This window comes from Angustibacter speluncae, from assembly GCF_054777815.1.
In genome coordinates, this window is record NZ_BAAHAF010000072.1 from 1 (window position 1) to 55,573 (window position 55,573).

Annotated in this window: 57 protein-coding genes, 1 tRNA gene and 1 riboswitch (1 of these 59 cut by a window edge); of the genes, 21 read left to right on the forward strand and 37 right to left on the reverse strand. The window is 75.0% G+C overall.

The window, feature by feature from the left end:
• From ACYVKY_RS08160 to ACYVKY_RS08170, 3 genes are all read right to left on the reverse strand, one after another.
• A partial coding sequence (locus ACYVKY_RS08160) for a hypothetical protein (RefSeq protein ID WP_460434471.1) occupies positions 1-574 on the reverse strand: 574 nt, incomplete at its 3' end.
• A gap of 163 nt (positions 575-737) precedes the next feature.
• A complete protein-coding gene (locus ACYVKY_RS08165) occupies positions 738-1,721 on the reverse strand; it encodes a COG1361 family protein (protein ID WP_460434472.1) in 984 nt (327 codons plus the stop codon).
• A gap of 40 nt (positions 1,722-1,761) precedes the next feature.
• Positions 1,762-3,177, reverse strand: coding sequence for a Gfo/Idh/MocA family protein (locus ACYVKY_RS08170; protein ID WP_460434473.1), 1,416 nt, complete (start codon positions 3,175-3,177; stop codon positions 1,762-1,764).
• A 135-nt stretch (positions 3,178-3,312) separates the two neighbouring features.
• Between ACYVKY_RS08170 and ACYVKY_RS08175 the strand changes: the two genes are divergently transcribed.
• From ACYVKY_RS08175 to ACYVKY_RS08185, 3 genes are read left to right on the forward strand one after another with little or no spacing between them, the layout of a single operon-like run.
• Positions 3,313-3,981: a maleylpyruvate isomerase family mycothiol-dependent enzyme gene (locus ACYVKY_RS08175; RefSeq protein ID WP_460434474.1), complete on the forward strand. Its 669-nt coding sequence runs from the start codon at positions 3,313-3,315 to the stop codon at positions 3,979-3,981.
• A 34-nt stretch (positions 3,982-4,015) separates the two neighbouring features.
• Entirely contained in the window at positions 4,016-5,098 is a 1,083-nt protein-coding gene (locus ACYVKY_RS08180) for a winged helix DNA-binding domain-containing protein (RefSeq protein ID WP_460434475.1), read from the forward strand.
• On the forward strand, positions 5,095-5,442 hold the full coding sequence (locus tag ACYVKY_RS08185; protein WP_460434476.1) for a VOC family protein: 348 nt from the start codon (positions 5,095-5,097) through the stop codon (positions 5,440-5,442). Before ACYVKY_RS08180 ends, ACYVKY_RS08185 begins: the two co-directional genes overlap by 4 nt.
• A gap of 16 nt (positions 5,443-5,458) precedes the next feature.
• Here ACYVKY_RS08185 and ACYVKY_RS08190 read toward each other — a convergent pair whose 3' ends face one another.
• The 7 genes from ACYVKY_RS08190 to ACYVKY_RS08220 all read right to left on the reverse strand — a co-directional run bounded on the left by ACYVKY_RS08190 (position 5,459) and on the right by ACYVKY_RS08220 (position 12,280).
• Positions 5,459-6,247, reverse strand: a complete 789-nt coding sequence (locus tag ACYVKY_RS08190) for a hypothetical protein (protein WP_460434477.1) — start codon at positions 6,245-6,247, stop codon at positions 5,459-5,461.
• 29 nt (positions 6,248-6,276) lie between these two features.
• Positions 6,277-6,708, reverse strand: a complete 432-nt coding sequence (locus ACYVKY_RS08195; protein WP_460434592.1) for a heat shock protein transcriptional repressor HspR — start codon at positions 6,706-6,708, stop codon at positions 6,277-6,279.
• A complete protein-coding gene (locus ACYVKY_RS08200) occupies positions 6,708-7,721 on the reverse strand; it encodes a molecular chaperone DnaJ (RefSeq protein ID WP_460434478.1) in 1,014 nt (337 codons plus the stop codon). Before ACYVKY_RS08200 ends, ACYVKY_RS08195 begins: the two co-directional genes overlap by 1 nt.
• Before the next feature lie 120 nt (positions 7,722-7,841).
• Positions 7,842-8,504 carry a nucleotide exchange factor GrpE gene (gene grpE, locus ACYVKY_RS08205; RefSeq protein WP_460434479.1) on the reverse strand — a complete coding sequence of 221 codons (663 nt, stop codon included), beginning with the start codon at positions 8,502-8,504 and terminating at the stop codon, positions 7,842-7,844.
• Entirely contained in the window at positions 8,501-10,378 is a 1,878-nt protein-coding gene (gene dnaK, locus ACYVKY_RS08210) for an Hsp70 family protein (protein ID WP_460434480.1), read from the reverse strand. Before dnaK ends, grpE begins: the two co-directional genes overlap by 4 nt.
• Positions 10,379-10,648: 270 nt before the next feature.
• Positions 10,649-11,635, reverse strand: coding sequence for an aldo/keto reductase (locus tag ACYVKY_RS08215; RefSeq protein WP_460434481.1), 987 nt, complete (start codon positions 11,633-11,635; stop codon positions 10,649-10,651).
• Positions 11,636-11,656: 21 nt separating this feature from the next.
• Complete coding sequence (locus ACYVKY_RS08220; protein WP_460434482.1) at positions 11,657-12,280, reverse strand: GNAT family N-acetyltransferase; 624 nt, start codon at positions 12,278-12,280, stop codon at positions 11,657-11,659.
• 215 nt (positions 12,281-12,495) lie between these two features.
• On the opposite strand from ACYVKY_RS08220, the gene ACYVKY_RS08225 reads away from it, so the two are divergent.
• The gene (locus tag ACYVKY_RS08225; protein ID WP_460434483.1) at positions 12,496-13,050 is read left to right on the forward strand and encodes a hypothetical protein; all 555 of its coding nucleotides are present in this window, start codon (positions 12,496-12,498) and stop codon (positions 13,048-13,050) included.
• 19 nt (positions 13,051-13,069) lie between these two features.
• Here ACYVKY_RS08225 and ACYVKY_RS08230 read toward each other — a convergent pair whose 3' ends face one another.
• A complete protein-coding gene (locus tag ACYVKY_RS08230; protein ID WP_460434484.1) occupies positions 13,070-14,308 on the reverse strand; it encodes a sensor histidine kinase in 1,239 nt (412 codons plus the stop codon).
• A gap of 44 nt (positions 14,309-14,352) precedes the next feature.
• The gene (locus ACYVKY_RS08235; RefSeq protein ID WP_460434485.1) at positions 14,353-15,036 is read right to left on the reverse strand and encodes a response regulator transcription factor; all 684 of its coding nucleotides are present in this window, start codon (positions 15,034-15,036) and stop codon (positions 14,353-14,355) included.
• A 40-nt stretch (positions 15,037-15,076) separates the two neighbouring features.
• Between ACYVKY_RS08235 and ACYVKY_RS08240 the strand changes: the two genes are divergently transcribed.
• Positions 15,077-15,655 carry a hypothetical protein gene (locus ACYVKY_RS08240; RefSeq protein ID WP_460434486.1) on the forward strand — a complete coding sequence of 193 codons (579 nt, stop codon included), beginning with the start codon at positions 15,077-15,079 and terminating at the stop codon, positions 15,653-15,655.
• Between the two features lie 27 nt (positions 15,656-15,682).
• On the opposite strand, the gene ACYVKY_RS08245 is transcribed toward ACYVKY_RS08240, so the two are convergent.
• From ACYVKY_RS08245 to ACYVKY_RS08255, 3 genes are read right to left on the reverse strand one after another with little or no spacing between them, the layout of a single operon-like run.
• Positions 15,683-16,477 carry an energy-coupling factor transporter transmembrane component T family protein gene (locus tag ACYVKY_RS08245; protein WP_460434487.1) on the reverse strand — a complete coding sequence of 265 codons (795 nt, stop codon included), beginning with the start codon at positions 16,475-16,477 and terminating at the stop codon, positions 15,683-15,685.
• On the reverse strand, positions 16,468-17,934 hold the full coding sequence (locus ACYVKY_RS08250) for an ABC transporter ATP-binding protein (protein ID WP_460434488.1): 1,467 nt from the start codon (positions 17,932-17,934) through the stop codon (positions 16,468-16,470). Before ACYVKY_RS08250 ends, ACYVKY_RS08245 begins: the two co-directional genes overlap by 10 nt.
• On the reverse strand, positions 17,924-18,547 hold the full coding sequence (locus ACYVKY_RS08255; protein ID WP_460434489.1) for an ECF transporter S component: 624 nt from the start codon (positions 18,545-18,547) through the stop codon (positions 17,924-17,926). Before ACYVKY_RS08255 ends, ACYVKY_RS08250 begins: the two co-directional genes overlap by 11 nt.
• Positions 18,548-18,595: 48 nt before the next feature.
• A riboswitch (TPP riboswitch) is annotated at positions 18,596-18,702 on the reverse strand.
• Positions 18,703-18,756: 54 nt separating this feature from the next.
• Between ACYVKY_RS08255 and ACYVKY_RS08260 the strand changes: the two genes are divergently transcribed.
• Together ACYVKY_RS08260 and ACYVKY_RS08265 are read left to right on the forward strand one after the other, a co-directional pair.
• Positions 18,757-19,035 carry a DUF4235 domain-containing protein gene (locus ACYVKY_RS08260; protein ID WP_460434490.1) on the forward strand — a complete coding sequence of 93 codons (279 nt, stop codon included), beginning with the start codon at positions 18,757-18,759 and terminating at the stop codon, positions 19,033-19,035.
• Between the two features lie 22 nt (positions 19,036-19,057).
• The gene (locus ACYVKY_RS08265) at positions 19,058-19,213 is read left to right on the forward strand and encodes a hypothetical protein (RefSeq protein WP_460434491.1); all 156 of its coding nucleotides are present in this window, start codon (positions 19,058-19,060) and stop codon (positions 19,211-19,213) included.
• A 6-nt stretch (positions 19,214-19,219) separates the two neighbouring features.
• On the opposite strand, the gene ACYVKY_RS08270 is transcribed toward ACYVKY_RS08265, so the two are convergent.
• From ACYVKY_RS08270 to hutH, 9 genes are all read right to left on the reverse strand, one after another.
• Complete coding sequence (locus ACYVKY_RS08270; protein ID WP_460434492.1) at positions 19,220-19,636, reverse strand: hypothetical protein; 417 nt, start codon at positions 19,634-19,636, stop codon at positions 19,220-19,222.
• A gap of 33 nt (positions 19,637-19,669) precedes the next feature.
• Entirely contained in the window at positions 19,670-19,969 is a 300-nt protein-coding gene (locus ACYVKY_RS08275; protein WP_460434493.1) for a hypothetical protein, read from the reverse strand.
• Between the two features lie 56 nt (positions 19,970-20,025).
• Positions 20,026-21,381 (reverse strand): multidrug effflux MFS transporter, encoded by a 1,356-nt coding sequence (locus ACYVKY_RS08280; protein ID WP_460434494.1) that lies wholly within the window; start codon positions 21,379-21,381, stop codon positions 20,026-20,028.
• A 140-nt stretch (positions 21,382-21,521) separates the two neighbouring features.
• Positions 21,522-22,679: an amidohydrolase family protein gene (gene hutI / locus ACYVKY_RS08285; protein WP_460434495.1), complete on the reverse strand. Its 1,158-nt coding sequence runs from the start codon at positions 22,677-22,679 to the stop codon at positions 21,522-21,524.
• Between the two features lie 106 nt (positions 22,680-22,785).
• Positions 22,786-24,021: a geranylgeranyl reductase family protein gene (locus ACYVKY_RS08290; protein ID WP_460434496.1), complete on the reverse strand. Its 1,236-nt coding sequence runs from the start codon at positions 24,019-24,021 to the stop codon at positions 22,786-22,788.
• Between the two features lie 101 nt (positions 24,022-24,122).
• Positions 24,123-25,451: a formimidoylglutamate deiminase gene (locus ACYVKY_RS08295; RefSeq protein WP_460434497.1), complete on the reverse strand. Its 1,329-nt coding sequence runs from the start codon at positions 25,449-25,451 to the stop codon at positions 24,123-24,125.
• Positions 25,448-26,620: an allantoate amidohydrolase gene (locus ACYVKY_RS08300; protein ID WP_460434593.1), complete on the reverse strand. Its 1,173-nt coding sequence runs from the start codon at positions 26,618-26,620 to the stop codon at positions 25,448-25,450. The genes ACYVKY_RS08295 and ACYVKY_RS08300 overlap by 4 nt, the downstream gene beginning before the upstream one ends.
• A gap of 19 nt (positions 26,621-26,639) precedes the next feature.
• The gene (hutU, locus tag ACYVKY_RS08305) at positions 26,640-28,316 is read right to left on the reverse strand and encodes a urocanate hydratase (RefSeq protein WP_460434498.1); all 1,677 of its coding nucleotides are present in this window, start codon (positions 28,314-28,316) and stop codon (positions 26,640-26,642) included.
• Positions 28,313-29,863: a histidine ammonia-lyase gene (hutH, locus tag ACYVKY_RS08310; protein WP_460434499.1), complete on the reverse strand. Its 1,551-nt coding sequence runs from the start codon at positions 29,861-29,863 to the stop codon at positions 28,313-28,315. Before hutH ends, hutU begins: the two co-directional genes overlap by 4 nt.
• Before the next feature lie 178 nt (positions 29,864-30,041).
• On the opposite strand from hutH, the gene ACYVKY_RS08315 reads away from it, so the two are divergent.
• The 5 genes from ACYVKY_RS08315 to ACYVKY_RS08335 all read left to right on the forward strand — a co-directional run bounded on the left by ACYVKY_RS08315 (position 30,042) and on the right by ACYVKY_RS08335 (position 35,918).
• Complete coding sequence (locus ACYVKY_RS08315; protein WP_460434500.1) at positions 30,042-30,842, forward strand: endonuclease/exonuclease/phosphatase family protein; 801 nt, start codon at positions 30,042-30,044, stop codon at positions 30,840-30,842.
• A gap of 43 nt (positions 30,843-30,885) precedes the next feature.
• Positions 30,886-31,539 (forward strand): SDR family oxidoreductase, encoded by a 654-nt coding sequence (locus ACYVKY_RS08320; protein ID WP_460434501.1) that lies wholly within the window; start codon positions 30,886-30,888, stop codon positions 31,537-31,539.
• 101 nt (positions 31,540-31,640) lie between these two features.
• Positions 31,641-32,393, forward strand: a complete 753-nt coding sequence (locus ACYVKY_RS08325; RefSeq protein WP_460434502.1) for an IclR family transcriptional regulator — start codon at positions 31,641-31,643, stop codon at positions 32,391-32,393.
• Positions 32,390-33,313 (forward strand): homocysteine S-methyltransferase, encoded by a 924-nt coding sequence (mmuM, locus tag ACYVKY_RS08330; RefSeq protein WP_460434503.1) that lies wholly within the window; start codon positions 32,390-32,392, stop codon positions 33,311-33,313. The genes ACYVKY_RS08325 and mmuM overlap by 4 nt, the downstream gene beginning before the upstream one ends.
• Positions 33,314-33,398: 85 nt before the next feature.
• Positions 33,399-35,918, forward strand: a complete 2,520-nt coding sequence (locus tag ACYVKY_RS08335; RefSeq protein ID WP_460434504.1) for a (Fe-S)-binding protein — start codon at positions 33,399-33,401, stop codon at positions 35,916-35,918.
• Between the two features lie 21 nt (positions 35,919-35,939).
• Here ACYVKY_RS08335 and ACYVKY_RS08340 read toward each other — a convergent pair whose 3' ends face one another.
• Together ACYVKY_RS08340 and ACYVKY_RS08345 are read right to left on the reverse strand one after the other, a co-directional pair.
• Positions 35,940-40,115, reverse strand: coding sequence for a S8 family serine peptidase (locus tag ACYVKY_RS08340; protein WP_460434505.1), 4,176 nt, complete (start codon positions 40,113-40,115; stop codon positions 35,940-35,942).
• 125 nt (positions 40,116-40,240) lie between these two features.
• Positions 40,241-40,750: a DedA family protein gene (locus tag ACYVKY_RS08345; protein ID WP_460434506.1), complete on the reverse strand. Its 510-nt coding sequence runs from the start codon at positions 40,748-40,750 to the stop codon at positions 40,241-40,243.
• Between the two features lie 250 nt (positions 40,751-41,000).
• Here ACYVKY_RS08345 and ACYVKY_RS08350 point away from each other — a divergent pair, with 250 nt between their 5' ends.
• Complete coding sequence (locus ACYVKY_RS08350) at positions 41,001-43,442, forward strand: hypothetical protein (protein ID WP_460434507.1); 2,442 nt, start codon at positions 41,001-41,003, stop codon at positions 43,440-43,442.
• Position 43,443: 1 nt separating this feature from the next.
• On the opposite strand, the gene ACYVKY_RS08355 is transcribed toward ACYVKY_RS08350, so the two are convergent.
• Complete coding sequence (locus ACYVKY_RS08355; protein WP_460434508.1) at positions 43,444-44,379, reverse strand: hypothetical protein; 936 nt, start codon at positions 44,377-44,379, stop codon at positions 43,444-43,446.
• A 3-nt stretch (positions 44,380-44,382) separates the two neighbouring features.
• Positions 44,383-44,964: a dCTP deaminase gene (dcd, locus tag ACYVKY_RS08360; RefSeq protein WP_460434509.1), complete on the reverse strand. Its 582-nt coding sequence runs from the start codon at positions 44,962-44,964 to the stop codon at positions 44,383-44,385.
• A 59-nt stretch (positions 44,965-45,023) separates the two neighbouring features.
• Here dcd and ACYVKY_RS08365 point away from each other — a divergent pair, with 59 nt between their 5' ends.
• The 3 genes from ACYVKY_RS08365 to ACYVKY_RS08375 all read left to right on the forward strand — a co-directional run bounded on the left by ACYVKY_RS08365 (position 45,024) and on the right by ACYVKY_RS08375 (position 45,626).
• Positions 45,024-45,173 (forward strand): hypothetical protein, encoded by a 150-nt coding sequence (locus tag ACYVKY_RS08365; protein ID WP_460434510.1) that lies wholly within the window; start codon positions 45,024-45,026, stop codon positions 45,171-45,173.
• Positions 45,170-45,502, forward strand: coding sequence for a PGPGW domain-containing protein (locus tag ACYVKY_RS08370; RefSeq protein WP_460434511.1), 333 nt, complete (start codon positions 45,170-45,172; stop codon positions 45,500-45,502). Before ACYVKY_RS08365 ends, ACYVKY_RS08370 begins: the two co-directional genes overlap by 4 nt.
• A gap of 53 nt (positions 45,503-45,555) precedes the next feature.
• A tRNA-Gly gene (locus ACYVKY_RS08375) sits at positions 45,556-45,626 on the forward strand.
• 110 nt (positions 45,627-45,736) lie between these two features.
• Here the strand turns inward: ACYVKY_RS08375 and ACYVKY_RS08380 are convergent.
• The 6 genes from ACYVKY_RS08380 to ACYVKY_RS08405 all read right to left on the reverse strand — a co-directional run bounded on the left by ACYVKY_RS08380 (position 45,737) and on the right by ACYVKY_RS08405 (position 49,816).
• A complete protein-coding gene (locus tag ACYVKY_RS08380) occupies positions 45,737-46,501 on the reverse strand; it encodes a MerR family transcriptional regulator (protein WP_460434512.1) in 765 nt (254 codons plus the stop codon).
• Positions 46,494-47,741: an MFS transporter gene (locus ACYVKY_RS08385; RefSeq protein ID WP_460434513.1), complete on the reverse strand. Its 1,248-nt coding sequence runs from the start codon at positions 47,739-47,741 to the stop codon at positions 46,494-46,496. The genes ACYVKY_RS08380 and ACYVKY_RS08385 overlap by 8 nt, the downstream gene beginning before the upstream one ends.
• 119 nt (positions 47,742-47,860) lie before the next feature.
• Positions 47,861-48,346, reverse strand: a complete 486-nt coding sequence (locus ACYVKY_RS08390) for a GNAT family N-acetyltransferase (protein ID WP_460434514.1) — start codon at positions 48,344-48,346, stop codon at positions 47,861-47,863.
• Complete coding sequence (locus ACYVKY_RS08395) at positions 48,343-49,002, reverse strand: maleylpyruvate isomerase family mycothiol-dependent enzyme (RefSeq protein ID WP_460434515.1); 660 nt, start codon at positions 49,000-49,002, stop codon at positions 48,343-48,345. The genes ACYVKY_RS08390 and ACYVKY_RS08395 overlap by 4 nt, the downstream gene beginning before the upstream one ends.
• Entirely contained in the window at positions 48,999-49,481 is a 483-nt protein-coding gene (locus tag ACYVKY_RS08400) for an SRPBCC family protein (RefSeq protein WP_460434516.1), read from the reverse strand. Before ACYVKY_RS08400 ends, ACYVKY_RS08395 begins: the two co-directional genes overlap by 4 nt.
• A complete protein-coding gene (locus ACYVKY_RS08405) occupies positions 49,481-49,816 on the reverse strand; it encodes an ArsR/SmtB family transcription factor (RefSeq protein ID WP_460434517.1) in 336 nt (111 codons plus the stop codon). The genes ACYVKY_RS08400 and ACYVKY_RS08405 overlap by 1 nt, the downstream gene beginning before the upstream one ends.
• Positions 49,817-49,957: 141 nt before the next feature.
• Between ACYVKY_RS08405 and ACYVKY_RS08410 the strand changes: the two genes are divergently transcribed.
• The 4 genes from ACYVKY_RS08410 to ACYVKY_RS08425 all read left to right on the forward strand — a co-directional run bounded on the left by ACYVKY_RS08410 (position 49,958) and on the right by ACYVKY_RS08425 (position 53,335).
• Entirely contained in the window at positions 49,958-51,577 is a 1,620-nt protein-coding gene (locus tag ACYVKY_RS08410) for a methyl-accepting chemotaxis protein (RefSeq protein ID WP_460434518.1), read from the forward strand.
• Between the two features lie 180 nt (positions 51,578-51,757).
• Positions 51,758-52,198 (forward strand): SRPBCC family protein, encoded by a 441-nt coding sequence (locus ACYVKY_RS08415; protein WP_460434519.1) that lies wholly within the window; start codon positions 51,758-51,760, stop codon positions 52,196-52,198.
• Positions 52,185-52,514: an ArsR/SmtB family transcription factor gene (locus ACYVKY_RS08420; protein ID WP_460434520.1), complete on the forward strand. Its 330-nt coding sequence runs from the start codon at positions 52,185-52,187 to the stop codon at positions 52,512-52,514. The genes ACYVKY_RS08415 and ACYVKY_RS08420 overlap by 14 nt, the downstream gene beginning before the upstream one ends.
• Before the next feature lie 29 nt (positions 52,515-52,543).
• A complete protein-coding gene (locus ACYVKY_RS08425) occupies positions 52,544-53,335 on the forward strand; it encodes a DUF899 domain-containing protein (protein WP_460434521.1) in 792 nt (263 codons plus the stop codon).
• Positions 53,336-53,348: 13 nt separating this feature from the next.
• Here the strand turns inward: ACYVKY_RS08425 and ACYVKY_RS08430 are convergent, their stop codons facing one another.
• From ACYVKY_RS08430 to ACYVKY_RS08440, 3 genes are read right to left on the reverse strand one after another with little or no spacing between them, the layout of a single operon-like run.
• The gene (locus tag ACYVKY_RS08430; protein ID WP_460434522.1) at positions 53,349-53,894 is read right to left on the reverse strand and encodes a type 1 glutamine amidotransferase domain-containing protein; all 546 of its coding nucleotides are present in this window, start codon (positions 53,892-53,894) and stop codon (positions 53,349-53,351) included.
• A complete protein-coding gene (locus tag ACYVKY_RS08435) occupies positions 53,891-54,409 on the reverse strand; it encodes a pyridoxamine 5'-phosphate oxidase family protein (protein ID WP_460434523.1) in 519 nt (172 codons plus the stop codon). Before ACYVKY_RS08435 ends, ACYVKY_RS08430 begins: the two co-directional genes overlap by 4 nt.
• Before the next feature lie 25 nt (positions 54,410-54,434).
• Entirely contained in the window at positions 54,435-54,650 is a 216-nt protein-coding gene (locus tag ACYVKY_RS08440; protein WP_460434524.1) for a hypervirulence associated TUDOR domain-containing protein, read from the reverse strand.
• A 125-nt stretch (positions 54,651-54,775) separates the two neighbouring features.
• On the opposite strand from ACYVKY_RS08440, the gene ACYVKY_RS08445 reads away from it, so the two are divergent.
• Positions 54,776-55,573, forward strand: partial view of an LLM class oxidoreductase gene (locus ACYVKY_RS08445; RefSeq protein WP_460434525.1) — the 5' portion only. The gene runs 183 nt beyond the window's last position; 798 of the gene's 981 nt are visible here — the first part of the coding sequence; the start codon lies at positions 54,776-54,778; the stop codon falls past the right edge of the window.

A 55,573-nucleotide genomic window follows, 5' to 3' on the forward strand; every position in this document is an offset into this window, starting at 1 on the left:
CGGCGACCCGCGCGGTCGTGCCCGCGGCGGGTCCGAGCGCCCAGAGCGCGACGTGCACGCCGACGGCCAGACCGAGCGCGGCCGCGACGGGCAGCAGCACGCTGCGCTGCTGCACGGAGGTGTCGACGGCGGCGCTGCGGGCGGCCGCGACGACCAGGACGGCAGCGACCAGCGAGGCGGCCAGACCGCTCGGCCACGCCCCGAGCGGGTGCTCGGCGCCGAGCAGCCGGTCGACGTGCCAGCCCACGGCGGGAGCGAGCCCGGTGACCGCCAGCGCGCCGCCGATCCAGGCGTCGCGCAGCAGCCCGGTCGAGCGCCACACGGCGTACAGGCCGAGCGAGGACCACGACAACGCCACGATCCACACCAGCGGCGTGGCGTCGAGGACCGTCGCCGCCGCCCAGGGTGCGCGCACGATCAGCGCCGCGGTGCCGAGCACCGCCGGCAGCCCGACCGCCGCCGCCACCGCGGCCTGCGTGGTCGCCGACGCCTGCACGGGCCAGCGCGTGCGCCTGTCGCGTCCGCGGTACGCCGTCGACCCCGTCGTCGACCCCGCCGCCGAGCCCGTCTCCACCCGTCGTCTCTCCGTTCGCCCTGCTCCGTCCCCCGCTCGCCATCATGGACCGGGGCACCGACAACCGCAGCGATTTGGTTGAAGACGGAAGCGAACTCGCGGTGAAGGCCTCACGATCGACGAGGACGCGGGCGGGCCGGCACCCGCCCGCGTCCCGCCGGGCTCAGCCGAGGCCGAGCGCGAAGACGTGCAGGTTCGCGTTCGCGGGGAGCACCACGAAGTCGACGGTGCGGCTCGGGTCGAGCGCGACCGAGTGCGCGAAGACCCGGTACTGGTACGCGGCGTCGCCGTACCCGCTCGGGCGGTTGCGTCCGGTCGAGGAGGCGACCAGCGTCGCTCCGTGGGCGTCCGCCTCCTGGAAGGACCAGTTCGGGAAGCCGACCTGGCCGCTGGTGGAGGTGCCGTCGGTGTAGTGCACGGTCGCGGTGCCCGCGGCGCCGTAGCCGACGCCGCTGCCGAGCAGCACGAGCCGCTCGCCCGAACCGTCCAGGGCGATCGCCTGACCGGCGGCGCGGGCGTTGTCGGGCGTCCCCGCCGCGACGTCCGGCCAGGTGAGGGTGGCGCCGAGCGCCTCGACCGTCCCGCCGGGCACGACGCCGACGTCCGCGAGCTTCTCGGCCGAGAAGCTGTTGCCGTCGCCGTCGTAGTTCCCCGGCGCGGTGTCGGCCTCGCGCGTGACGCCGACGTTGTCGTAGGCCTCGACGAGCGAGCCCAGCGGCTCGCCGGTCGTGACCGTGCGCGACCCGGACGCCGTCCCGACGCCGTCGCCGCCCTTGTACGTGACGGTCGCGGTGAAGGTCAGCACCCGGAAGCCCGGACGCTGCTCGGGGACGCGCAGCTGGAAGACGGCGACGCCGTCCTGACCGGGCCGGACCGCGCCGAGCGCGACCGACGACGGTCCGACCTGCCACCCGACCGGCCCGGCGAACCGCACCGAGGCGTCGCGCATCCGCGCGTCCGAGCCGTTGCGGACGGTGACGGGCACGTCGACGACGGCCGGCCCCTGCAGCCCGATGTCGGGGACCAGCACGGTGGTGGCCGCCTCGGCGGCCGGGGCGGGGAGGGCCGGGCCGGCCGCCGCGGGCCCGGCGAGCAGCCCGAGCCCGGTGACGGCGGCGGCGAGGACGCCGAGGAGGCGCAGCAGCATGGTGGAGCCCTTCGTGCGTGGGGGGTGGGGTGGGAGGAGCTCAGAGGGGCGGCATCTCGGTCTGCGGGGAGTCGAGGCCGACCCGCAGCCGGTCCCAGTTGCCCCGGGTGAAGTCGGGCACGTCGACGGGCTTGCCGCCCTTGGCCAGCGACATCACGCTCAGCGGGACGGGCGAGCACCAGGCGGCGGAGTCGTAGACGTCGATGTCGGGCACCTGGCCGGTGCGGATCTGCTGCACGATGCGCCACTGCAGGATGTAGTCCATCCCGCCGTGGCCGCCGCCGGAGGCGTCGTCCTCGAGCACCTTCCACAGCCAGTGGTCGTACTCGGGCCGCAGCGTCGAGAAGCCGGCCCACGCGTGCCCGCCGTGCAGCGGCTCGCCGTACACGCGCGCACCGGTGCTGTCGGTGCCGACGTAGTCCTCGATGATGCCGCGGCTGCCGGCGAGGCTGTTGATGCGGCTGTAGGGACGCGGCGAGCTGACGTCGTGCTCGGCCCGCACCACCCGCTGCTGCGCCGTGGTCATCATGCAGGTGACCAGGTCGCCGTTGACGTACTCCTCGCCCCAGGAGCGGTGGTCGCGGGGGACGAAGCGCTCGCGGTAGTCGGCCAGGCCCTTGGGCGCGGTGGCGGTCGCCGACAGGGTGGTGAAGCGGTCGCCGCGGTTGATGTCCATCGCGGCGGCGATCGGCGCGAGGCCGTGCATCGGGTAGAAGCTCGCGGTGCTGCGGGTGTGCCAGAGCCGGCGCCAGTCGTCGGTGTAGTAGCCGTCGGCGAAGAGCAGCTCGCGCAGGTCGTGCAGGTAGCCGCCGTGGCCGTTGGTGACCTCGCCGAAGAAGCCGTCGTGGGCCATCTTCAGCATCGCGAGCTCGTTGCGGCCGTAGCTGCAGTTCTCGGCGAGCATCAGGTGCCTGCGCGTCTGCTCGGAGGTGTCGACGAGGTCCCACAGCTGGTCGAGCTCGGTGGCGATCGGCAGCTCCACCGCCGCGTTGGCGCCGGCCAGGAGCGCGGCCTTGCCGTGCTCGTGGTGGAACTCCCACGGGGTGGCGACGTAGACCAGGTCGAGCTGCTCGCGGTTCAGCATCTGCTGGAACGACCGCTTGGTGCCGCCGTACTCCGCGGGGCGCGCCTTGCCGGCGGCGGCGACGGTGTCGGCCGCGCGGGTCGCGCGGTCGGCGCGGATGTCGCAGACCGCGACCACCTCGGCGCCCGGGACGGCGACCCAGCCGGAGAGCATGCCCATCCCCCGGTTGCCCAGGCCGATCAGGCCGATCCGGACGCGGTCGCGCTGCTCGTACGGGACGTCGAGCATCGTCTTCGCGCGGGGCTTGACCCAGGCGGCCGCAGCGGGCGACTGCGCGGCGCCGACGAGGGCGCCGGCGAGCACGGCGCCGCCGAGCAGGCCGCGGCGGGAGACACCGGCGGACGGGGTGCCGGCGGGGGTGCGATCGGACATCGGGGACCACTCCAGACCAAGGTGGTGGAATCGGGGTGCGACGGGCGCCAGCGTCGTCCGGTTCGCCCTGCGGTGTCAATGTCTGATCGGAACTTGCTCAATTCGCGCACGAACGATCATTGTTCTCGCGCGGCGATGAGTGGGGGCTCGTCGCGCGGTCGAACCCGCGTGACCACCACGAGCACGGTCGGCGCGTTCGCGCCGATCCACGCCGCCCGGGCGCGGCTGGCCGACGACCTGACCGACCTCGACGACGCGGCGTGGCGCACGCCGTCGCTGTGCGCGGGCCTGAGCGTGCGCGACGTCGTCGCGCACCTCACCGCGGGAGCGAGCCTGTCGTTCCCCCGCTGGTTCGCGATGCTCGCCCGCGCGCGGTTCGACGCCGACGCGATGGTGGCGCGGCAGGTGGCCGACCACCTCGGGAACGACCCCGCGGACACCCTCGCCCGGTTCCGCGCCGTCGTGGGCAGCACCACGGTGCCGTCGCGGCGGCACCTGGACGCCTGGCTCGGCGAGGTGCTGGTGCACGGCGAGGACGTCCGCCGTCCGCTCGGCCTGCCGTCGCCGGAGCCGGCGCGCGCCTGGGAGCAGGTCGCGCGGTTCTACGTCGGGCGCGACTTCACCGTCCGGTCGCGCACGCTCGCTCGCGACCTGCGGCTCGAGGCGGACGACGGCGGGTTCGCGCACGGCGACGGTCCGCTCGTGCGCGGGACGACGCGCGCGCTGGTGATGGCCCTCGCAGGGCGGCGCGCGTACGTGGACGAGCTCGACGGCGACGGCGTGGCCGTGCTCGCGTCCCGCTGAGCCGGCTGTCGGGACGAGGGTGCACGATCGGGGCATGCGGACGCTGACGGTCGACCGGGCCCGCCGGATCGCGGTGCGGGCACAGCTGCTGGAGGCCCGGCGGCCCACCGACCTGCTGGCGACGGTCGAGCACCTCACCTTCCTCCAGCTCGACCCCGTGGCCGCGGTGGCGCCCGCGGCCGACCTGGTGAGCTGGTCCCGCCTGGGTGGGGCGTACGCACCCGCCGACCTCGACCGGCTCGCGTGGCAGGAGCACCGGCTGTTCGAGTACGGCGGCGCCGACGTCGTGCACCTGCCGTCGGTGGTGACGCTGCGTCCGGTGTCCGACCTGCGGCTCTACCTGCCGGCGATGCGGGCGCCGTTCACCTACGAGGGCGCGCAGGCCTGGTGGGACGCCAACGCGGGCTTCCGCTCCCGGGTGGTCGACCAGCTGCGGGCCGAGGGACCGCTGCTGTCGAAGGCGATCCCCGACACGGCGGAGGTGCCGTGGCGCTCGACCGGGTGGACGAACAACCGCAACGTGAACCAGCTGCTCGAGCTGATGGCGCGCCGAGGCGTGGTCGCCGTGGCCGGCCGGGTCGGGCGGCAGCGGCTGTGGGACCTCGCGGAGCGCGTGTTCCCCTCCGACGTCGAGGAGCTCGCGCTCGACGACGCGCTGGCCGAGCGCGACCGGCGCCGGCTCCGCGCGCTCGGGATCGCCCGGCCGCGGATGGTCGGCGACGCCGGCGAGGAGGTCGCCGTCGAGGGGGTCGACGGCGTCTGGCGGGTCGACCCGGACGCGACCGACGACGGCTTCGAGGGGCGCGCCGCGCTGCTGTCGCCGTTCGACCGGCTGATCCACGACCGCGAGCGCGCCATGGACCTGTTCGGGTTCGAGTACCTCATCGAGATGTACAAGCCCAAGGAGAAGCGGCGCTGGGGCTACTTCGCCCTGCCGGTGCTGCTGCACGACCGGCTGGTCGGCAAGCTCGACGCCACCGCCGACCGCAAGGCCGGCGTCCTCCGCGTCGACGCGCTGCACGAGGACGTCCGGCTGACGAAGCGGCAGCGGGCGGAGATCGATGCCGAGATCGCCTCCCTCGCAACCTGGCTCGGCCTCGAGGAGGCGCGGCCGTGAGCGTCGTCCGGGTGGTGCCGAACCTGCCGGTCGCCGACGTCGCCGCGGCCGCAGAGTTCTGGACCGGCTACCTGGGCATGGCCGACGACGGCCTCGGGCTCGACTGGGTCGCGCGCTTCACGTCCGGCGAGGCCGCCGTGCAGGTGCTGACGTCCGACGCGACCGCGCCCGAGCCCCCGGTCGTGACGGTGCACGTCGACGACGTCGACGAGGCGCACGCCGAGGCGGTGGCGCAGGGGTACGACGTGGTGCTGCCGCTGCGCACCGAGCCGTGGGGTGTGCGGCGCTTCTTCGTCCGCACGCCGGACGGCCACGTGGTCAACGTGGTGCAGCACCGCGACTGACCAGGCCGGGCGCGGCTCAGCGGCGCGCCAGCGCCAGGTCGAGCTGCCGGTCGAACTCCGCCAGCGCACCCTGCAGCTCCGGACGCCGCAGGACGGCGCTGACGCGGTCGGCCCCCTCACCGAGCGCGTCGCCGGGCGCGACCGCCCGCTGCAGGACCTCGTCGTCCGCTGCCACCGGGTCCGCGGGGTCGTCGGCGCGTGCGAGCAGCGCACGGGCCAGCGCCGCGGCCTCGCCGGCGAGCTCACGACCCTGCGACAGCCCGTCGGCGACGGCGGCACCGATCACCTGCAGGTCGACCGTCGCCAGCGCGGCGTCGAGGGCGAGCCGCACGTGCCTGGCCTCGGCCTCGAGCGCGTGCGCGCGGCCCGGGTCGGGGACGCCCGGACCCGCGTACCCCGGCACGAACAGCCCTCCGCGCTCGAGCACGCGGTGCACGGCGCGGCCGAGCAGCAGCACCCGCACCACGTCGGTCGGCACGCCCGTGACCGCACCGACCAGCTTGACGACCTTGCGGACGGGGAACAGGAGCACCTTGCGGGGGATCCGCGCGATCGCGCGCCGCGCCCCCGCCATCGGGCCGTCGAGGTCGCCGTAGAGCGGACTCACGCAGACCACCGGGTAGTGCCGGCCGTGCGCCCGCAGCGTGCGACCCACCGCGAGTCGCGTCGCCCGTTCCTTCACCACGTCGTCGAGCAGCGGCACGGGCACGAAACGTCCTGCTGCTGCGGCGATGCCGCACGCCGCCCACTCCCGGACGAGCTGCACCGGCATCTCCTGCGTCGGCTGCTCCACCTCGTCGCCCACCCGTCGTCCTCCCTCGTCCGTCGTCGTGGTCAGCGTGGCTCGGGGCGCCAGACGACCAGGGCCGAGCCGACGGTGCGCTCGGGACGCGTGCCCGGGCGCAGCGGGACCACCCCGGTGGGTCCGGCGGCGAACACGCGTCGGGCCGCCCCGCGAGCGTGGTCGAGCTCGTCGAGCAGCTCGGACACCTTGTGCTGCAACGCCTCGACCTGCAGCTCGAGCTCGAGGATGCGCTTGATGCCGGCCAGGTTGACGCCGTCCTCCTGGCTGAGCCGCTGCACCTCGCGCAGCAGCACGATGTCGCGCGCCGAGTAGCGCCGGCCGCGGCCGGCAGTGCGGTCAGGGCTGACCAGGCCGAGCCGGTCGTACTGCCGCAGCGTCTGCGGGTGCATGCCCGCCAGCTGCGCGGCGACCGAGATGACGAAGACCGGCGTGGTGTCGTCGACCGGACCGAACGAGGCCATCACGCACCAGCGGCCTTCTCGCGCAGTCCGGCTCGCGGGTCCTCACCGGCGGTGGCGGTACGGAACGCCTCGACGGCCTCCCGCGCGGCGCCGTCGAGCTTCTGCGGCACGACCACCTCGACGGTGACCAGCAGGTCGCCGGCGCCCTTGCTGCCGGTGATCCCGCGACCGCGGGCGCGCAGCGTCCGGCCGGACGGCGTGCCCGCCGGCACCTTGAGCGTGACGGTGCCGCCGTCGAGGGTCGGGACGTCGATCGTCCCGCCGAGCGCGGCCTCGTCGAAGCTGACGGGGACGGTGACGCGCAGGTTCGTGCCGTCGGCGGTGAAGACCGGGTGCGGCTGCACCTTCACGGTGATGACCAGGTCGCCGGCGGGTGCGCCCGCGTCGCCCTGCTGCCCCTTGCCGCGCAACCGGATCCGTTGGCCGTCGCGCACGCCCGCCGGGATCCGGGCGCGGACGGTGCGTCCGTCGGCCGACTGCAGCGTGACCGTGGTGCCGTTCGCGGCGTCGAGGAACGGCAGCGTCGTCGTCGCCTGCACGTCCGCTCCGGGGCGCGGACCGCGGGTCGCCGTGCGCTCGTACCCGGCGCCGCCCTGCTGGGCGAACATGCCGAGCAGGTCCTCGAAACCCGGTGGGACGCCGCCCGCCTGGGCGCCACCGCCGCCGGGCGTGCGGAACCGGACGTTCTGCGCGCCCTGGCCGAACAGCCCGCCGAGCAGGTCCTCGAACCCGCCGGCACCGCCCGGCCCGCCGGGACCGGCGGTGAAGCGGGCGCCGCCCGCCATCGCGCGGACGGCGTCGTACTGCTGGCGCTTCTCGGCGTCCGACAGCACCGCGTACGCCTCGCCGACCTCCTTGAACCGCGCCTCGGCGGCAGGGTCGTTCGCGTTGGCGTCGGGGTGCAGCGTGCGCGCCTTCTTGCGGTACGCCTTCTTGATCTCGGCCGCCGACGCCTGCTTGTCGACGCCGAGCACGGCGTAGAAGTCCTTGTCGAACCAGTCCTGGCCGGTCACCGGCGCCTCCTCCCGTCCCTGTTCCTGCTGTCCCGCTGTCCTGCTGTCCTGCACCGCGAATCGTCCGGTAGCCGCCCTCGGCACGCGGGGTGCCGGGGCGGATACCGGACGATCCGCCCCCTACTCGGGGTCGGCCACCGCCACGCGGGCGGCGCGCAGCACCTTGTCGTTCACGGTGTACCCGGGCTGCAGCACCTGGGTCACCGTCGTGACCTCCACGTCGGGCGCGTGCCCGTGCATGAGGGCCTCGTGCACGGCGGGGTCGAACGGCTCGCCCGCGGCGCCGTAGCGCACCAGGCCGAACCGCGTCAGCACGCCCTCGAGCTTGTCGGCGATGGACGCGAACGGCCCGCCCTCGAGATCGCCGTGCTGGCGCGCCAGCTCGACGTCGTCGAGCACCGGCAGCAGCGCCTCGAGCACACCGGCCACCGCGGAGTCGCGGGCGACCGACCGGTCGCGCTCGACCCGCTTGCGGTAGTTGACGTACTCGGCCTGCAGCCGCTGCAGGTCGGCGAGACGTTCGGCCGCGAGCTGCGCGGCGGCGCCGCCCAGGGCCTCGTCGTCGGCCGCCACCGCCTCGGTCGCCGCCGCGTGGTCGTCGGCCGCCGGGACGTCGTCGACGCCGTCGTCGCGCACCGTGACCTCGCCGGGCGGCCGGCCCGACGCGCCGGACGCGTCGGGTCGGACCTCACCGGTCTCGGGGTCGATGCGCCGCCGGTCGCGGACGACGGGGGGCTCGTGCCCCTCGCCGGCCGCGGGACGGTCGTGGTCGCCTGCCGTCACTTGGACTCCTCGTCGTCCACGATCTCGGCGTCGACCACGTCGTCGTCGGACGAGGCGTCGTCCTTGGTGAACGACGGGCCCGCGCTCTCGCCGGACTCGCCCGCCGCCTGCTCGGCGGCCTGCGCCTCGTACAGCGCCGACCCGAGCTTCTGGCTGGCCTGCGAGAGCTTCTCGTGACCGCTCTTCACGGCCTCGATGTCCTCGCCCGCCAGCGCGGTCTTCAGCTCGTCGACGGCGGCCTTGACCTCGCCCTTGCCGTCCTCGGGCAGCTTGTCGTCGTTGTCGGCCAGGAACTTCTCGGTGGAGTAGACGAGCTGCTCGGCGGTGTTGCGGGTCTCCGCCTCCTCGCGCCGCTTCTTGTCCTCCTCGGCGTGCTCCTCGGCCTCGCGCACCATCCGGTCGATCTCCTCCTTGGGCAGCCCGCTGCCGCCCGTGATCTTCATCGACTGCTCCTTGCCGGTGCCGCGGTCCTTCGCGCTCACGTGCACGATGCCGTTGGCGTCGATGTCGAAGGTGACCTCGATCTGCGGCACCCCGCGCGGGGCCGGCGCGATGCCGGTGAGCTCGAAGTTGCCGAGCGGCTTGTTGTGCGCCGCCAGCTCCCGCTCGCCCTGGTAGACCTGGATGTTCACCGACGGCTGGTTGTCGTCCGCCGTGGTGAAGACCTCGGACCGCTTGGTCGGGATCGCGGTGTTGCGCTCGATCAGCTTGGTCATGATCCCGCCCTTGGTCTCGATGCCGAGGGACAGCGGGGTCACGTCGATGAGCAGGACGTCCTTGCGCTCGCCCTTGAGGACGCCGGCCTGCAGGGCGGCGCCGACGGCGACGACCTCGTCCGGGTTCACGCCCTTGTTGGGCTCCTTGCCGCCGGTGAGCTCGCGCACCACGTCGGTGACGGCGGGCATGCGGGTGGAGCCACCGACCAGCACGATGTGGTCGATGTCGGCGACCTTGACGTCGGCGTCGCGCATCACCTGCTGGAACGGCGCCTTGGTGCGCTCGAGCAGGTCCTTGGTCATCTCCTGGAACTGCGCCCGGGTGAGCTTCTCGTCCAGGTGGACCGGACCGTTCTCGGTCATCGACAGGTACTGCAGCGAGATGCTCGTGCTGGTGGCGGAGCTGAGCTCCTTCTTGGCCTGCTCGGCCGCCTCGCGCAGGCGCTGCATCGCGATCTTGTCCTTGGACAGGTCGATGCCGCTGCTGCTCTTGACCGTGTTGACCAGGTGGTCCATCACGCGCTGGTCCCAGTCGTCGCCGCCCAGCCGGTTGTCACCGGCGGTGGCGCGCACCTGGATGGTGGAGAAGCCGTCCTCGGCGTCCTTGCCCACCTCGAGCAGCGAGACGTCGAAGGTGCCGCCGCCGAGGTCGAAGACGAGGATGAGCTCGTCCTCCTTGCCCTTGTCGAGGCCGTAGGCCAGGGCGGCCGCGGTGGGCTCGTTGATGATGCGCAGGACGTTGAGGCCGGCGATCTTGCCCGCCTCGGTGGTGGCCTGGCGCTCGGCGTCGTTGAAGTACGCCGGGACGGTGACGACCGCGTCGGTGACGGGCTCGCCCAGGTACTCCTCGGCGTCCTTCTTCAGCTTCTGCAGGATGCGCGCGCTGATCTCCTGCGCCGTGTACTTCTTGTCGTCGATCTCCTGCGACCAGGTGGTGCCCATGTGGCGCTTGACCGAGCGGATCGTCCGGTCGACGTTCGTGACCGCCTGCCGCTTGGCGATCTCGCCGACGAGCGCCTCGCCGGACTTGGCGAAGGCCACCACCGACGGGGTCGTGCGACCACCCTCGGCGTTGGCGATGACGGTGGGCTCGCCACCCTCGAGGACGGCGACCACCGAGTTCGTGGTGCCCAGGTCGATACCGACCGCACGTGCCATGTCTGCGTTCCTCCGTGTCCCTGCCGGACCCCTCGCGGGCCCGGGTTGAGTCGTCTGGGCTCAAGGCTAGGAGGCGGACCGATGGTTGTCACATCGGGGCTGACCAAACCTGAGTCTGTCCGGCTCAACTCCTGGTCGGCGGAGGTTGTTCCCGCCGAGGTCCTGACGCCCGCAGAGTGTGATCCTGGCGCGCGACACGCGCGGCGTGTCACGCGTCAGGGTCACACTCGGCGGGGACGTCTGCCATGCCGTTGGCCGCTGCGGGTCCGGTCAGCGGTCGACGAGGCCCATCAGGGCGGCGCCGTAGCGCTCGCCGGCCACGCCGACCGCGTCGGCGAGGGCGTCCAGGGCCGACCGCTCGTCGGCGGACAGCGCGACCTCGGTGGCGCCGCAGTTCTCCTCCACCCGGGACAGCCGCCTCGTGCCGGGGATGGGTACGACCCACGGGTGCTGGGCGAGCAGCCACGCCAGCGCCACCTGCCCGGGCGAGCATCCCTTCGCCGCGGCGAGCGCCTGGACGTGCGCGACCAACGCCGCGTTCGCGTCGCGGTTCTCGGCCGAGAAGCGCGGGATGGTCGTGCGGATGTCGTCGGCGGCGAACGAGGTCGAGGAGTCGACCGTCCCGGTGAGGAAGCCCTTGCCGAGCGGGCTGAACGGCACGAACCCGATGCCGAGCTCGGCCAGGGCGGGCAGCACCTCGGCCTCGGGGTCGCGCGTCCACAGCGAGTACTCGCTCTGCACCGCGGTCACCGGGTGCACCGCGTGGGCGCGCCGGATCGTCTCCGCACCCGCCTCGGACAGCCCCAGGTGGCGCACCTTGCCCTCGGTGACCAGCTCGCCGACCACGCCCGCGACGTCCTCGATCGGCACGTCGGGGTCGACGCGGTGCTGGTAGAGCAGGTCGATCGTGTCGGTGCGCAGTCGCCGCAGCGACGCGTCGACCACCCGGCGCACCTGCTCCGGCCGGCTGTCCAGGCCCACCGAGGCGCCGTCCTCGATCCGCCAGCCGAACTTCGTGGCGAGCACCACCTGGTCGCGCACCGGCTCGAGCGCCTCGCCGACCAGCTCCTCGTTGGCGTACGGCCCGTAGACCTCCGCGGTGTCGAAGAACGTGACGCCCCGCTCGACCGCGCCGCGCAGCACGGCGACCATCTCGTCGCGGCTGCCCGGGTTGGGGCCGTAGCTCTGCGACATGCCCATGCAGCCCAGGCCGACCGCCGAGACCTGCAGGCCCTGCCCGAGCGTCCGCGTGTGCACAGCCGGACGCTAGACCTGCTGTCAGCCGAGCACCAGGTCGTCGCCGTCCTCGAGCACGGACGGGAGCGTGAGCCGCGCCGCGACGACGCTGCGCGGCGAGCGGGCGAGCGCCCGCACCGGGCCGAGCTTCTCCATCACCCGGTGCAGCGGGACGTTCGCCGTGGCCGAGGTCGTGTACGCCTGGGCGTACCCGAGCGCGCGCAGGGTCGAGCCGAGCCGCAGCGCCAGGTTCGTGCCGATGCCGCAGCCCTGCCAGACGTCCTCGACGAGCAGCGTGAGCTCGCTGCGGAAGTCGTCCTCGCCGGGGTGGGCGGCCGACCCGAGCGCGACCACGCCGGCCCCGCCCTCGACGACGAGCGCGAGCGGCGAGCGCAGCAGGCCGACGAGGTGGTCGAGGGACGGCCCCCGGCCACCGGCGCTGTAGCGCTGCAGCAGGGTGCCCGGCGAGCAGCGGCCGTGCATCGCCGCGACGGCGGGCAGGTCGGACGGTCGGGCGCCCCGCACCACGACGGTCGCGTCCGGCAGCGTCCAGGCGGTGGGGCGGCGTCCGTGCCGCACGAGGTCGGCGGCCACCTGCAGCGAGGCGGGGAAGCGGTTCGGGGCCGGCGCGCGACGGGTGGTGGTGTCGGTGGTGAGGACGCTCACGGGGTTCTCCTGCCTGCGGTGCGGTGCGGGTGCTCGCCGCATCGTGCGCGACCCGTGTGGCGGCGGTGTCACGCTGCGTTGCGATCACGTTTCGCGCCACCGCCGGCCGCCTTGACGGGGACTTGACGGTGACGCGGTGTGGCCATGAGGGGCGCCGCCGCACCGTGGGGGTCGTAGCGGGGCCGACCGGGCCCCCGACCCGTGAGGTGAGACCCATGACGCTCCGACCGATCCACACCCTGGCCCTGGCCGTCGCCCTCGGCCTCGGCGCCGCGACCGCGACCTACGCGGCCAGCACCACGCTGGCGCCGTCCGCCCCGACGGCGGCGGTCGTCGGCTCCACCGACGACGACGGCACCGCCGACCAGGGCAGCGGCGACGCCCCCGGCACCCCGGGGTCGACGCCCACGATCCTCAGCTCCTCCACCCCAACCGCCCCCGGTTCCGCCGGCTCCACCGACGACGACGGCACCGCCGACCAGGGCCGCGGCGACGCGCCCGGCACCCCCGGCGGCGTCCCGACCTCGAGCCCGACGTCGGGCTCCAGCCCGAGCACCAGCGGGTCGGACGACTCCGGCCACGACGGCGGCGGCGACGACGGCACCGCCGACCAGGGCCGCGACGACTCCAGCGGCCGGGGTGGCGACGACGACGACCGCGACGACGACCGCAGCGGTCGCCACGGGGGCGACGGCGAGGACGGCTCGCACCACGGCGGCGAGGACGGCTCCGGCCGCCACGGCGGCGACGACGACGGCGACGACGACTGAGCCCGTGCCCGTACGCGTCTCAGCCGGCGGGACCGAGCAGCAGCACGACGCTCGCCCCGCCGGCTGCGGCGCGCCCGAGCTCGATGCCGCCCCCGGACGAGGTGGCCACCCGGCGGGCGATGTCGGTGCCGAGCCCGCTCGACCCCGCGCCGCTGCGTCCGCGTTCGGTCAGGTCGGCCGCACCCAGACCGGGCCCGGCGTCCGAGACCTCCAGGCGCGCACCGCCGTCGGCCGAGGGTGCGAGGTCGACGGCGAACGCCGTCCCCTCGGGCGTGTGCGCGAAGACGTTGTCCAGCAACGCGTCGACGGCGTCGGCCAGGTCGTCGGCGTCGACGGCCACCCACAGCGGCCCGGACGCCAGGTGCCCGCCGACAGCGCGTCCCTGGTCCTCGGCGAGCGGCGTCCAGAACGCGACCCGCGACCGCACGACCTCGGCGGCGTCGCACCGGCTGCCGACGTCCGAGCGGACGGGACGCCGTGCGTCCGCGACGATCTGGTCGACCGTGCGCACCAGGGCGTCGACGTGGTGGCGCAGCCGGTCGGCGGTCTCGGCGTCGTCGACCTGGTCGACGTCGAGGCGCAGAGCGGTGACGGGTGTGCGCAGCCGGTGGGCGAGGTCGGCGGCCTGCTCCCGCTCGAGCGCGAGCAGCTCGACGACGCGCTCGGCGAGCCGGTTGAGGCTGCGCCCGAGCTCCACGACCTCGGGCGGGCCGTCCGGGTCGACGCGGGCGGTGAGGTCGCCGTCGCGAAGCCGCACGGCGGTCGCCGACACCTCGGTGACCGGCGTGCTCACCCAGCGCCCGAGCCGGTCGGCCACGACGACCGCCAGCACGAGCATGCCGGCGGCGAGCGCGCCGAGGGTCAGCCAGGCGGGCACCACCCCGGCGCGCAGCGCCTCGGGCGGGACGGACGAGGCGACGACCGCCGTCCCGGTCGTCAGAACGACCGGCAGCAGCACCACGGCGCCGCCGCCGGAGTCGTCGGTGACCGGCTGCCCGCCGAGCGCCTGGGCGAGGAACGGGTCGCCGTCGGCGGGGACGGCGTCGCCGACGCGGGTGCCGTCCGGCAGCAGGACGCCGACCGAGCGGTCGGAGCGGTCGTCGACGAGCTGGACGAACTGCTCCAGCCCCTCCGGGCCGGTGCCCTGCACCAGGATCGTCGCGACCTGCTGCACCTCCTGGCCCGCCCCGGCCAGCGCCCTGTCCTCCGCCAGCGTGCGCACCAGCAGACCGAGAGGCAGGACGAATGCCAGCACCACCGCTGACGTCGTGGCCGCGACGAGCCACGCGATGCGGCGCCGCATCAGGAGCCCGGGTCGACCAGGCGCACACCCACGCCGCGCACGCTGTGCAGGTACCGCGGCTCGGCCGCCGTCTCCCCGAGCTTGCGGCGCAGCCACGACAGGTGCACGTCGACCGTCCGCTCGGCGCCGCCGTACGGCTGGCGCCACACCTCGGCGAGCAGCTCGCGCTTGGTGACCACCCGACCGACGTTGGAGGCCAGCACGTGCAGCAGGTCGAACTCCTTGCGGCTCAGCTCGATCCGCTCGCCGCCGAGGGTCACCTCGCGCGACTGCGCGTCGACCACGAGGTCGCCGACGGTCACGGCCGGCTCGGGCGCGTCGGCGCCGGAGCGGCGCAGCACGGCGCGCAGGCGGGCCTCGACCTGCGCGACGTCGAACGGCTTGATGACGTAGTCGTCCGCGCCCGCGTCGAGGGCCTTGACGACGGCGCCGCCGTCGTCGCGCGCGGTCACCACGATGACGGGGACGGCGCTGACGGCGCGCAGCATCGACAGCACCTGCAGGCCGTCGGTGTCGGGCAGGCCGAGGTCGAGCAGCACGACGTCGGGCCGGTCGTCGATCGCGGCCTGCAGCCCGGCCATGCCGGTGGGCCGGGTGTCGACGACGTGGCCGCGGGCGGTGAGCGCGCGCGTGACGGCCGACCGGATCGCGGCGTCGTCCTCGACCAGCAGGATGCTCGCCATGCCCAGACCGTAACCGCCGCAGCGGTGGCAGGGTGGACCCGTGGCTGACGACACGGCACGACGCCCCGGGGCGCGACGCACCGTCCCCGTCGCCGTGGCCACCTGGCTGGCCGTCGTGGTGGTGGCCGCCGCGGTGGCGTGGTTCGCGATCGCCCGGGCCGGCAGCGAGGTGCTCGACCCCGCGGCGCAGCGGATCCCGGCGCCCGGCACGTCGACGACCTCGACCACGACGACCACGACGACCGCCCCCACCGATCCCGGCACCACGACGACCCCGCCGGCGACGACGCCGCCCTCGTCCACGGGCACGCCCGTCCCGCCGGCCGCGACGCCGGTCGAGAAGGTCGTCACGGTCACCGGCGGGCAGGCCGGGTTCCGCTGCACCGGCACCGTCCTGGAGCTGAAGTTCGCCCAACCCGACTACGGCTGGTCGGTCGAGACCTCGGCCTCGGACGGCGGCGCCCGGCTGCGCGTCGAGCTGGAGCGCGACGGCGAGCGCACCCGGGTCGAGGCCACCTGCGCCGGGGGCGGACCGAGCGTCACGGTCGAGGAGCACTCCAGCGGCGGCGGAGGCGGAGGCGGAGGCGGTGGGAGCGGCGGCGGGGGCGACGACGACTGAGCCGCACGCCGGGAGGCACGACGACGGTCAGGACAGCACGAACGACCAGGTGCCGGCGAGCACCGCGGCGGTGACGGCGGCGGCGGCGACGGCGGTCGAGACGAGCACCACCACCAGGTCGCGGGCACCCAGGACGCTCTCCCGGGCCCAGGTGCGCTCCCCGGGTGCGCCGAAGCCGCGTCCCTCCATCGCCGCGGCCAGCCGCGTGCCGCGCCGGATCGCGAGCACGAGCAGCGCGAACGCCTGACCGGCCAGGACGCGCGCGGACCCGAGCGGACCGTCACCGTCGCCGAGCCCGCGCGCCCGCCGAGCCAGTCCGAGCGTGCGCCACTCCTGCGCCATCAGGCCGGTCAGCCGCATGCCCGCGAGCGCGCCGAGGACGAACCGGTGCGGCAGCCGCAGCCGCTGCGCGAGCGCGTCGGCGAGGTCGGTGGGGTCGGTGCTCAGCAGCAGGGCGATGCCGGGCAGCGCGATGGCGAGCACCCGCAGCACGATCGCGGCCCCGTTGCGGGCCGAGCCCTCGGTCACGTCGAGCACCCGCAGGTCGAGCAGCACGCGGCCGTCGTCGACACCGATCAGGCAGGTGACCAGGCCGGCGAGCACCGCCGACAGCGCGACCGGCGCCAGCACCCGGGCCAGCGCCCGTGGGGCGACCCCGGCGAGCGGGAGCAGCAGCAGCTCCAGCGCCAGCGCGGTGCCGGCCGACACCACGTCGACCGACAGCAGCAGCACGACCGTGATGACCAGCGACGCCCACAGCTTGGCCAGCGGGTTGGCGCGGGTCAGCGGCGTGGCCCGCACCCCGCCCGCCGTCACGAGCACGACGGCACCGCGAGGTCGAGCCGGGTGTCGGCGAGGGCGTCGACGACGTCGCCGTCGTGGGTCACGAGCACCGCCGCGGCGCCGTCGTCGAGCAGCCCGGCGAGCAACCCGACCACCTCCGACCAGGTGCGGGCGTCCTGGCCGAAGGTCGGCTCGTCGAGGACGAGCACGCGCGGACGGGTGGCGAGCGCGGTGGCGACCGACAGCCGCCGCTTCTCGCCGCCGGACAGCGTCCACGGGTTGGCGGGCGCGAGCCGGGTCAGCCGCAGCCGCTCCAGCAGGTCGTCGGTGCGGGCCGCGACCTCGGCCGCCGGCACCCCCAGCCGGCGCGGCCCGTGCTCGAGCTCGGCCCGCACCGTCGGTGCGACGAACTGGTGCTCGGGGTCCTGGAAGACGGTGCCGACGCGGGTGAACAGCTCGCGCGCCCGCCAGTCGTGCGGCGCGGGCCGCAGACGACCGCGCAGCACCGGCGCGGCCTCGACCGTCCCGGCGAGCGGTGGCAGCAGGCCGCCGAGGGTCAGCGCGAGCGTGGTCTTGCCGACGCCGTTCGGCCCGGTGACCGCGACGCACGCGCCGGCCGCGACCGCGACGTCCAGACCCAAGGCGACCGCACCGGTCCCGCGCCGACCGACCCCGAGGCCGGCGCCCGTGAGCAGCCGCTCGCCGTCCGCGCGCCGGGGGTCGGGGCGTCGAGCCGGTCCGGCCGGCCGGCGGCCCGGCACCCACACCCCCGCCGCCTCCAGCTCGGCACCGCGCGCGGCGAGCACGTCGTCGGGCGCGCCGTCGGCGAGCACGCCGCCGCCCGGCGCCAGCACCACCACCCGGTCGACCAGGTCGACCCAGACGTCGACCCGGTGCTCCACCACGACCAGCGTCGCCCCGGTGCGGTCGAGCACGGACGCCACGGCGTCGCGCACCTCGCGCACGCCGTCCGGGTCGAGGTTGGCGGTGGGCTCGTCGAGCAGAAGCAGGCCGGGACGCATCGCGAGCACCCCGGCCAGCGCGAGCCGCTGGCGCTGGCCGCCGGACAGGTGCTCGGTGGACCGGTCGAGCGCGACGTCGAGGCCGACGGCGTCGAGCGCCTCGCGCACCCGCGGCCAGATCTGCTCGGCCGGGACGCCGAGGTTCTCGCAGCCGAACGCGACGTCGTCGCCGCAGCGGGCGAGCACGGTCTGGGCCTGCGGGTCCTGCAGCACCAGGCCGGCCCGGCCGCGCACCGAGCCGGCGGGGGCGTCGCCGACGTGCAGCGTCCCCTCCTGCGCGCCCTCGTCGCCCCCGAGCAGCCCGGCGAGACCGGACAGCAGCGTCGACTTGCCCGAGCCGGACGCCCCGAGCAGCAGCACCCGCTCGCCGGCCGCGACGTCGAGATCGAGGTCGCGGACGGCGAACGCCTTGCGGCCGGAGTGCTTCCAGCCCCAGCCGCGGGCCGTGACGGGTGCGGGGGTCTCAGACCTCACGCGCGGTGCGGCCGGCGGCGAACTGGCTCAGCACGCCCGTGGCGGCGAGCGCCCGCACCGCGAGCCACGACAGCAGCCCCGCGATCACCACGCCCGACACCACGGCGCAGCCGAGGTAGACCGCCTTGTAGCCGAGCTCCCAGGTGGTGTTGCTGCTGAAGGTGTTGTCGAGCAGCCCCACCGCCACGCCGGCGGCGCCGCCCGCGAGCAGCGCGACGGGCAGGGTGAACCGCCGGTAGCCGAACGCGGCGAGGACGAGCTCTGCTGCCAGGCCCTGCAGGAGCGCCCAGATCAGCACCGAGAAGCCCCACTGCGTCCCGATCAGCATCGAGACGACGCCGGCGACGACCTCGGTGAAGACCGCGGCGCCCGGCTTGCGGATGACGAGCCCGCCGAGGACGGCCGCGAACAGCCAGCCGCCGGCGAGCAGGCCGGCCATCGGCGCGACCACGACGAGCAGGTTCGACAGCGGCTCCCAGGCGAGTCCCCAGGCCCAGAAGACGACGCCGGCCGCGACGCCGAGGACGCTCGCGACGACGATGTCGACGACGCGCCAGCCGCGGGTGGCAGGGGCGGCGGTGGTCGACGTGGACGGTGCGGTGGTGCTGGTCATGCTGGTCCTCCCGGCGATCAGGAGGGGGAGCCCGGGCCCGTGCCCGGGCTCGAGAACTGCCCGACTTCCTCCACCGGTGCTAACCGGATCAGGTTCGAGGGTCTGCGGTCGCCCGCACTCTCAGCGCCCCTTCCGGCGCTCCCCTGTCGTTACGGGCACGACCGTACACCCGGGTTGCCGCCGGCACCCGGGTGGGAGACCGTTGCGCCATGGGACCGTTCGTGTGGAAGGTGCTCGGCACGGGCGCCGCCGTCGGCGCCGGGGTGCTGACGAAGAACGTGCTGGCGAAGGCCTGGGAGAAGGGCACCGGCAAGACGCCGCCCGCCAACCCGGAGTCCCCCACCACGACCTGGGGCGAGGCGATCGCGTGGGCGGTCGTGTCGGGAGCGCTCATCGGCGTCGCCCGGATGGCCGCGACCCGGCAGGCCGCCCGCTACTACAAGAAGTCGGCCGGCCACCTGCCGAAGGGGCTCGAGGAGGTCCAGTGAGCGCGTGGGTCACACTGGCCCCGTGCTGCTGCGCTCGCTGAGGTCCGCCGGACGGACGACCGTCCTGGCGCGGGTGCTGGCCGTCCTCGTCGTGCTCGGGCTGCTCGCCACGGTGTCGCCCTGGCTCGTCGGCGGCGCGTGGCGGTTCGTCAGCGAGCTGGCGCAGACCTCGTTCTGACCGCGCTCAGCAGCCCCCCTGCTCGTACTCGCACAGCTGGGCGAACACGTCCCGTGCGCCCTCGGTGGCGTCCTGCGCCGGCGTGCGCCCGGCCGGGTAGGCCGGCGTCCCCGACGCCTGGACCAGCGCGACGGCGTTGCCGCGCCGCAGGACGGCCGTGGCGTTCACGCCGTCCTCGGCGGTGGTGTCGACCAGGAACCCCTGGGCCCCCACGTCGAGGTCGGTGACCGTCGTGGTGCTCGCGACGAAGCCGGGCTGCGGCTCGTACGGGCCGGGGCACAGCTCGCGGACGGTGCCGCCGAGCTGGTCGGCCGCCGCGACGGCCTCCTCGACGGACGAGAAGATCGCGACCTGCCGGGCCACGAGCGCCTCACCACCCTCGAGCTCGCGCTCGGAGGAGCCCATCGTCAGGGCGGGCGGCACGATCTCGGCGAAGTCGGGCGGGCAGCTCAGCCGCTACGCGCGCACGCTCTGGTCCACGTCGCGGTAGCCGCTGAACGGTTCGGACGCCAGCGTCGTCACCGGCTCCGGCGCGGACGACGGCGGTGCGGTCGCCGACGCCGAGCCGCTGGTCGCGGACCCGGTCGGTGCCCCGGTCGACCCGGTCGGGGTGCCCGGGGAGCCCTCCTCGTCCGAGCCGCAGCCGGCGAGCAGCACCGCGGCCACCGCCAGCGCGGCAGCGATCGGGCGGACGGGTCCGAGGACCCCGGGACGGGTGCGCGACACCACGGGCAGCCTCTCGTCGGGTCCGTCCACCGTGTCAGCGGTGGTGGGCCGTCACAACCCGACCCGGGGCGGCGCCCCGGCGGTCGTCAGTGCGCGACGACCACGTCGTCGTCGACGTCGACCGGCCCGAGGCTCCAGGGGCGGACCAGGACGACCAGCGCGAGCACCGCGGCGACCTGCAGCGACACCATGAGCGCCGCCATCGGCACCGCGCCCTCGCCGTGGAGCACGCCCTCGAGCGGGGTGATGAGCCCGGACATGCCGAACTGCATCGCGCCGAGCAGCGCTGCGGCCGTCCCGGCGCTCTCGCCGTGCCGCGACAGCGCGAGCGCGGGCGAGTTCGGGAACGACAATCCGCAGCTGGCGACGGTGGCCGCGAGCGGCACGAGGAGGACCCACAGCGGCGCCTGCGCGAGGGCGGCGACGAACAGCGACGAGGTGCCCACGACCCCGGCGACCAGGGCACCGCTCAGCACCTGCTGGGGCGAGAACCGGCGCAGCAGGAACGGGTTCACCTGGGTGGCGGCGATGAGGCCCGCCGCGTTGAGGCCGAACACCAGCCCGAACTGCTGCTGGTCGAGGCCGTAGAACTCCTGGAACACGAAGGAGGAGCCCGAGACGTAGGTGAACAGCACCGAGAACATCAGGCCCGCGACCAGCACGAGGCCGACGAACGGGCGGTCGCGCAGCAGCCCGCCGTAGGTGCGCACGGTCGACCCGAGGGCGAGCGGGCGGCGGCGCTCCTGCGGCAGCGTCTCGGGCAGGCCGACGAACGCGAGCACGACGAGCGCGACCGCGACACCGAGCAGCACCACGAAGATGCCGCGCCAGTTGGTGACCGCCAGCAGGTAGCCGCCGAGGGTCGGCGCCAGGATCGGCGCCGCACCGAGCACGAGGGTCAGGTGGCTGAGCAGCGCGGCCGCCTTGCGTCCGCGGTACAGGTCGCGCACGACCGCCATCGCGACCACCGAGATCGCCGCGCCCGCGACGCCCTGGCCGACGCGGACCGCGGTCAGGACGCCGATGGTCGGCGCGAGCGCGCACAGTACCGACATCGAGCCGTGCAGCACCAGGCCGCTCAGCAGCACCTTGCGGCGGCCGATCGCGTCCGACAGCGGTCCGAGCACGAGCTGGCCGAGCCCGAGGCCGATCATGATGCCGGTGAGGGTGAGCTGGGCCTGCGACTGCGAGGCGCCGAGCTCCTCGCTCAGCTCCGGCAGCGCCGGCAGGTACATGTCGATCGTCAGCGGCCCGATCGCGATCAGCAGGCCGAGCACGACGACGAGCCGCACGTAGGCCCGCCCGGTCGGCGGGCTCGACGCCGACACCGGCGAGGCGAGCGGGGTGCGCAGCGCGGGCGCGGCCTGCGCCTTCACCAGGGCGCCGCCGACGTCGGCGTCCCGCGTGGCGGTGCGCTCGTCGGACGTGCAGGCGGCGGACATGGGTGTACCTCGGTGCTCTCGGTCGGGGAGGGGGCGTCGCCACCCCCATCGGCAGCCGACGTGAACAAGTTGACCACGGCAACCGTTGTTCCCGCGAATCGATTCGCGGACGTCTCGGCGAACGGACGGCGAACGTCCCGCTACAGGTCGAGCGCGCGGACGAGGGGCACACCCGGGCGGTAGGACAGGTGCAGGTGGGAGGGCGCGTCGAGCACGGCCAGGTCGGCCCGGGCGCCGACCCGCAGGTGACCGACGTCGTCGCGCCGCAGCGCCTGCGCACCACCGAGGGTGGCGGCCCGCAGCGCCTCGGCCGGGGTCATCCGCATCTCGCGGACGGCGAGGGCGATGGCCAGCGGCATCGACGACGAGTACCCGCTGCCGGGGTTGCAGTCCGTGGCGAGGGCGACCGGGACCCCGGCGTCGAGCAGGCGGCGGGCGTCCGGGTAGGGCGAGCGGGTCGAGAACTCGATCGTGGGCAGCAGCGTCGCGACCGTCGTGCCGCCGGCCAGCGCGTCGACGTCGGCGTCGACGAGGTGGGTGCAGTGGTCGACGCTCGCCGCCCCCAGCTCGACGGCGAGCCGCACGCCGGGCCCGGCGGTGAGCTGGTTGCCGTGCACCCGCAGGCCCAGCCCTGCCCGCGCGCCCGCCTCGAGCACGGTGCGCGCCTGGTCGCCGTCGAACGCGTGCGCCGAGCCGGGCTCGCAGAACACGTCGACCCACCGAGCGCGTGGCGCGCAGGCGTCGAGCATCGGACCCGCGACGAGGGCGACGTAGTCGTCGGCGCGGCCCGCGTACTCGGCGGGCACGACGTGGGCGCCCAGGTAGGTGACCTCGTCGGTCACCTGGCGGGCCAGCCGCACCGAGCGCACCTCGTCCTCGACGGTGAGGCCGTACCCGCTCTTCACCTCGACGGTCGTGGTGCCCTGCGCGCGCATCTCGGCGACGAGCCGGCGGAGGTGGGCGAGCAGCTCGGCGTCGGTGGCCGCCCGGGTGGCCGCGACGGTCGAGGCGATGCCGCCGCCGTCGTAGGGCGTCCCGGCCATCCGGGCCTCGAACTCGGCGGCGCGGTCGCCGGCGAACACCAGGTGCGCGTGCGAGTCGACGAAGCCGGGGACGACGGCCCGACCACCCAGGTCGCGCCGCTCGTCGGCGGTCGGCGCGTTGCGGCGGCGCCCGACCCAGGCCACCAGGCCGTCCTGGACCACGACCGCGGCGTCCTCGACCTCGCCGAGCGGTCCGCCGAACCGCTCGTCGTGGGTCACCAGGCTCGCGATGCCGGTCAGCAGCGTGGTCGTCACGGGTCCAGCCTCTCGCGGCGGGCAGGGCGCTCGGAACGACGGCGGCCCTGGTGCCGTCCGGGCGCCCAGACGCCCGCGGTTCCGAGCCGTCTGCCCGGCGGGCGGGTCAGGAGAAGGGCGGGCGGGCGTCCAGCGCCAGCGAGCGGCGACCGGCCCAGCGCCAGACGCGGGCCGCGGCGTCACGGTCCTCGTCGGTGATCAGGTTGCCCATCCAGCGCAGGGCCAGCGTCATGAGCCACTCCGAGCTCATGCCGACCGGCCCGAACCGCGGCAGCACCCACGGCACGGTCAGCAGGCCGGAGAGCCGGCGCGCGATCGAGAACGACTCGCCGTAGTGCTCGCGCAGCAGCGCCGGCCACGCGGTCGACAGGTCGGCGCCGTCGGTGAGCAGGTCGGCCAGCAGCCGCCCGGTCTCGAGGCCGTAGTCGATGCCCTCGCCGTTGAGCGGGTTGACGCAGGCCGCGGCGTCACCGACCAGCGCCCAGTTCGCGCCGGCCACGTTGCTCACCGCGCCGCCCATCGGCAGCAGCGCCGACGTCGGCATCCGGAGGTCGTCGCCCAGCTCGAACTCCTCGCGTCGCTGCCCCGCGTAGTGGTGCATCAGCGGCTTGATCGCGATGTCGGCCGGTCGCTTCGCCGTCGCCAGCGTGCCCACGCCGATGTTCACCTCGCCGGTGCCGAGCGGGAAGATCCAGCCGTAGCCCGACAAGACCCTGTCGTCGGCGTCGCGCAGCTCCAGGTGCGAGCTGATCCACGGGTCGTCGGAGCGTCCCGAGGCCACGTACGACCGGCCGGCGACGCCGTAGACGGTGTCGCGGTGCCACTCGCGGCCCAGCACCTTGCCGAGGGGCGAGCGGACGCCGTCGGCGACGACCAACGTGCGGCAGGCGATCTCGCGCTCGCCCTCGGACGTGCGGAAGACGACCGCCGACACGCGGTCGCCGTCGCGGCGCACGTCGACCGCGCGGTGCCCGTCGAGTGCGGTGGCGCCGGACTTCACCGCCGTCGTGCGCAGGTGGTCGTCGAGCTCGGTGCGGGCGACGGCGGAGCCCCACGCGGGCAGGGTGCCGCCGGGCCAGGGCAGGTGCAGGGTGCGGCCGAAGCCGTGGGCGCGCAGCCCCTGGTTGACGGTGCGGGCGGCGAGCCAGTCGCCCAGGCCGAGCCGCTGCAGCTCGCCGACCGCGCGCGGGGTGAGGCCGTCGCCGCAGGTCTTGTCGCGCGGGAACACCGCCGAGTCGGCGAGGACGACGTCGTGGCCGGCGCGCGCCGCCCACGCCGCGGCCGCCGAGCCGGCCGGCCCGGCTCCCACGACCAGCACGTCGGTGCGACTCGGGTGGTTCACGGGGCGATTCTCTCAGGCCCCCGCTCCCCCGCGGAGTGTGACCCTCACGCACGACACGCCCGGCGTGTCCTGCGCAGGAGTCACACTCTGCGGGATCCGGGTCAGGCCCAGAGGGGGGCGATGGCCTCGTGCAGCAGGCGGCCGACGTCGCCGAGGCGGTGCTGCCCGTCGGTGACGACCTGCTCCCCCGCGACCACCACGTCCGTGACGTCGGCGGCGCCGGCGCAGGTCGGTACCTGGTCGAGCGCCGCGCCGGCGGTGCGCAGGGAGTCGAGCCGCAGCGCGAACAGGTCGAGGTCGTGGCCGCGAGCGACCTCCCCGGCCAGCGGACGACCGAGCGAGGCGTGGCCGTCGAGGGTCAGCCCGGTCAGCACCTGGTGCACGGGCGTCGACGCGCGACGACCGGTGCGCAGCCGTTCGTGCTGGTCGAGCCGCTGCGCCTCGTGGAGCAGGTCGACCGACACGTGCTGGTCCGTGCCGAAGACCAGGCGCGCCCCCGCCGAGCGGAGTCGCGTGAACGGCCCGATCCCGTCGGCCAGGTCGGCCTCGGTGGTCGGGCACGCGCAGACCGTGGCCCGCTCGCGCCCGATCAGCTCGACGTCCCGTTCGGTCAGGTGCACGGCGTGCACGAGGGTCGTCCCGCGCAGGAGTCCGCGCTCCTCCAGCAACCCGGTCGGGGTCAGCCCGTGCACCGACAGGCAGGCCTCGTTCTCAGCCGGTTGCTCGGACAGATGCATGTGCACCGGCCCCTCGAGGTCCGTGTCGGCCACGTTCCAGAAGTCGTCGGGCTCGACGGCCCGCACGGAGTGGATCGCCGCACCGAGGGTGACGTGAGCGAGGTGACTCGTCGCCGGTCGCAGCGCGAGCACCCGCTCGAGCCAGCGGTCGGCATCACCGTCGGAGAAGCGCTCCTGCACGGGGTCGAGCGGCAGGTAGCCGTCCGGTCCCAGCCCGCCACGCAGGTAGGCGGCATCGAGCAGGGTGAGTCGCACCCCGGCGGCGGCCGCGGCCTCGACCAGCGCGAGGCCCATCGCGTTCGGTTCGTCGTAGGGCACGCCGCCGGGGCCGTGGTGCAGGTAGTGGAACTCCCCCACCGCCGTGATGCCCGCCAGCGCCATCTCGGCGTACACCGCGGTGGCGAGGCGGAGGTAGGTGTCGGGGTCGAGCCGGTCCGCGACGGCGTACATGCGCCTGCGCCAGGTCCAGAACGTGCCGCCGTCGTCGTGGGTGCGGCCGCGCAGTGCGCGGTGGAAGGCGTGCGAGTGCGCGTTCGCCATGCCGGGGAGGACCAGCCCACTCAGCCTCACGTCCCCTGGCTCGGCCGGCACGTCGACGACGACACCGCTGATCACACCGTCGACCCCGGTCACGCGGACCGACGACGCGAGGCCGTCCGGGAGCCAGGCGTGCTCGCACCAGTACGACGTCACGCGAGCTCCAGGACGACCTGCGCCAGCGCCTCGACACCGGCCAGGCAGTCGGCCTCCTCGGCGTGCTCCTCGGGCGAGTGGCTGATACCGGTCGGGTTGCGCACGAACAGCATGGCCGTGGGAACGTCTGCGGCGGAGAGGATCCCGGCGTCGTGGCCGGCACCGGTCGGCAGCACCGGGACGCCGCCGAGGGCGCCGGCGACCCGGTCGCGCAGGTCCACGTCGAAGTCGGTCGCATCCGTCCACGACTCCTCGCGCGCCTCGACGCCTGCGCTGGACGCCACCTCGTCGACGACGCGGCGCACGGCGTCGGGGTCGTCACCGCGCGCGTCGAGCCAGGCACTGACCAGCGCCGGGATCGCGTTGACGCCGTTGGGGTCGACGAGCACCTTGCCGACCGTGGCGACCGTGCCGTGCCGCTCGGCCGCCTCGCGCGCCGTCGTGATCGCGGACGCCAGCCGCAGCATCGGGTCGTCGCGGTCCGGCAGCCGGGTGGTACCGGCGTGGTCGGCCCGGCCGTGCAGGTCGAGCCGCCAGCGGCCGTGCGGCCAGATCGACGACGCGACGCCGACCGGTGCGCCGAGGTCGGCGAGCGCGCGTCCCTGCTCGACGTGCAGCTCGACGAACGTGCCCACGCGGCGCAGGGTCTCGTCGTCTCGACCGAGGTGGGTGACGTCGAGGCCGGCAGCGGTCATCGCGGCGCCCATCGGCGTCCCGTCGGCGTCGCGCAGGGTGCGGGCGCGGTCAGGGGCCATCGCGCCGGTGAGGATCCGCGAACCGGCGCAGGCGACGCCGAACCGGGCGCCCTCCTCGTCACCGAAGCAGGCGACGCCCACCGGGCGGCCGGGGTGCAGACCCTGCTCGCGCAGCAGGTCGAGCGCGGCGAAGGCGCTCACCACCCCGAGCGGGCCGTCGAAGGCGCCGCCGGCAGGCACCGAGTCGAGGTGGCTGCCGAGCACCAGCGGGCGCTCGCCGCGGGCGACGGCGGCGTCCGGGTCACCCGTCCAGGCCCACAGGTTGCCGGCGCGGTCGGTGGTGACGTCCAGGCCGCGCGCGGCCGCGTGACCCGTGAACCACTCGCGCAGCTCGCCGTCGACCGACGTCCAGGCGAACCGGCGGTAGCCGCCGGTGCGCCCGTCGCGACCGATCGACGCCAGCTCCGCCCACATCGCCTGGAACGTCACGGGATCAACCCTCCCGCATCGGGACGCGGACGTCGCGCTCCTCGGCCACCTGCTCGGCGAGGTCGTAGCCGGCGTCGACGTGCCGGATCACACCCATGCCCGGGTCGTTGGTGAGCACCCGCTGCAGCTTCTCGGCCGCGAGCGGCGTGCCGTCGGCCACCGACACCTGCCCCGAGTGGATCGACCGCCCGATCCCGACGCCGCCGCCGTGGTGCAGCGACACCCAGGTCGCGCCGGACGACGCCGCGGTCAGCGCGTTCAGCAGCGGCCAGTCGGCGATCGCGTCGGAGCCGTCGAGCATCGACTCGGTCTCGCGGTAGGGAGAGGCGACCGAGCCGCAGTCGAGGTGGTCGCGGCCGATCACGACCGGCGCGCTGAGCTCGCCCGAGGCGACCATCTCGTTGAACCGCACGCCCGCGACGTCGCGCTCCCCGTAGCCGAGCCAGCAGATCCGGGCGGGCAGGCCCTGGAAGGCGACCTTCTCGCCGGCGGCGCGGATCCAGCGCTGCAGGTGGTCGTTGTCGGGAAACAGGTCGAGCACCGCGCGGTCCGTGGCGGCGATGTCCTTCGGGTCGCCCGACAGCGCGGCCCACCGGAACGGGCCCTTGCCCTCGCAGAACAGCGGCCGGATGTAGGCCGGGACGAAGCCGGGGAACTCGAAGGCGCGGCCGAACCCGCCCTTGCGGGCCTCGTCGCGGATCGAGTTGCCGTAGTCGAACACCTCGGCGCCGGCGTCCTGGAACCCGACCATCGCCTCGACGTGGCGCGCCATCGACGCCTGCGCGCGGTCGGTGAACTCCTCGGGCTTCTTCGCGGCCAGGTCGTCCCAGTCACCCAGGTCGACGTCGTCCGGCAGGTACGACAGCGGGTCGTGCGCCGAGGTCTGGTCGGTGACGACGTCGATCTCGACGCCGCGGCGCAGCAGCTCGGGGAACACGCTCGCGGCGTTGCCCACCAGGCCCACCGAGAGCGCGCGCCGGTCGCGCTTGGCGGCGAGGCACCGCTCGATCGCGTCGTCGATCCCGTCCGCGACGACGTCGAGGTAGCGGTGCTCGACCCGGCGGTGCAGCCGCGCGGGGTCGACGTCGACGACGAGGCACACGCCGCCGTTCAGGGTGACCGCGAGGGGCTGCGCGCCGCCCATGCCGCCGCAGCCGCCGGTGAGCGTGAGCGTGCCGGCGAGGGTCCCGCCGAACTTCTTCGCCGCCACCGCGGCGAAGGTCTCGTAGGTGCCCTGCAGGATGCCCTGCGTGCCGATGTAGATCCACGAGCCCGCGGTCATCTGGCCGTACATGGTCAGGCCGAGCTGCTCGAGCCGGCGGAACTCGGGCCAGGTGGCCCAGTCACCCACCAGGTTCGAGTTGGCGAGCAGCACACGCGGCGCCCACTCGTGGGTGCGGAACACCCCGACCGGGCGACCCGACTGCACGAGCATCGTCTCGTCCTCGCGCAGCGTCGTGAGCGTGCGCACCATCGCGTCGAACGACGCCCAGTCGCGCGCCGCCTTGCCGGTGCCGCCGTAGACCACCAGGTCGTCGGGACGCTCGGCGACCTCGGGGTCGAGGTTGTTCATCAGCATCCGCAGCGGCGCCTCGGTCTGCCAGCTGCGGGCGGTGAGCGTGGTGCCGCGGGCTGCGCGCACCGGACGGGGACCGCTGGTCGGGGCGGAGGTGGTGGTCATGCGAGCTCTCCTGTCACGGAACGGGTTGCGGCCAGGACGGATCCGTCCCGCACGGCCTCGACGACGGTCTCGATCTCGGGGGCGAGGAAGCGGTCCGGCCCCGGCCCGGCGACACCGCGCTCGCGCACCAGGTCGCGGACGGCGCGCGTCGCCGATCCCGGCTCGAGCGGCGCCCGGAGGTCGATCCCGCGTGCGGCCGTGAGGACCTCGATGGCCAGCACGCGCGTCAGGCCGTCGATCGCCGTCCGCAGCTTGCGGGCGGCGTGCCAACCGAGCGACACGTGGTCCTCCTGCATCGCCGACGACGGGATCGAGTCGGCCGAGGCCGGGACGGCGAGCCGCTTCAGCTCGGCGACGATCCCGGCCGCCGTGTACTGGGCGATCATGTGCCCGGAGTCGACGCCCGCGTCGTGGGCGAGGAACGGCGGGAGGCCGTTGCTGCGCGCGCGGTCGAGGAAGCGGTCGGTGCGGCGCTCGCTCATCGAGGCCACGTCGGCCACCGCGACGGCCAGGAAGTCGAGCGCGTAGGCGACGGGCGCACCGTGGAAGTTGCCGTTCGACTCGACCCGCCCGTCCGGCGTGACCACCGGGTTGTCGATCGCGGACGCCAGCTCGCGGCCCGCCACGAGCGCCGCGTGGTCGACGGTGTCGCGCGCGGCGCCGTGCACCGAGGGGGCGCAGCGCAGCGAGTACGCGTCCTGCACCCGGGTGCACTCCGGCCCCTGGTGGCTGGCGACGATCGGCGAGCCCGCGAGCACCGCCCGCAGGTTGGCGGCGCTGGCGGCCTGGCCGGGGTGGGGCCGCAGCTCCATCAGGTCGGCCGCGAAGGCCGCCTCGCTGCCGAGCAGGCCCTCGACGCTCATGCCGCACGCGACGTCGGCCACCTGCAGGAGCGCCCGCAGGTCGTGCAGGGCGAGCACGAGCATGCCGAGCATCCCGTCGGTGCCGTTGACCAGCGCCAGCCCCTCCTTCTCGGCGAGCACGACGGGCTCGATCCCGTTCTCGTGCAGGGCGGTCGCCGCCTCGGTGCGCGTGCCGTCGGCGCGACGCACCCAGCCCTCACCCATCAGCGCGAGCGCGACGTGCGACAGCGGGGCGAGGTCGCCGGAGCAGCCGAGCGACCCGTACTCGTGCACCACCGGCGTGATCCCGGCGTCGAGCAGGGCGGTGTAGGCGCGGGCCGTCGTGAGGCGCACGCCGGTGCGGCCGGTCGCCAGCGTCGACAGCCGCAGCAGCATCAGCGCGCGCACCACCTCGCGCTCGACCTCGGGTCCCGAGCCGGCCGCGTGCGAACGGATCAGGCTGCGCTGCAACGCCGCTCGCCGCTCGCTGGGGATGTGGGTCGTCGCGAGCGCGCCGAAGCCGGTGGAGATGCCGTAGTGCGGCTCGGGGTCGTCGGCCAGCGCGTCGATCACCGCGCGGGTGCGACCGATCGCGGCCTCGGCCTCCGGTGCGAGCCGGACGCCGGCGCCGTGCCGGGCCACGGCGACGACCTGCTCGGGGCTGACCGGGCCGGTGCCGACCTCGACGACGGGGTGCGCTGTCACGCGTCCATCGCACACCACCGCGGCAGGGGCGCGCCACGTCCGCACCGGACGAAGCGTCTGCGATCCCAGACCGGTGGTGGCTGTGGACGACGTCCGCGGGAGAGCCTGCGTCCTCGCCAGACTCGGACCACCGTTCCGGACGAACCGGGACGGACCGACCGTTCCAGGGGGAACCACCATGCCCGTGTCTCGTGCCCGGCGTCGCGCCGCGCTCACCGTCCTCGCCGCAGCCGCGGTGGTGGCGCCGCTGCTCGCCCCGGCGGCACCGGCCGCCGCCGCACCCGGCAGCTACACCGTCGTCGACCACAACGTCGAGAAGTACCGCTCGGTACTGCACAAGGCCTTCGACACGGCCAAGGCCCGCGGCGCGCAGGCGCTCACGCTGCAGGAGGTGTGCCTGACCGACGCGGTCGAGCTGGCGCAGGCGAACCCGGGCTGGCCGATGCTGTTCACCACGAGCCGCGTGGGCGGGTGCGACAAGAAGGGCAAGGGCGACGTCGGCACGCTGGTCATCCGGCGCAGCACCGGCGACTACACGATCCAGGAGTTCCCGCTCCCGGCCGACCCGGGGCGGGTCCCGCGGCTCAGCTGCCTCACCTTCGGCAGCTCGCCGGTGAAGCACGTGTGCTCGACCCACCTGGTGTCGAAGGACGAGGGCACCGGCGTCCGCGCCCAGCAGACCGCCGAGATCAAGCGGGTGACCCGCGAGTGGATCGAGGCCGGCCACCTCGTGGTCGTGGGCGGCGACTTCAACGCCACGCCGGACAAGCCGGAGATGGACAGCATGTTCGCGCGCGGAGGGAACGGCCGGTTCGTCTCGGCGCACCAGCTCGAGGGCCGCGCCGAGAAGACCACCGACAACGGCCGGCAGATCGACTACGTGTTCTTCTCGCAGAACCGCGCCGACCGTGGCGGCCTCGAGGTGATCCCCACCGGGTCCGACCACCACATGCTCGTCGCCACCACCCGCTGGGGCTGACGGCCCGGAGGTGGGCCACCCGTGCCCGACGTAGCGTGACGGCATGACCCGGATCGCCGTCGTCGGGGGCCACGGCCAGGTGGCCCGCCTCCTCCACCCCCTGCTGCTCGCCGCCGGGCACGAACCCGTCGCGCTGGTGCGCCGCGAGGAGCAGGCCGCCACCCTGCAGACGCAGGGCGTCACGACGCGGCACCTCGACATCGAGGCCGACGACGAGGCCGCCTTCGCCGCCGCGTTCGACGGCTGCGACGCGGTGGTCTTCGCCGCCGGCGGCGGCCCGGACGGGAACGCCGACCGCAAGCGCACGGTCGACCTCGAGGGCTCGCTGAAGTCGGTCGCCGGGGCGCGGCGGGCGGGCGTCCGCCGGTTCGTGCAGGTCTCGGCGATCGGCGTCGACGAACCCCTGCCGGACGACACCGCGCCGGTGTGGCGGGCCTACGTCGAGGCCAAGCGCGACGCCGACGCCGCCCTGCGCGACAGCGACCTCGACTGGACGGTGCTGCGTCCCGGTCGCCTGCTCGACGACCCGCCGACCGGGTTGGTGACCCTCGCCGACCACGTCGACCGCGGCGACGTCACCCGCGCCGACGTCGCCGCCGTCGTGGCCGAGGTGCTGACCAGCGGGCACGGCGTCCGCCGGCAGTGGGACCTCGTCGGTGGCCCCACCCCGGTCGCCGAGGCTGTCGCCTCCGCCTGAGCGGGCACACCGCTCGGAACGACCGGGCCGACGTCGCCCGGAGCGGCCCGCGGGCGCCGCGGTTCCGAGCGTCGTGCACGGCGACGTCTAGCGTGGGCGCCGTGAGCAGGGTGCCCGCGGCGGAGCAGACGCTGGCCGTGCTGCGCCACCTGGCCGCCCAGCCCGCACCCGTCCCCGCAGCGGCCATCGCGCGCGACCTCGGGCTCCCCCGCTCGACGACCTACCACCTGCTCGCCGTGATGGCCGGCGCCGGCTTCGTCGTGCACCTGCCCGAGGAGCGCCGGTACGGCCTGGGGGTCAGCGCGTTCGAGCTCGGCAGCGCGTACACCAGGCAGGAGCCGCTGGCCCGGCTGGCCAGGCCGGTGCTCGCCCGCCTGGTCGACCGGCTCGGCCACAACGCCCACCTCGCGGTGCTCCACGGCCGCGAGGTGCTCTACGTCGTCGAGGAGCGCGCGCCCGGACGACCGCCGCTCGTCACCGACGTCGGCGTCCGCCTCCCCGCGCAGCTCACCGCGAGCGGCCGCGCCGTCCTCGCCGCCCTGCCCGCCGCCCAGGTGCGCGCCCTGTTCCCCGACGCCGATGCGTTCGTCGACCGCCACGGCGTCGGCCCGCGGTCGCTGACCGCCCTGCGTTCGCTGCTCACCGACGTCCGTCGTGACGGCGTGGCCCGCGAGGACGGCGAGGTGACACCGGGTTTCGCCTCCCAGGCGGTCGCGGTGCTCGACCACACCGACCACCCGGTGGCGGGGCTGGCGGTCACCTGGCCGCACGACGACCCGCCCCCGTCCGACCTGACCACCCGGCTGCGGGCGGCGGCGTCCGAGCTGTCCCGACGACTGGGAGGCACCCGGTGACCACGCTCGCCCACGCCCTCACCGAGCGGGTCGTCGTCCTCGACGGCGGCCTGGCCACGCACCTCGAGACCCGCGGGGCCGACCTGTCCGGCGGGCTCTGGTCGGCCCGGATGCTGCTCGCGCCCGAGGGTCGCGAGGAGCTCGTCACCGCGCACCGCGACTTCGTGCGCGCGGGCGCCGAGGTGGTGACGACCGCGAGCTACCAGCTCGGCGCGCTCTCCCTCGAGCGCGCCGGGCACGACCGGGTGGCCGCCGCCGCGCTGGCCGCCTGGAGCGTCGTGCTCGCCCGACGGGCGCTCGACGCCGAGGGCCTCGAGGGCTGGGTCGCGGGCTCGCTCGGTGCGTACGGCGCGCTGCGGGCCGACGGGTCCGAGTACACCGGCGCGTACGACCTCGGGGACGAGGCCGCCACCACCGCCGCGCTGGTCGAGGCGCACCTGCCTCGGGTCGAGGCGCTGCTCGACGCGGGCGCCGACGTCGTCGCCTGCGAGACCGTCCCGCGCGCCGCGGAGGTGGAGGCGCTGGCGCAGGTGCTCGCCCGCACGGCCGCCCCCGCCTGGGTCTCGCTCACCCCCGCCCCGGGCGGGACGACCACCCGCCGCGGCGAGCCGCTCGCCGACGCTGTGGCGCCGCTGACGGACGTCCCCGGCGTCCTCGCGGTCGGGGTGAACTGCGCGCGTCCGCAGGACGTGCTGCCCGCGCTGCGGGCGCTGGCCGCGACCGGTCTGCCCCTGGTCGCGTACCCGAACAGCGGCGAGGGCTGGGACGCGTCCCGCCAGCGCTGGGAGGGCGACCCGCGCTGGGAGCCCTCGCTCGTCCCGTCCTGGACGCACGCCGGCGCGCGGCTGGTCGGCGGCTGCTGCCGGGTCGGGCCGGACGCCGTCGGCGAGGTGAGTGCGGTCACCTCGACGCGCCGGTGACGGTTACCCGCCAGTAGGATCGGTAGGCGCGGCGCCGCCCCTACCGTGAGGGGACCGAGCGCCCGACCCGACACCGAGGAGCACGATGCGGATCGCCGTCACCGTCGTCTGCCTGGCCGTCATGGTCGTGGCCATCTCGCTGTTCGCCCGCGCCATCGCGCAGATCACGCGCACCGTGCGGATGGGCCAGCCGGACGCCCGCACCGACGAGCCCGTCGCGCGGACGGTCACGCTGGTCCGGGAGTTCCTCGGGCACACCCGGATGTCGCGGCTGCCCGTCGTCGCCGTCGCGCACTGGTTCACGATGGTGTCGTTCGGGATCCTGTTCCTCACCCTGGTGAACGCGGTCGGCCAGCTCTTCGACAGCTCGTTCACCCTGCCGCTCATCGGCCACTTCCCGCCGTTCGAGTGGCTGACCGAGCTGTTCGCCTGGGGCGGCCTGCTCGGCATCCTCTGGCTGATCGCGGTGCGCCAGCGGCAGCACCCGCGCTCGCAGGGCCGGCGGTCGCGCTTCTTCGGCTCCACCTTCTGGCAGGCCTACTACGTCGAGGCGACGATCCTCGGCGTCGTCGTCTGCATCCTGGCCCTGCGGGCGATGGAGTTCGCGCTCGCGTCGGCCGAGGGCGCCTCGACGGCCAGCGCGCTGCACTTCCCGCTCACCGCCTGGATGGGCGCCGGTCTGGCCGGTGCGTCCGTCGGGGCCCTCGAGACCGGCATCCTGCTCGTCGCCGGGCTGAAGATCCTGATCTCCTTCGCCTGGATGATCACCATCTCGCTGCAGCCGACGATGGGCGTCGCCTGGCACCGGTTCACCGCCTTCTTCAACATCTGGTTCAAGCGCCACGCCGACGGCCGCACGTCCCTCGGCGAGCTGCAGCCGATGAAGGTCGCCGGCGAGCCGATCGACTTCGAGAACGTCGACGAGCTCGACGAGGACGCCGCGCTCGGCGTCGGCAAGGTCGAGGACTTCACCTGGAAGGGCCTGCTCGACTTCTCCACCTGCACCGAGTGCGGCCGCTGCCAGAGCCAGTGCCCGGCGTGGAACACCGAGAAGCCGCTGTCGCCCAAGCTGCTCATCATGGGGCTGCGCGACCACGCCGCCGCCAAGTCGCCGTGGCTGCTGGCGTCCGAGGAGGCCCGGGCCGACCTGCCCGAGGTCACCACCCGGCAGGCCGAGCGGGTGCTCGTCGGCGCCACCGGCTACGCCGACGGCGAGACCGTCGACCACCTGGCCGCCTACGACCCGCACGGCGAGGGCGCCGTCATCGACGCCGACGTGCTGTGGTCGTGCACCACCTGCGGCGCCTGCGTCGAGCAGTGCCCGGTCGACATCGAGCACGTCGACCACATCGTCGACATGCGCCGCAACCAGGTGCTGGTCGAGTCGGCGTTCCCGACCGAGCTCGGCGGCCTGTTCAAGAACCTCGAGAAGAACGCGAACCCGTGGGGCATGTCGCCGCGCGGGCGCCTCGACTGGGCCAAGGACCTGCCGTTCGAGGTCAAGCAGGTCGGCGCCGACGTCGAGGACCTCACCGAGGTCGACTACCTGTTCTGGGTCGGCTGCGCCGGCGCCTTCGAGGACCGCGCGAAGAAGACCACCCAGGCCGTCGCCGAGCTGCTGCACACCGCGGGCGTCGACTTCGCCGTCCTGGGCGACGGCGAGTCGTGCACCGGCGACCCCGCCCGCCGCGCGGGCAACGAGTTCCTGTTCCAGATGCTCGCGCAGCAGAACGTCGAGGTGCTCGGTGAGCTCAAGGCCACCCGCATCGTCGTCACCTGCGCGCACTGCTTCAACACGCTGAGCAAGGAGTACCCGCAGCTCGGCGGCAGCTACGAGGTCGTGCACCACACCCAGCTGCTGAACCGGCTCGTCCGCGACAAGAAGCTCGTCCCCGTCGCCGCGGTCGAGTCGACCGTGTCGCCCGTGACCTACCACGACCCCTGCTACCTCGGCCGCCACAACGGCGTCTACTCCCCGCCGCGCGAGCTGATCGGCGCGCTGCCCGGCGTCGAGTACCGCGAGATGGAGCGGTCGGGCGAGCGGTCGTTCTGCTGCGGCGCGGGCGGCGCGCGGATGTGGATGGAGGAGAAGCTCGGCACCCGCATCAACGGCAACCGCACCGCGGAGGCCGTCGCCACCGGCGCCGACACCATCGCGATCGGGTGCCCCTTCTGCCGCGTGATGCTCTCGGACGGCCTGACCGCCGCGCAGTCGGCGGGCGAGGCGCGCGAGGAGGTCAAGGTCCTCGACGTCGCGCAGATGCTGCTCGAGGCGGTGAAGCGGGGCGAGAGCGCCGCTGCCGCAGCGGAGGTCGTCGAGGAGGCGCCGGTCGAGCAGGCCGCGCCTGCCCCGGTCGACGACGCCACGGCGCAGGAGACCGCCGAGGCCGAGGGTGAGAAGGCCGTCGAGCAGCCGCCCGCCGCCGACGAGCCGGTCGCCCAGGAGCAGTCGGTCGCCACCGACACCGAGCCCTACGACGCGTCCGAGAGCGGGGTCGACGAGCAGTCGCCGACGCCGGGCGTCGACGCCTCCGACGCGTCCGCGTCCGCCACGACCCCGGAGCCCGAGCGCGACGAGGACGGACGGCCGACGCCCTCCGCGTGAGCCGGGCGTACCGACCGGCTGTCAGCGCCGGAAGTAGCCCGCCACGTCGGCCGCGACGTGGGTGCCCGACTGCTCGGAGTACAGCCGGATCGCGCCCGTGGGGCCGAGGGTGACGACGGCGAGGTTCGCCTCGTTGCGGCCGGGGACGAGGTTGAGCGCCGAGACGGTGGGCACCGCCGTCCCGCTGACCGAGGGGTAGGCACGCACGTTCGTGGCCGAGTCGGGGCCGATACCGGTGAGGTTCAGCACCGCAGCGCCCGCGCCCGCGGGCACACCGCCGCGCCCGGTCACCTGCAGGGTGGCCGGCGCGGCCGGTCGCAGACGCTCGCTGACGCCTGTGCCGGAACGGGAGTCGGCGATCCGGACCGGGTCGAGCGGCACGAAGCCGTGGTCGCCGGTCGCGCTGTAGTAGCCGGCCACGTCGGCGATCAGCCACGTCGACCCGACGGCGTTCGACAGTCGCACGGATCCCTTCGCGCCGATCTGCACGGTGACGAGGTTCGGCTGGTCGCGGCCGGGCCGCAGGTTCAGGTTCGACACGGTCGGCGGCGGCGAACCGTCGGCCGGTGTGGGGTAGGCACTGACCCAGGTCGAGGCGGTCGGTCCGGTCCCCGTGACGTTGAGGACGACCGCGAGCGCGTCCTGCGGCACCCCGGCACGGCCGCGCACCAGGAGGTCGACGGTCTGGCGCGGCCCGAGCTTCGCGCCCCTCGTCGGCCCGGCCGCCGACCGCAGGTCTATCAGCCGCTGCGGCGCGAGCGGCACGTAAGCCGCGGCCCCGCCAGGCGAGTAGTACCCCGCCAGGTCCACGACGACGTGCGTCGCCATGCCGCCCGTCCGCATGAAGACCCGCCCGTTGCGGAGCTTCACGGTCACCAGGTTGGGCTGGTCGACGCCGGGGACGACGTTGAGGTTGCTGACGGTCGGCCACGGGTCGGTGAAGTGGTTCGGTTGCGGGAAGACCTGGAGCCAACCGGCCCCGGTCGGCCGGACCGCCGTCACGTTGAGGACGGCGGCGGTGGCTTCCGGCGGGAGCACGTCGGCCAGGTCCAGGTCGAGCACACCGCCCTCGGTGAGCGGCTCGGCGTCGACGCGGGTGTCGAGGACCCGCACGGGTGGCACCGGCGTGAACCGGTCTCCCGAGGCGGCGACGGTCGACCACGACCGGTACGGCTCTGCCTGCACGGAGCCGTCGATCCCCCGCACACCTGCGACGAGCAGCTGGTGGTGCGAGCCCGACGGCAGGTCGGCGAGCAGGCGCACGGTCACGCGGTCGCCGGCCACGGCGACGGTGACGGGCACGTCGCGACCGGCGGCATCGAGCAGCCGCACGGCCTCGGCCGCACCCGCGGCGGCGACGGCGGCCGACAGCCGCACCTCCCACTCCGGTCGGACGGGGCTGCCGCTCGTGCGTGCGGTGGTCGTCACGTCGGTGACGTGCAGCCGGGACTGCGCGGCCGGTCGGGGAGGCAACGTCAGGAGCGTCGCCCCGACGCTGTGGATGACGACGATCTCGGGGACGCCGTCACCAGCCAGGTCGGCGACCTCCAGCGTCTGGGGCTGTGGCGGGTTCACCGCCTGCCCGATCAGCGCGCTCGCTTCCCAGACGGGAGCACCGCCCTCCTCCTGCACGGTCACCACCTGGCTGCCCCTCGTCCGCAGCGCCACCTCCACCGCACCGTCGGCGTCGAGGTCGGCGACGGCCACGTTCTGCGCGAGCGCCGGGAACGTGGGGTACTGCCGCCAGGTCGCCGAGCGCCACCCGTCCGGACCCAGCCGCCACACCACCAGCTCGTCGTCCGCGGCGGCGGCCACCACCTCGTCCCGCCCGTCGGCGTCGAGATCGCCCGCGGCCAGATCCAGGTCCTCGGCCGCGGGTCCTCGCGCCGGCGCGGCGACCAGGGCGCCGGACGCGTCGTGCACCCACACCTCTCCCCCGCTCCCGACCACGTCGAGCGCGCCGTCGCCGTCGAGGTCCCCGAGCGCGAGCGTGCGGTGCTGGACGGCCGACAGCGGGGTGACGGCGAACCGGTCGCCGACGTCCCTGAGGAGCACGGTCAGCGGTGTGCGGGCCTGGCCCCGCAGACCGCTCACCACCAGGTCGTCGTCGCCGTCACCGTCGACGTCACCCGCCACGACGGCGGTCGGCCAGAGCTGGTCGGCCGGGTCGAGGACCTGCTGCTCGACCAGCCCGGACGGGCGGACCGCGAACGCTCGCAGTAGACCGTCGGCGCCCGTCACCAGCTCGTGGACGCCGTCGTCGTCGACGTCGACGGCCGCGAGCGCTCCCGTTCCCAGGACCGTCCTGGCGGGGACGACGCCGGACGGGAAGGCGGGGTCCGAGGTTCGCACCCGGACGTAGCCCGGCCACTCCACGAAGGGCGACGGGTTCACGGTCGAGTGGTCGGGCACGCCGTCGCCGGTGACGTCCTCGAGGAGCAGCGACTGCGGGGTGCCCGCGTAGCTCACGGACGTGCGCGCGTACGGCGAGTAGGGCAGCGGGGACCCGACACCCAGCCGGTACCCCGGGACGGCGACCGAGCCGTTGGCGCTGCTCACCCTGAGCCGGAACGTGGTCGCGCGGTCGAACGAGACCTGGGTGCCCTCGCCGCGTCCGGCGCCGTTGGCGTCCTGGTGCACGAGCAGGCCGTCGTCGGTCCAGACCTCGAGCACGACGTCGAGGCCGTGGGGGTCCTCGTCCGAGTACGTCTCGGCGCTCAACGACACCGTGGCCGCGCCGGTGGTCGTCACGGCGTACCAGTCGACGTCGCCTTCCGGGGACAGCGTCGCCGGGAGCGACGGCTGCCCCGGCGTGACGGCGGTGGCACGCGCCGGCACGTCGTCGAGCGGCCGCGCGTCGGACGGCGCCGAGTCGTGGGGCACCGCGGGTCCCAGGCCGAGCGCGGCGGCCGCGTCGACCACGCCGGTGCCGTAGTACGGGTCGGCGCCGCGCGGGCCGGCGTCGCGCGCGGTGACCTGGACCCGGTCGGCCACGGCGTCGGCGCCCCAGGTCGGGTTGCGGACGGCGACCAGGGCGGCGACGCCGCTCACCAGAGGCGCCGCGAACGAGGTGCCGGTGCCGAGGACGTACTCGTCGGGTGCGTCGATCGAGGGGCCGATGAGATCCCACCCCGGCGCGGCCACGGACACGCTGTCGTCCCAGCTGGAGAAGGCCGTCATCCGGCCGAGGTCGTCGGTCGCCGACACCGACAGCACGCCGGGCACGCGACCCGCGTAGGCAGCGGGATAGCTCGCTTCCTCCGCACCGCCGTTACCGGCGGCCGCGACGACGACGCTGCCGCGCCCGACCGCGTACCGCAGGGCCGCCTCGAGCAACGGCGACTCGCCCGGTCCGCCGAGCGAGAGGTTGATGACGTCGGCCCCGCGGTCCGCCGCCCAGACGACGCCGTCGGCGACGTCGGCGTCGGTGGCGCCGTCGGGGCCGATGACGCGCACCGGCAGCACGTCCGCGCCGTAGGCGGCGCCGACGCCGCCCAGGCCGTTGTCGCCGGCGGCGGCGACGACCCCGGCGACGAGCGTCCCGTGCCCGTCGGGGTCGTCGGCGTCGCGGTCGTCGTCGACCAGGTCGATGCCGGGGAGCACGACGCCGGCGAGGTCCTCGTGGGTCGCGCGCACACCGGTGTCGAGCACCGCCACGACGGCGCCGTCGCCCCGCGCCGAGGTCCACGCCTCCGGGAACCGCACCTCGTCGAGGTAGGTCGACACGGGTGCGAACGGGTCGTCGGGGAGAGCGGACGCACGCCGGACCAGCTCGGGGACGGCGTCGCCTACCAGGGCCGACGCCTCGAGCGAGGCCACCGCGGCGTCGACGTCGGCGGCGCCCTCGACCACCGACCAGCCGAGCCGTTCGAGTCCGGGCGCCGCAGGGATGACGTCGAGGCCGCTGCGCCGCTCGACCTGCGCGACGGTGACCCCCGGCGCGCGGTGCACCAGCACCCGTCCGGTGCGCTCCGGCTCGGTGGGCGCCGGCTCCGCTGTCGCCGCGTCGGCAGACAGCAGGGACGCCCGGTCGACCGCCTCGGACGCGGCGGGCGGCGCGGCGGTGACGACCCGAGGCGACGGCACCCGCTGCGTGGCGGCCCGGGCGTCCGACGTGCCCTCCAGGACGGGGGCCACGAGGGCAGCGGTGACGAGACCGGCGACGCAGACGCGTCGGAGGGCGGCGATCGGTTCCACGGCACTGCTCCCGGCTCGGCTCCGAACGTCGTCCGTCGCGTCGTCGGTCCTCCAGGATGCGGCACGGACCCGCCCGGCGTAGGGCGTTCCGGACAGGTCCGCCGCCGTTCCGGCGGTATCTGCGGTCAGACGCGGTCCGGCGCCGTCCCCGGGCCGCTGGACTGCTGCGTCCGGCGAGCCGCCGCCTGCCGGGCGAGCAGGTTCGCCGCGGCGACCAGCCCGACCACCACCACCACGGCCAGCAGCGCCCACCACGGCGAGACCTCGCCGGTCCACGCGCGGAGCACCGCGAACCCGGCGGTCGTGTAGAGCGCGGCCCACAGCAGCGAGCCCACGACGGTCGCCGGGACGAAGCGCCGCAGCGGCATCCGCAGCACACCGGCGGTGAGGTTGACCGCCGTCTGGACGCCGACGGTCAGGAAGCACAGCGCCACGGCCACCAGCCCCCAGCGGCCGACGAGCCGCTCGGCGCGGCGCATCAGCGGGCGCTCGAGCCGTTCGTGCAGGCGGGTCCGGTCGCCGCCGGCGCGCAGCCCGCGGCCGACCCAGTAGGTGGCGTTCGAGCGCAGCAGGGCGACCACGACGAAGAACGCGTAGGTGGCCCAGTACGGCCAGCCCCCGACGATCTCGTCCACGCCGCCAGCGTAGGTGCGCACCGTCCGCGGCCGCCGTCGCGTGGACGCGTCGCATTCCGGTTGCACCGGTCCGTTCACGCCCGTCGCCGTCGCCGCGGAACAGAGCCGGCTCGTCCGCTCAGCCCCCCGCTCGGGCGCCACCCACGGTGACGGCCTGCACCCGCTCGCGTGATCGCGCGCAAGTGCGGGCGCGTCCTGCCGATGGACGAGTGCGCGCACCCTGCGCGCGACCCGACCGTCCGGAGCCGCCGTGAACGTCCCGCGCCCCCTCCTCGCCGCCTGCGCGGCCGTGCTCGTCGCGCTCGCCGGCCTGGTGCCTGCCGGGACGGCGTCGGCCGAGGCCGGTGCCGGCGACGCCGTCGGCCCGGGCGGCGTGGTGTCGCTGGCCCCGGCGCGGCTGCTCGACACCCGGACGACCTCGGCCGTCCCGGCGATGGGGACGCGCACGCTGCAGGTCACCGGTCGGGCCGGCGTGCCCGCCGCCGACGTGGCGGCGGTCGTGCTCAACGTCACCGCGGTGGCGCCGTCGGCGGGCGGCTACCTGACCGCCTACCCCGCGGGCACCGCGCGGCCGACCGCGTCGAACCTCAACTACCTGCCGGGCCAGGCGACGCCGAACACGGTGGTCGTCAAGGTCGGCGACGGAGGCGCGGTCGCGCTGTTCAACGGCTCCCCCGGCAGCACCCACCTGCTCGTCGACGTCGCGGGCTACGTCGTGGGCGGCACCGCGACGGCGCCCGGGTCGGTGGTGGCGCTCGCGCCGTCCCGACTGGTCGACACCCGCACCGCCGCAGCGGTTCCCGCGCTCGGGACCCTCGACGTGCAGGTGGCCGGCCACGGCGACGTGCCCGCCGGTGTGGCCGCGGTGCTGCTGAACGTCACCGCGGTCGCGCCGGGGACCGGCGGCTACCTGACCGCCTACCCGCAGGGCACCGCGCGGCCGACGACGTCGAACGTCAACTACCTGCCCGGACGCACCACCGCCGGCAGCGCCGTCGTCAAGGTCGGTGCGAGCGGCCGGATCTCGCTGTTCAACGGCTCCCCCGGCGCCACCCACCTGCTCGTCGACGTGGCGGGCTACGTGCTCGCCGGCGACGTCACGGCACCCGGCGGCCTCACCGCCGTCGACCCCGCCCGGCTGCTCGACACCCGCGACGGCACCGGCGCGGTCCCGGCGATGGGGACGCTCGTGCTGCAGGTGACCGGGCGCGGCGGCGTCCCCGCCACCGACGTCGCGGCCGTGGTGCTCACCGTCACCGCGGTCACGCCCGCCGCCGGCGGCTACCTCACCGCGTACCCGGACGGCACCACCCGCCCGACCGCCTCGAACCTGAACTACCTGCCGGGCCAGACCACACCGAACACGGTCGTGGTGAAGGTCGGCACGGGCGGCCGGGTCGCGTTGTTCAACGGGTCGGCGTCGCCGGTCCACCTGCTCGCCGACGTCGCCGCGCACGTGCGCCCGGGCCGCGGCCAGGGCAGCTGGGTGACGACCGCCGTCCCGGGCGCCTCGCAGGTGCACGACGTCGCGTGCTCGTCCGCGACGAGCTGCGTCGCGGCGGCGACCGCGGCGCCCGCCTCGTGGGACGCCGTGTCGCAGGCGGTCGCCGTCGAGGTCGACGGCGACACCACCCGCGCCACCCGGCTGGCGCTGCCCGCGGGCGTCCCCGCGTCGACGCCCTCGTCGGCCTGGTCGGTCGCGTGCGGCACCGGGCTCTGCCTGGTCGCCTCCACGCTGGGCGGCTCGGCGCCGGACGCCTTCACCTCCGTCCGCACCGCCGGGACGTGGGGCGCCGCGCGGACGGTCACCGTCCCGGCCGGCGGTCGCGCACCCGTCCCCGCCGACGTCGACTGCACCGCGGGCGGGGCGTGCGTGCTGGTCGGCAGCTACACCGACGCGGGCGGCGCCACCCGCCTGCTCGCCGAGCACCTCGCCTCCGGGACGTGGACCCAGCCCGCCGTCCCGACCCCGGCCGACGTGGCGTCCGGCCTCGAGCTCACCGACGTCGACTGCGCCGCCGCCGACTCGTGCACCGCGGTCGGCCGGTACCGCACCACCGCCGGCGAGCCGCGGCTCCTGACGGCCCGGTACGCCGGCGGCGCGTGGACGACCACCACCACCGGCTTCTCGGCCCCGGCGAGTGGGTTCGTGCACCAGCCGGTGGTCGCGTGCCCGACGACCACGACCTGCGTGCTCGCGGTGTCCCACTCGCGCGCCGACGCCGAGCAGACCACGGCCACCCTGCTCGGACGCTCCGTCTCGGGTGCCGCCTGGCAGCTCGCGGACGCCGGCGTGGGCACCGACCAGGTCGCCGTCGTCCAGGCGGTCGACTGCGGGACGAGCACCACCTGCTCGGCCGTGGGCACCACCTTCGACCCCGTCACCGGACCCGGCCCGCTCGTGCGCCGCTGGGCCGCCGGGTCCTGGGGCACGGACGGCGGCCCGGCCGTCCCGGGCGCCTCGCTCACCGACGTCAGCTGCGTCGACGCGACCACCTGCGTGGCCACCGGCTACGGCGCGCAGCCCCTCGTCGCGACCCGTTCCGCCTCGGGCTGGTCCGCGGCCGACGTGTCACCGACCTGGCCGCACGAGGACGCCATCGCCCAGGCCGTCGCCTGCGCCGGCGGACGCTGCACCGTCGTCGGCGACGCCCTGCGCGGCTCGACCGGCACGGCGTTCGTCGTCCGCTGAGTCACAGGCTCCAGCGGTCGACCGGGAACCCGTCGGCGTCGAGCACCTCACCCGGCGCGAGCTCGGCGACAGCGCGGGCGACGGCTCGCAGCCGCGGCCGCACCGCGGTGCGCGCGGCGCGGAACGCCTCGTCCGGCAGGTCGGTCTCGGCCTGCAGCGGGTCGACCGGCAGCCAGCGGACCTCGTAGGCGCACGCGTCGGACCACCCGCGGTCGCGGACGGGCGGCGGCAGGTCGTCCTCGGCGTGCGCCTCGACCACGACCGTCCCGAGCGCCGGGTCGAGCGGCACCTCGACGGCGAAGGCGTCGAGCAGGTCGGGCGCGGCGAGCGCCTGCTCGTCGGCCCAGCGCGAGAACGCCTCCACCTCGGCCCGCGCGGCCGGGTCCATCGCCCGCACGAGGTCGGGCAGGTCGTGCTCGGACGGCGGGTGCGGCTCGAAGGCGACGCCGTCCATCGCCAGCCGGGCGAACGGCTCGACCTGCTGCGCGGCGGCGAGCACCTGGTGCGGGTCGAGCGCGACGTCCGACAGCACCCGCAGGTCGAGCGTGCCGACGGGGTCGACGGCGAGGCTGGTGCCGCGGCCGTCCGCGGCGTCGAGCACGAGCGACCCGCCGAGCCGCCGGGCGAGGCCCACCAGCAGGTCGAGCACGCGGCGCTCCTCCCGGTCGGGCACGCCGTCGGGGAAGACGCGGTACCAGCCGACCCGGTCGACCTGCCCGGGCCACGGGGCGTCGCCGCGCTCGCGCAGCGTGTCCGCGGTCAGGACCAGGTGGCCGCGCGTCTCGTCACCGCGCAGCACCGAGTGCCGGGTCAGGGCCAGGTCGCCGTCGGAGGTCGCGGTCGCCGACGGGTACCGGTGCCGCACCAGGCGGGCGACGACGTCGACCCCGGTGCCCGCCGGCAGCCAGAGCTCGTGGCCGACCCGCACGGCACCCACGGCTCAGCCGAAGACGTCGGCCTGGTGGAAGGACTGGAAGGACCGGCTGGCCGTGGGCCCGCGCTGGCCGAGGTACCGGGAGCCGTACCGCTCGCTGCCGTAGGGATGCTCGGCGGCCGAGGAGAGCCGGAAGAAGCAGAGCTGGCCGATCTTCATGCCCGGCCACAGCTTGATCGGCAAGGTCGCGACGTTCGCCAGCTCGAGCGTCACGTGCCCGGAGAAACCGGGGTCGATGAAGCCGGCGGTCGAGTGGGTGATGAGCCCGAGGCGTCCGAGGCTGGACTTGCCCTCGAGCCGGGCCGCGACGTCGTCCGGCAGCGTCACGACCTCGTAGGTGGACGCCAGCACGAACTCGCCCGGGTGCAGCACGAACGCCTCGCCGCGCTCGACCTCGATCAGGCGGGTCAGCTCGGGCTGCTCCTCCGCGGGGTCGATCACGGAGTACTTGTGGTTGTCGAAGAGCCGGAACAGCCGGTCGATGCGCACGTCGACGCTCGACGGCTGGATCATCTGCGGGTCGTAGGGCTCGAGCACGACGCGTCCGGACTCGAGCTCGGCGCGGATGTCGCGGTCGGAGAGCAGCACCCGCGCAGGCTACCGGGCGGCGGCGGGGGAACCGGGCCCGCGAGGCATCCGTTGACCGGGTGGGACCGAACACCCACCACGACCACCGGGAGGACCTCGTGCTGACCCTCATCGCGATCACGCTGGGGACGCTGCTGCTGGCCGCGTGCGCCCTCGCACCCGTGGCGCTCGCCCGCGTGGGCGCCGAGCGGACCGGCCGCCGCCGGTGACCTCGCCCGGCTGGACGGCCGCGCCGCCGCAGGCGCCGCCCGCCCCGCCGCACGAGGACTCCTGGTTCCGCCGCACCGCCCGGCACGTGCCGCGCCCGGTGCGCCTGCTCGCCGGCGCGTTCCTCGTGCTCGCCGGCGTCGCCATGCTGGTGCTGCCCGGCCCGGGCCTGCTGACGATCTTCGTCGGGCTCCAGGTACTCGCCCTCGACATCCCGGTCGCGGCCCGAGCCGAGCGGGCCGTGCTGCACCGGGTGCGCGCGACCGCCGAGAAGGCCAGGGCGAAGCGGGCGGCCCGCCGCGGCGGCGGGTGGTCCTCGACGCCGCGCTGAGGCGTCCCGCCGGTCCGTTATGCTGGCGACCGCTCCCGCCCCGGCAGGAGCACGCGGGTGTAGTTCAATGGCAGAACATCAGCTTCCCAAGCTGACAGTGCGAGTTCGATTCTCGTCACCCGCTCCGACCTCGTCCGTTTCGCCAGTTCAGTGACGGAAGTGTCACCGGAGTGGCATCGCACCACGTGTGCCGTGCCAGAACGCCTCGTCCAGTGCCCCTCCCCGGAGCGCGGATCAGCCTGCGGACGCCTCGCCGCTGCCGCCCAGCCGGGCCTCGACCTCCTGCAGGAACCGGCGCTGCTGCTCGTTCAGCACCTCGCTCGTGTACTCCGCCATCACGCCCGCCGCGGCGCCGAGGTCGACGGCGGCGCCGGACGCCTCGAACTCGTCGATCACCGCGGTGAACGTCGCCAGGAAGCGCTCGACCAGCTCGCCCACCTCCTCGTCGGTGCTGGCCGGGCCGAGCCGGCCGAACCGCGCGACGACCTCGGTGACGTCCGGGACGACGGCCGGGTCGCTGAGCCGCGCGTAGAAGTCGGACAGGTGCGCCATGCCGTCCTCACCGGCGAAGTGCGCGAGCAGCACCGACTGGTCGCGGTCGAGCTGCAGCTGCTCGGGCGGCAGGTCGGCCCCGGCGTAGACCGCGAAGAACGGCGCCAGCTCGGGTGGCAGGTCCGGGGCGGCACCGTGCGCGCGCAGCGCCGCGACCACCCGACGCTGCGTGGTGAGTCGCTCGATCTGGCGGGCCAGCTCGGCGTCCAGATCGTCGAGCACGTCGTCCGCCCCGCCGTCGTCGTCGAGCAGACCGCGCACGGTCTCGAGCGGGACGCCGAGCGCGGCGAGCCGCCGGATCCGCAGCACGCGGACGAGGTCGTGCACGTCGTACTCGCGGTACCCGTTGCTCCTGCGCTCGGGCTCGGCCAGGACGCCGACCCGGTGGTAGTGCCGCAGCGCCCGCACGGTGACGCCGGCGAGGCGGGCCAGCTCGCCGCTACGCATCCGCCGTCACCACCGGCGGCGCGGCGCCGGCCGCCGGCTCGAGGTCGCGCAGCGAGCGCGAGACCAGCCCGACGACGAGGGCGACGAGCCACACCGCGGTGAGCGCCGCTGCCGCCACGCGCACGTCGAGGTACTCGGTGAGCACGGCCGCGGCGACGATGCCCACCGGCGGTGCCGCCGTCAGCAGCGCGTTCTGCGTCCCCATGACCCGCCCTCGCACGTGCTCCGGGATGCGCTCGATCATCAGCACCCCGAGCAACGTACCGAAGGCGCCTCCGGACAGGCCGACGACGAAGGCACCGGTCAGGACGACCCACACCGACGCCAGCGAGCCGACCGCGGCGAAACCGACCGTGCTGCCCACGAGCCCGGCCACGAACCAGGTGCGACGACGACCGCGCGACCCCGCGACCGCGGCCACCCCGGCGCCGACGAGCATGCCGCCGGCGAGCGCGCTCAGCACGAAGCCGAGCATCCCGGGCTCACCCGCCAGCGTGAAGTACACCGGCAGCACCAGCCCCTGCAGCGACGCGAGCACCACTACCGAGGCGAGGCTCAGCGCCGTCGTCACGAGCAGGAAGCGGCTGCCGAGCAGCACCCGCCAGCCCTCCCGCAGCTCGGCGAGCCCGTTCGCGGGAGCGGCCGGCCCGGCGTCGTCGGCGCGGACGACGGCCCCGACCCGGTGCGGGACGGCGAGCGTCAACAGCGCCGCCACCAGCGAGGTCGCGGCGGTGACCCACAGCACCGCGGAGCCGTCGAGCACCACCATCAGCACCCCGGCCGCGGCCGGACCGACCAGCAGCGCGATCGCGGCCAGCGCCTCCCGGACGCCCGTCAGCCGCTGGGCGTCCAGACCGCCGTGGCGCACGACCGCCGGTAGGAGGGCGTCCCTCGCCGTCAGGCCGGGCACGTCGCCGAGCGACCCGATCACGCCGAGCAGCACGAACCAGCCGAGGTCGAGACCCCACAGCAGGTCGACCACGGGCAGGGCGGCGACGGACGCGGCCGAGACGAGGTCGGTGACCACCGACGACGTGCGGCGGTTGATCCTGTCGATCACGACGCCCATCAGCAGGCCCGCGAGCACGGCCGGGACGGCGGTGGCCGCCGCCACGATGCCGGCGCCGAGCGCGCTGCCGGTCACCTGCAGCACGATCAGCGGCAGCGCGACGCCCGCCACCGAGTTGCCGAGCACGGACAGCAGGTACGACGCGAGGTAGGCCCCGGAGACGCGGTTCACGTCCCCCAGTCACGACCATGACGCAGGGGCGGGGTCAAGCGCGCTGCCGTCGAGCACCGGGGAGGATCCGGATCCACCCCCAGGTGCCGGACCTTCCCCGGTCGCCCCCGGCCCGACCGTCAGTCGCCCGCGCGGCGCCGCTCCAGCAGGACGGTGTCGCGCCAGGTGCCGTGCAGCCGCGCGATCCGCTCGCGCACGCCGACCGTGCGGAAGCCCAGGGCGTGGTGCAGCGCGAGGCTGGCGCCGTTCTCGGGGAAGACCGACGCCTGCAGCGTCCAGATGCCCCCGGTGTCGGCGTGGACGACGGTGTGCCGCAGCAGGTCCCGACCGACCCCGCGTCCGCGCACGGCCTCGTCGACGTACACCGTCGACTCGGCCACGCCGGCGTAGCAGGCGCGCGTCGACGTGGGCGTCAGCGCCGCCCACCCGACCACGCGCCCGTCGAGCTCGGCGACCCAGGCGTGGCCGGGCAGCCACCGCTCCCACAGGGCGCCCGGGTCGGGCAGCTCGGTCTCGAACGTCGCGTCACCGGTCGCGATGCCCTGCGCGTACACCTCGAGCACGCGGGTCAGGTCCTCGCGGCGGGTGGCACGCAGGTGCGTCATCGCCGGGCCGCGTCGCGGTGCGCCGCGACCCGCTCGACCAGCTCGGACGCACCGGGTCCGTCGAGCTCACCGACCGCCACGTCGCGCCCGGCCGCGGTGAGCAGCAGCGCTTCGCCCGGGCCGCGCACCTCGGGCCCGTCGCCGGACGACCACGGGACGTCGGTCGCGACGAGCCGCAGCCCCCGCACCAGCCGGCGGGCGGGCAGCACCGGCGCCCCCTGCACGGCACCGAGCGCCGCGAGCAGCCGGTCGGCCGGGACGGTGCGCGGCCGGCCGACCGCCCGGCGGACGTCCTGGTGGTGGATCACCCCGTCCAGGAACCCGATCCGCCCTCCGGCCACGGCGGTCAGCCCACGTGGACGCGACCGCGTCCGATAGGCGTCGACGACCTCGGCCGGGCCGGCGCCGTCCCAGCGCGCGAGGGCGCGGGCGTTCGCGCGGCCGACCGAGCCGAGGCCGCGCACGATCTCGAGCACCGCACGGGCCGTGGGCAGGTCGTCGTAGCTGACGACGTGGACGGCGACGTCGCGGACGGTCCACCCGTCGCACGGCGTGGGCAGGTCCCACTCGTGCGGCGCCAGCGAACCGAGCACCACGGCGAGCGAGGTGCGCTCGGCCTGCGCCGCAGCGAGCAGGTCGGACGCCGGCGCGCTCACGTCGCAGCCGGCACGAGTGCCGCGTACCGGTCGAGGTAGAGCGGCCAGCCGCCGTCCTCGCCGACGCCGGACGCGACACCCTCCCAGCCCGGACCGTGCCGGTCGAGGTGCCGGTGCTCCAGTCGCAGCCGGGTGCGGCCGTCGTCGAGCTGGGCGAAGGTGACCTCGACCTCGCTGGCCCGCGCCGGGTCGTCGACGAGCTGCCAGGTCGGGCCGATGTCCCACGTGAAGACGACGCGGTGCGGCGGGTCGAACACGAGCACCCGACCCCAGTGGCACTCGCTGCCGTCCTCGGCGCGGTCGTGCAGCGTGCCGCCGACGCGTGCTTCGAAGGTCGTCGCCACCAGCGGCGAGCCGAGCAGGTTGTGCTCACGCGGCTTCACCTGGTCGAAGCGGTCCACGAACACCCAGAAGGCCTGCTCGACCGGCGCGTCCACGACCGTCGTCCGCACCAGGCGGGTCGGGTCCTGCTCGTCCATCACGCGCTCCTCGTGTCCTCGGTCGGGTCGGCGGCGTCGACCGCCGTGCCGTACGCGTCGAGCGCCCGCCGCCAGAAGGTGTCGAGCTGGTCGCGCAGCGCCGCGAGCGCCAGCGGCTCGAGGCGGTAGATGCGGCGCGTCCCCTCGGCGCGCTCGCTCACCAGCCCGGCGTCTCGCAGCACCCGCAGGTGCTGCGAGACCGCAGGCCGTGTGACGGCGACGGTCGCCGCCAGCTCGCCGACGGACAGCGGCCCGGCACTCAGCCGGTCGACCAGCTCGCGCCGGGTGCGGTCGCCGAGCGCAGCGAGCGCTGCGTCCGATCCGTCAGTCGTCACGAACGGTAAGTTGCCACTGACGCAATGCCGGGTCAAGACCCCCGATCGGACCACGGCACCGCCCGACCCCTCACGTCCGGGCCGATCCGGCCGATGGGACTGGGTAGCCCGTGCCCCCGGACCGAGGTCGGAGACCACCCCATGGCCGTACTGCGACGGTTCAGCGTCGCCGCCCGCATCATCACGCTCGCCGTCGCCGCGCTGGTGACGCTGCTCGTGCTGGCCGGCCTGTCGATCACCGCGGGCACCAAGGCCTCGCGCGCCCAGGACGAGGCGGCGCGGGTGCAGGACGTGCACGCCCGCACGCTCGAGGCGCGCTACCTGCTCGCCGACCTGCACGGCCGCCAGACCGGCTACGCCTTCGACGTGTCGCTGCGCGGCGCGCTCGGCGCCCGCGACGGCTCGCCGGCCCGGGCCGCGTTCCTGGACGCCGCGGCCGCCACGCAGGAGGCGCTGGGCGCGCTCGAGGAGACGGCGGCCGGCCTCGGTGACAACACGACCTCGCTCACGGCCGCCCGCGCGAGCACCGACGAGCTGCTCGCCCTCGACCAGCAGGCCGTCGCGCTCTACCTCACCGACAGCGAGGCCGACCGGGTCGCGGGCGACCGGCTCGTGCTGCGCCAGGGGCTCGAGCAGTACCAGGCCGCGTCGGCGCAGCTCGACGAGTTCGCGGACGCGCTCGAGGAGCACCGCGCCGAGGCGATGGCGGCCGCGAGCCGCGCCTCCCGCGGCGCCGTCACCACGACGCTGGTCGTCGCGCTCACGATCATCGCGCTGTGCGCGCCGTGGGTGATCATGCTGAGCCGCTCGATCCGGATCCCGTTGCGGCACCTGCGTCTCCGGCTCCAGGCCATCGCCGAGGGTGACGGCGACCTGACGGCGCGGCTGGACGAGGACGGCCAGGACGACCTCGCCGAGATCGCGCGCCTGTTCAACGCGTTCGTGGCCGACGTCGCCACGACGGTGCGCGACGTCGCGGAGTCGGCGAGCACGCTGGCTGCCGCCACCGAGCAGCTGTCGGCGACCACCGACCGCATCGCCGGCGCGGCGCAGGACACCTCGACCCAGGCCGGCACCGTCGCCGGCGCCTCGGAGCAGATCAGCGCCACCGTCGAGAGCTTCTCCCAGGGCGCCGGTCAGCTGCGCGCCTCGATCGACGAGATCGCCCGCAGCGCAGGCGAGGCCGCGGAGGTGACGTCGTCCGCCGTCCACCTCGCCGAGGAGGCCGGGGGTACCGTCCGCCGGCTCGGCGAGGCCGGCCAGGAGATCGGCGGCGTGGTCGCCGTCATCGAGAGCATCGCCTCGCAGACCAACCTGCTCGCGCTCAACGCGACCATCGAGGCGGCGCGCGCCGGCGAGGCGGGGCGCGGGTTCGCGGTGGTCGCGGGTGAGGTGAAGGAGCTCGCGCAGGAGACGGCGCGCGCCACGTCCGACGTGTCGCGCCGGATCGAGCAGATCCAGCTCGAGACGGACGCCGCCGTCGCCGCGATCGCGCGGATCTCCGAGGTGGTCGACCGGGTCAGCGCCGTCTCGGCGTCGATCGCGGGCGCCGTCGAGGAGCAGACCGCGGTGGCCGCCGAGATGTCGCGCTCCACCGACGAGGTCGCGGGCGGCAGCCGGTCGATCACCTCCAGCATCAGCACCGTGGCCGCGTCGGCCGAGGCGTCGTCGACCGGCATCGAGGAGGCGCGCCTCGCGACCGCCGAGCTGGCCCGGATGGGTGAGCGGCTCTCGGCGCTGGTGTCGCGCTTCACCGCCTGACCCAGGAGCCGCCGAGGGAATGGCGCCCCGGGCACCGAATCGTCCGGGAGTCGGTGCGCAGGAGGGGGTCTCGTCGCCGGATGCCGGACGACTCGGGTACGCAGCCGCCGTGACCTTGACGCAACCGATCGGTTGCTCTAACGTCGGTCGCAACCGATCAGTTGCGACCCAGGAGGCGTCATGGCGTTCCCCGACACGATCGAGCGCAGGCTCGAGCTGCACCGTCCGGTCGAGCAGGTGTGGGCGGCGCTCACCACCGCCGAGGGGCTCGGCACCTGGTTCGGCGAGCGCGCCGAGGTCGACCTGCAGGTGGGCGGCGAGATCCGGCTGGCCTGGGAGAGCAGCGGCGACACCGCGACCCTGGTCGTCCAGCGGATCGAGCCCCCGCACCTGCTGGCCTGGACGTGGGGCATCTCCGGCCTGCCGGACGACGACCCGCGCCGCACCACCGTCACCTTCACGCTCGAAGCGACCGCCACCGGCACCACGCTCACCGTGGTGGAGCAGGGCTTCGCGCAGGTCGACGACGCCGACCTGCACGGCCCCGCGTTCGAGGGCAACGAGCGCGGTTGGACGCACGAGCTCGGCGAGCTGGTCGCCTACCTCGATGACGCGGCCTGACCCCGAGCTGGTCGCGCAGGACGTCTTCACCGCCCTGGCCGACCCCACCCGGCGCGGCATCCTCGCCGAGCTCGCCGCCCGGGGCCCGGCGACCGCCACCGACCTGGCCGGACGGCTGCCGATCACGCGGCAGGCCGTCGCCAAGCACCTCGCCCTGCTGGCCGAGACCGGTCTGGTCGTCGCCGAGCCCGGCGAGGGACGTCGCGTCCGCTACCGGCTCGACTCGGCGCCGATGCGGGTCGCCCAGCAGTTCCTCGCCGCCCTCGCCCGCGACTGGGACGGCCCGCTCGCCCGCCTGCACGACACGCTGCGCTGACACCTCGCGCCGAGACCCGGAGGACCACGATGACCACGACCACCGGCGCGCTGCCGCCCGTCGTCACCCGCGAGCAGTGGCTCGCCGCCCGCCGCGAGCTGCTCGCGGACGAGAAGGCGCTCACCCGCGCCCGCGACCGGCTGAACAGCCGCCGCCGGCAGCTGCCGATGGTGCGGGTCGAGGAGCCGTACGAGCTCGAGGGACCAGCCGGGCGGGTCGGCCTGCTCGACCTGTTCGAGGGACGCCGGCAGCTGGTCGTGCACCACTTCATGTTCGCGCCGGAGTGGGACGCCGCGTGCGCGAGCTGCTCGTCGGCCGCCGAGGGCATCGCAGGACTCGGCCGCCTGCACCAGCGCGACACCACGCTGGTCGCGGTGTCGCGGGCGTCGTACGCGAAGCTCGCCGCGTTCCGCGACCGGATGGGCTGGACGTTCCCCTGGTACTCCTCCCACGGCAGCACCTTCAACTACGACTTCCACGCCACGCTCGACGACCGCGTCGCGCCGGTGCTGCTGCACCTGAGGACGCCCGAGGAGCTGGCGGCCGACGGCGTCCCGTGGACCGGCGGGCCCTGGACCGCCGAGCTGCGCGGCTCCGAGCTGCCCGGGCTCAGCGCCTTCCTGCGGGTCGGCGACGAGGTCTTCCACACCTACTCGACCTACGGACGCGGTCTGGAGGAGTTCCACAACGGCTACCCCTACCTCGACCTCACCGTCCTCGGGCGGCAGGAGGAGTGGGAGGAGCCGCGCGGTCGCGGCACCCTGCGCGGGACGCACGTCGGCGGCCCGGGCATGCGTCTGCCCGAGCCGCGCGACGGCTGAGAACCGTTGTGGCTCAGGCGGTGGCGACCGCCTCGACCAGCGCCCGCGAGAACGCGGGGATGTCGTCGGGCTTGCGGCTGGTCACGAGGTTGCCGTCGACGACGACCTCCTCGTCGACCCACTCGGCGCCGGCGTTGCGCAGGTCGGTCTGCAGGCTCGGCCACGACGTGAGCCGCTTGCCGCGGACGACGTCGGCCTCGACCAGCGTCCACGGTGCGTGGCAGATCGCGGCGACGGTCTTGCCGGACTCGACGAAGCCCTTGATGAAGGCGACCGCCGCCTCCTCCGTGCGCAGCGCGTCCGGGTTGGCGACGCCGCCCGGCAGCACCAGCGCGTCGTAGTCGTCGACCGACGCGTCGCCGAAGGTCGCGTCGACGTCGAAGGTGTCGGCCTTGTCGAGGTGGTCGAAGGCCTGCACCGACCCGCTCTCGGGCGCCAGCAGCACCGGCGTGCCGCCGGCCTCCTGCACCGCCTTCCACGGCTCGGTCAGCTCGACCTGCTCGATGCCCTCCTGGGCCACCGCGAAGGCCACCTTCTTGCCGTCCAGTCGTCCGCTCACCGGCGGGCTCCTTCCTGCGTCGACGTGAGGTCGACGGTCTCGGACTCCCCGGTGCGGGGCGGGTTCTTGGTCACGCTCGAGGTCAGCATCGACACCATCATCGACACCTTGCCGGGGCTGTCCCAGTACTGCGCCGACTCGGCCCGCACGCGCATGACCTGCACGGACGGGTCGTCCTGGCCCTCGGGGAACCAGGCCTCCACGAACCGGTTCCACAGCTCCTTCTTGCGCTGCGGGTCGGTCGAGAGCTCGGCCGTGCCGGCCAGCGAGACCCACCCCGAGTCGCCCGAGTACGACACGTTCACGCGGGGACGCTCGCGCGCATTCGTCGCGGTCTCGGACGTGGCACCCAGCAGGAACCAGGCGTCGCCGTCGAACTCCGCCTCCTGGGTCGTCATCGGGTGCGCGTGCAGCGTGCCGTCGGCGGCGACCGTCGTCAGCATGCAGGTGCGCACGCCCTGCATGATCGAGCGCACCTTCTCCATGTGCTCTGCTCGTTCGTCGTGATGGGTCATCGCGGATCCTCTCTGCTGCAACGGTTCAGGACGAGTGCTTGCGCAGCGCCGACGGCTTGTGCACCGCGGTGCCACCGCTCTTCTCGCTGCGGACGAGGTACTGCGGTTCGTCCTCGGAGGCGTCGACCGTGCGGCCGCCCGCCTCGGTGCGCGAGGTGATCCTGCGCTCCACCACCCCCACGGCCGTACCGCCGTGGCTGTCCCACTCGACCTTGTCCCCCTTGCGGAACGACGTCGTCATCGGCCACCTCCTCGTGTCCACCCAGCGTCACCCGCCAGGCAGGACCGCGCATCCCGAGACCGCAACGGGTTTCGCTGCCCGGGTTTCGACGAGCAGGCGCACCGACCGCGTGCCACCGTCGGAGGATGACGAGCTTCGGGTACACCCTGATGACCGAGCAGAGCGGCGTCCGCGACCTCGTGCGCTACGCGCAGCAGGCCGAGCAGGTCGGCTTCGACTTCGAGGTGAGCAGCGACCACTACTCGCCGTGGCTCACCGAGCAGGGGCACGCGCCCTACGCCTGGACGCTGCTGGGAGCCGTCGCGCAGGTGACCGAACGGGTCGAGCTGATGACCTACGTGACCTGCCCGACGATCCGGTACCACCCGGCGGTCGTGGCGCAGAAGGCCGCGACCGTGCAGCAGCTGTCGCAGGGCCGGTTCACCCTCGGTCTCGGCGCCGGCGAGAACCTGAACGAGCACGTGGTGGGCGAGGGGTGGCCGCCGGTCGACCAGCGCCAGGCGATGCTGCAGGAGGCCGTCGAGATCATCCGCGAGCTGCTCACCGGCGAGCTCGTCACCTACGACGGCGAGTGGTTCCGCGTCGACGGCGCCCGCGTGTGGGAGGCCCCGGAGGCCGGCGTCCCGATCGGCGTGGCCGTCTCGGGGAAGAAGTCGGTCGAGCGGTTCTCGCCGCTGGCCGACCACCTCATCGCGGTCGAGCCGGACAGCGACCTGATCGACTCGTGGAAGCAGGCGCAGGGCGACACCCCGCGGCGCGCCATCGGGCAGATCCCGATCAGCTGGGACCCCGACCGCGACACCGCCGTGCGGCGCGCGCACGAGCAGTTCCGCTGGTTCGGGGGCGGCTGGGCGGTCAACGCCGACCTGCCGACGCCGGCCGGCTTCGCGGCCGCCAGCCAGTTCGTCCGGCCGGACGACGTC

What these genes read in the sequence shown, in the direction of transcription:
- ACYVKY_RS08255 (WP_460434489.1), bottom strand. Translation starts at nt 18,547, where the DNA reads ATGACCAGCACCACCGCACCGTCCACGTCGACCACCGCCGCCCCTGCC.
- dnaK (WP_460434480.1), bottom strand. Translation starts at nt 10,378, where the DNA reads ATGGCACGTGCGGTCGGTATCGACCTGGGCACCACGAACTCGGTGGTC.
- ACYVKY_RS08300 (WP_460434593.1), bottom strand. Translation starts at nt 26,620, where the DNA reads ATGTGGGCGGAGCTGGCGTCGATCGGTCGCGACGGGCGCACCGGCGGC.
- ACYVKY_RS08335 (WP_460434504.1), top strand. Translation starts at nt 33,399, where the DNA reads ATGCGGATCGCCGTCACCGTCGTCTGCCTGGCCGTCATGGTCGTGGCC.
- ACYVKY_RS08195 (WP_460434592.1), bottom strand. Translation starts at nt 6,708, where the DNA reads ATGGCCTCGTTCGGTCCGGTCGACGACACCACGCCGGTCTTCGTCATC.
- ACYVKY_RS08380 (WP_460434512.1), bottom strand. Translation starts at nt 46,501, where the DNA reads ATGCGTAGCGGCGAGCTGGCCCGCCTCGCCGGCGTCACCGTGCGGGCG.
- ACYVKY_RS08165 (WP_460434472.1), bottom strand. Translation starts at nt 1,721, where the DNA reads ATGCTGCTGCGCCTCCTCGGCGTCCTCGCCGCCGCCGTCACCGGGCTC.
- ACYVKY_RS08420 (WP_460434520.1), top strand. Translation starts at nt 52,185, where the DNA reads ATGACGCGGCCTGACCCCGAGCTGGTCGCGCAGGACGTCTTCACCGCC.
- ACYVKY_RS08390 (WP_460434514.1), bottom strand. Translation starts at nt 48,346, where the DNA reads ATGACGCACCTGCGTGCCACCCGCCGCGAGGACCTGACCCGCGTGCTC.
- ACYVKY_RS08400 (WP_460434516.1), bottom strand. Translation starts at nt 49,481, where the DNA reads ATGGACGAGCAGGACCCGACCCGCCTGGTGCGGACGACGGTCGTGGAC.
- ACYVKY_RS08280 (WP_460434494.1), bottom strand. Translation starts at nt 21,381, where the DNA reads ATGTCCGCCGCCTGCACGTCCGACGAGCGCACCGCCACGCGGGACGCC.
- ACYVKY_RS08410 (WP_460434518.1), top strand. Translation starts at nt 49,958, where the DNA reads ATGGCCGTACTGCGACGGTTCAGCGTCGCCGCCCGCATCATCACGCTC.
- ACYVKY_RS08225 (WP_460434483.1), top strand. Translation starts at nt 12,496, where the DNA reads ATGACGCTCCGACCGATCCACACCCTGGCCCTGGCCGTCGCCCTCGGC.
- ACYVKY_RS08320 (WP_460434501.1), top strand. Translation starts at nt 30,886, where the DNA reads ATGACCCGGATCGCCGTCGTCGGGGGCCACGGCCAGGTGGCCCGCCTC.
- ACYVKY_RS08175 (WP_460434474.1), top strand. Translation starts at nt 3,313, where the DNA reads ATGAGTGGGGGCTCGTCGCGCGGTCGAACCCGCGTGACCACCACGAGC.
- ACYVKY_RS08425 (WP_460434521.1), top strand. Translation starts at nt 52,544, where the DNA reads ATGACCACGACCACCGGCGCGCTGCCGCCCGTCGTCACCCGCGAGCAG.
- ACYVKY_RS08415 (WP_460434519.1), top strand. Translation starts at nt 51,758, where the DNA reads ATGGCGTTCCCCGACACGATCGAGCGCAGGCTCGAGCTGCACCGTCCG.
- ACYVKY_RS08235 (WP_460434485.1), bottom strand. Translation starts at nt 15,036, where the DNA reads ATGGCGAGCATCCTGCTGGTCGAGGACGACGCCGCGATCCGGTCGGCC.
- ACYVKY_RS08435 (WP_460434523.1), bottom strand. Translation starts at nt 54,409, where the DNA reads ATGACCCATCACGACGAACGAGCAGAGCACATGGAGAAGGTGCGCTCG.
- ACYVKY_RS08315 (WP_460434500.1), top strand. Translation starts at nt 30,042, where the DNA reads ATGCCCGTGTCTCGTGCCCGGCGTCGCGCCGCGCTCACCGTCCTCGCC.
- hutU (WP_460434498.1), bottom strand. Translation starts at nt 28,316, where the DNA reads ATGACCACCACCTCCGCCCCGACCAGCGGTCCCCGTCCGGTGCGCGCA.
- ACYVKY_RS08170 (WP_460434473.1), bottom strand. Translation starts at nt 3,177, where the DNA reads ATGTCCGATCGCACCCCCGCCGGCACCCCGTCCGCCGGTGTCTCCCGC.
- ACYVKY_RS08440 (WP_460434524.1), bottom strand. Translation starts at nt 54,650, where the DNA reads ATGACGACGTCGTTCCGCAAGGGGGACAAGGTCGAGTGGGACAGCCAC.
- ACYVKY_RS08260 (WP_460434490.1), top strand. Translation starts at nt 18,757, where the DNA reads ATGGGACCGTTCGTGTGGAAGGTGCTCGGCACGGGCGCCGCCGTCGGC.
- ACYVKY_RS08180 (WP_460434475.1), top strand. Translation starts at nt 4,016, where the DNA reads ATGCGGACGCTGACGGTCGACCGGGCCCGCCGGATCGCGGTGCGGGCA.